At 69.3% G+C, this 55,873-nt stretch carries 54 protein-coding genes, 3 tRNA genes and 1 pseudogene (1 of these 58 cut by a window edge); 32 read left to right on the plus strand and 26 right to left on the minus strand.

Annotated features, from left to right (window positions below):
- On the plus strand, positions 1 to 897 hold the end of the coding sequence (locus ACIGEP_RS11845) for a right-handed parallel beta-helix repeat-containing protein (RefSeq protein ID WP_396661818.1). It extends 1,566 nt beyond the left edge of the window; only the last 897 of its 2,463 coding nucleotides appear in the window; the start codon falls outside the window, past its left edge; the stop codon is at positions 895 to 897.
- On the opposite strand, the gene ACIGEP_RS11850 is transcribed toward ACIGEP_RS11845, so the two are convergent.
- From ACIGEP_RS11850 to ACIGEP_RS11880, 7 genes are all read right to left on the minus strand, one after another.
- Positions 834 to 1,862, minus strand: coding sequence for a DUF6492 family protein (locus ACIGEP_RS11850; RefSeq protein WP_396661819.1), 1,029 nt, complete (start codon positions 1,860 to 1,862; stop codon positions 834 to 836). The genes ACIGEP_RS11845 and ACIGEP_RS11850 overlap by 64 nt on opposite strands.
- Complete coding sequence (locus ACIGEP_RS11855) at positions 1,859 to 2,932, minus strand: polysaccharide pyruvyl transferase family protein (protein ID WP_396661820.1); 1,074 nt, start codon at positions 2,930 to 2,932, stop codon at positions 1,859 to 1,861. Before ACIGEP_RS11855 ends, ACIGEP_RS11850 begins: the two co-directional genes overlap by 4 nt.
- 66 nt (positions 2,933 to 2,998) lie before the next feature.
- Positions 2,999 to 4,231 carry a DUF1972 domain-containing protein gene (locus ACIGEP_RS11860; RefSeq protein ID WP_396661821.1) on the minus strand — a complete coding sequence of 411 codons (1,233 nt, stop codon included), beginning with the start codon at positions 4,229 to 4,231 and terminating at the stop codon, positions 2,999 to 3,001.
- Positions 4,231 to 5,757, minus strand: a complete 1,527-nt coding sequence (locus ACIGEP_RS11865; protein WP_396661822.1) for a sugar transferase — start codon at positions 5,755 to 5,757, stop codon at positions 4,231 to 4,233. Before ACIGEP_RS11865 ends, ACIGEP_RS11860 begins: the two co-directional genes overlap by 1 nt.
- A gap of 272 nt (positions 5,758 to 6,029) precedes the next feature.
- On the minus strand, positions 6,030 to 7,724 hold the full coding sequence (locus ACIGEP_RS11870; protein ID WP_396661823.1) for an aldehyde dehydrogenase family protein: 1,695 nt from the start codon (positions 7,722 to 7,724) through the stop codon (positions 6,030 to 6,032).
- Between the two features lie 19 nt (positions 7,725 to 7,743).
- Positions 7,744 to 8,004: a glutaredoxin family protein gene (locus tag ACIGEP_RS11875; RefSeq protein ID WP_396661824.1), complete on the minus strand. Its 261-nt coding sequence runs from the start codon at positions 8,002 to 8,004 to the stop codon at positions 7,744 to 7,746.
- Positions 8,004 to 9,137: a glycosyltransferase gene (locus ACIGEP_RS11880; protein WP_396661825.1), complete on the minus strand. Its 1,134-nt coding sequence runs from the start codon at positions 9,135 to 9,137 to the stop codon at positions 8,004 to 8,006. The genes ACIGEP_RS11875 and ACIGEP_RS11880 overlap by 1 nt, the downstream gene beginning before the upstream one ends.
- 180 nt (positions 9,138 to 9,317) lie before the next feature.
- Here ACIGEP_RS11880 and ACIGEP_RS11885 point away from each other — a divergent pair, with 180 nt between their 5' ends.
- Together ACIGEP_RS11885 and ACIGEP_RS11890 are read left to right on the plus strand one after the other, a co-directional pair.
- Entirely contained in the window at positions 9,318 to 9,869 is a 552-nt protein-coding gene (locus ACIGEP_RS11885; protein ID WP_396661826.1) for an HdeD family acid-resistance protein, read from the plus strand.
- Positions 9,870 to 9,890: 21 nt separating this feature from the next.
- A complete protein-coding gene (locus ACIGEP_RS11890; protein ID WP_396661827.1) occupies positions 9,891 to 10,718 on the plus strand; it encodes a hypothetical protein in 828 nt (275 codons plus the stop codon).
- Between the two features lie 4 nt (positions 10,719 to 10,722).
- On the opposite strand, the gene ACIGEP_RS11895 is transcribed toward ACIGEP_RS11890, so the two are convergent.
- The 6 genes from ACIGEP_RS11895 to ACIGEP_RS11920 all read right to left on the minus strand — a co-directional run bounded on the left by ACIGEP_RS11895 (position 10,723) and on the right by ACIGEP_RS11920 (position 16,504).
- Complete coding sequence (locus ACIGEP_RS11895) at positions 10,723 to 11,571, minus strand: NAD-dependent epimerase/dehydratase family protein (RefSeq protein WP_396661828.1); 849 nt, start codon at positions 11,569 to 11,571, stop codon at positions 10,723 to 10,725.
- Between the two features lie 37 nt (positions 11,572 to 11,608).
- Complete coding sequence (locus ACIGEP_RS11900) at positions 11,609 to 11,932, minus strand: hypothetical protein (RefSeq protein ID WP_396661829.1); 324 nt, start codon at positions 11,930 to 11,932, stop codon at positions 11,609 to 11,611.
- Positions 11,932 to 12,339 (minus strand): NAD(+)--rifampin ADP-ribosyltransferase, encoded by a 408-nt coding sequence (gene arr, locus ACIGEP_RS11905; protein WP_396661830.1) that lies wholly within the window; start codon positions 12,337 to 12,339, stop codon positions 11,932 to 11,934. The genes ACIGEP_RS11900 and arr overlap by 1 nt, the downstream gene beginning before the upstream one ends.
- A gap of 22 nt (positions 12,340 to 12,361) precedes the next feature.
- A complete protein-coding gene (locus ACIGEP_RS11910) occupies positions 12,362 to 13,606 on the minus strand; it encodes an alpha-hydroxy-acid oxidizing protein (protein ID WP_396661831.1) in 1,245 nt (414 codons plus the stop codon).
- Between the two features lie 41 nt (positions 13,607 to 13,647).
- Complete coding sequence (locus ACIGEP_RS11915; RefSeq protein ID WP_396661832.1) at positions 13,648 to 15,690, minus strand: bifunctional aldolase/short-chain dehydrogenase; 2,043 nt, start codon at positions 15,688 to 15,690, stop codon at positions 13,648 to 13,650.
- 61 nt (positions 15,691 to 15,751) lie between these two features.
- Entirely contained in the window at positions 15,752 to 16,504 is a 753-nt protein-coding gene (locus ACIGEP_RS11920) for a DeoR/GlpR family DNA-binding transcription regulator (protein WP_396661833.1), read from the minus strand.
- A 51-nt stretch (positions 16,505 to 16,555) separates the two neighbouring features.
- Here ACIGEP_RS11920 and ACIGEP_RS11925 point away from each other — a divergent pair, with 51 nt between their 5' ends.
- The gene (locus tag ACIGEP_RS11925; RefSeq protein ID WP_396661834.1) at positions 16,556 to 16,690 is read left to right on the plus strand and encodes a hypothetical protein; all 135 of its coding nucleotides are present in this window, start codon (positions 16,556 to 16,558) and stop codon (positions 16,688 to 16,690) included.
- A 3-nt stretch (positions 16,691 to 16,693) separates the two neighbouring features.
- Here the strand turns inward: ACIGEP_RS11925 and ACIGEP_RS11930 are convergent, their stop codons facing one another.
- Positions 16,694 to 17,290, minus strand: coding sequence for a class I SAM-dependent methyltransferase (locus ACIGEP_RS11930; RefSeq protein WP_396661835.1), 597 nt, complete (start codon positions 17,288 to 17,290; stop codon positions 16,694 to 16,696).
- Between the two features lie 35 nt (positions 17,291 to 17,325).
- Here ACIGEP_RS11930 and ACIGEP_RS11935 point away from each other — a divergent pair, with 35 nt between their 5' ends.
- Positions 17,326 to 18,078 carry an MBL fold metallo-hydrolase gene (locus ACIGEP_RS11935; protein ID WP_396661836.1) on the plus strand — a complete coding sequence of 251 codons (753 nt, stop codon included), beginning with the start codon at positions 17,326 to 17,328 and terminating at the stop codon, positions 18,076 to 18,078.
- A 240-nt stretch (positions 18,079 to 18,318) separates the two neighbouring features.
- Here ACIGEP_RS11935 and ACIGEP_RS11940 read toward each other — a convergent pair.
- From ACIGEP_RS11940 to ACIGEP_RS11965, 6 genes and pseudogenes are all read right to left on the minus strand, one after another.
- Positions 18,319 to 19,550: pseudogene (locus ACIGEP_RS11940) on the minus strand (type II toxin-antitoxin system HipA family toxin).
- Positions 19,547 to 21,220, minus strand: a complete 1,674-nt coding sequence (locus tag ACIGEP_RS11945) for a DUF262 domain-containing protein (RefSeq protein WP_396661837.1) — start codon at positions 21,218 to 21,220, stop codon at positions 19,547 to 19,549. Before ACIGEP_RS11945 ends, ACIGEP_RS11940 begins: the two are co-directional and overlap by 4 nt.
- A gap of 1,047 nt (positions 21,221 to 22,267) precedes the next feature.
- The gene (locus ACIGEP_RS11950; RefSeq protein WP_396661838.1) at positions 22,268 to 22,714 is read right to left on the minus strand and encodes a hypothetical protein; all 447 of its coding nucleotides are present in this window, start codon (positions 22,712 to 22,714) and stop codon (positions 22,268 to 22,270) included.
- A gap of 663 nt (positions 22,715 to 23,377) precedes the next feature.
- Positions 23,378 to 23,450, minus strand: a tRNA-Phe gene (locus tag ACIGEP_RS11955).
- A gap of 68 nt (positions 23,451 to 23,518) precedes the next feature.
- Positions 23,519 to 23,592 (minus strand) — tRNA-Asp (locus ACIGEP_RS11960).
- 21 nt (positions 23,593 to 23,613) lie between these two features.
- Positions 23,614 to 23,686: transfer RNA gene (locus ACIGEP_RS11965), tRNA-Glu, on the minus strand.
- A gap of 210 nt (positions 23,687 to 23,896) precedes the next feature.
- Between ACIGEP_RS11965 and ACIGEP_RS11970 the strand changes: the two genes are divergently transcribed.
- Positions 23,897 to 25,351, plus strand: coding sequence for a M23 family metallopeptidase (locus tag ACIGEP_RS11970; RefSeq protein WP_396661839.1), 1,455 nt, complete (start codon positions 23,897 to 23,899; stop codon positions 25,349 to 25,351).
- A gap of 66 nt (positions 25,352 to 25,417) precedes the next feature.
- Here the strand turns inward: ACIGEP_RS11970 and ACIGEP_RS11975 are convergent, their stop codons facing one another.
- A complete protein-coding gene (locus tag ACIGEP_RS11975; RefSeq protein WP_396661840.1) occupies positions 25,418 to 25,951 on the minus strand; it encodes an inorganic diphosphatase in 534 nt (177 codons plus the stop codon).
- A gap of 182 nt (positions 25,952 to 26,133) precedes the next feature.
- Here ACIGEP_RS11975 and tilS point away from each other — a divergent pair, with 182 nt between their 5' ends.
- From tilS to ACIGEP_RS12075, 20 genes are all read left to right on the plus strand, one after another.
- A complete protein-coding gene (gene tilS, locus ACIGEP_RS11980) occupies positions 26,134 to 27,162 on the plus strand; it encodes a tRNA lysidine(34) synthetase TilS (protein WP_396661841.1) in 1,029 nt (342 codons plus the stop codon).
- Positions 27,163 to 27,171: 9 nt separating this feature from the next.
- Positions 27,172 to 27,723: a hypoxanthine phosphoribosyltransferase gene (gene hpt, locus ACIGEP_RS11985; protein WP_396661842.1), complete on the plus strand. Its 552-nt coding sequence runs from the start codon at positions 27,172 to 27,174 to the stop codon at positions 27,721 to 27,723.
- Between the two features lie 69 nt (positions 27,724 to 27,792).
- Positions 27,793 to 29,796: an ATP-dependent zinc metalloprotease FtsH gene (gene ftsH, locus ACIGEP_RS11990; protein WP_396661843.1), complete on the plus strand. Its 2,004-nt coding sequence runs from the start codon at positions 27,793 to 27,795 to the stop codon at positions 29,794 to 29,796.
- 10 nt (positions 29,797 to 29,806) lie between these two features.
- Positions 29,807 to 30,397 (plus strand): GTP cyclohydrolase I, encoded by a 591-nt coding sequence (gene folE, locus ACIGEP_RS11995; RefSeq protein WP_396661844.1) that lies wholly within the window; start codon positions 29,807 to 29,809, stop codon positions 30,395 to 30,397.
- Positions 30,394 to 31,203 (plus strand): dihydropteroate synthase, encoded by an 810-nt coding sequence (gene folP / locus ACIGEP_RS12000; protein WP_396661845.1) that lies wholly within the window; start codon positions 30,394 to 30,396, stop codon positions 31,201 to 31,203. The genes folE and folP overlap by 4 nt, the downstream gene beginning before the upstream one ends.
- A complete protein-coding gene (folB, locus tag ACIGEP_RS12005; RefSeq protein WP_396661846.1) occupies positions 31,200 to 31,565 on the plus strand; it encodes a dihydroneopterin aldolase in 366 nt (121 codons plus the stop codon). Before folP ends, folB begins: the two co-directional genes overlap by 4 nt.
- Positions 31,562 to 32,098, plus strand: coding sequence for a 2-amino-4-hydroxy-6-hydroxymethyldihydropteridine diphosphokinase (gene folK / locus ACIGEP_RS12010; protein ID WP_396661847.1), 537 nt, complete (start codon positions 31,562 to 31,564; stop codon positions 32,096 to 32,098). The genes folB and folK overlap by 4 nt, the downstream gene beginning before the upstream one ends.
- The gene (locus ACIGEP_RS12015; RefSeq protein ID WP_396661848.1) at positions 32,095 to 32,586 is read left to right on the plus strand and encodes a DUF3180 domain-containing protein; all 492 of its coding nucleotides are present in this window, start codon (positions 32,095 to 32,097) and stop codon (positions 32,584 to 32,586) included. The genes folK and ACIGEP_RS12015 overlap by 4 nt, the downstream gene beginning before the upstream one ends.
- Positions 32,531 to 33,106 (plus strand): PH domain-containing protein, encoded by a 576-nt coding sequence (locus ACIGEP_RS12020; RefSeq protein ID WP_396661849.1) that lies wholly within the window; start codon positions 32,531 to 32,533, stop codon positions 33,104 to 33,106. The genes ACIGEP_RS12015 and ACIGEP_RS12020 overlap by 56 nt, the downstream gene beginning before the upstream one ends.
- Positions 33,103 to 34,803 carry a PH domain-containing protein gene (locus ACIGEP_RS12025; RefSeq protein WP_396661850.1) on the plus strand — a complete coding sequence of 567 codons (1,701 nt, stop codon included), beginning with the start codon at positions 33,103 to 33,105 and terminating at the stop codon, positions 34,801 to 34,803. Before ACIGEP_RS12020 ends, ACIGEP_RS12025 begins: the two co-directional genes overlap by 4 nt.
- Positions 34,800 to 35,507 carry a DUF2520 domain-containing protein gene (locus ACIGEP_RS12030; protein ID WP_396661851.1) on the plus strand — a complete coding sequence of 236 codons (708 nt, stop codon included), beginning with the start codon at positions 34,800 to 34,802 and terminating at the stop codon, positions 35,505 to 35,507. Before ACIGEP_RS12025 ends, ACIGEP_RS12030 begins: the two co-directional genes overlap by 4 nt.
- Positions 35,504 to 36,247, plus strand: a complete 744-nt coding sequence (locus ACIGEP_RS12035) for a formylglycine-generating enzyme family protein (RefSeq protein ID WP_396661852.1) — start codon at positions 35,504 to 35,506, stop codon at positions 36,245 to 36,247. The genes ACIGEP_RS12030 and ACIGEP_RS12035 overlap by 4 nt, the downstream gene beginning before the upstream one ends.
- Before the next feature lie 187 nt (positions 36,248 to 36,434).
- Positions 36,435 to 37,958, plus strand: coding sequence for a lysine--tRNA ligase (gene lysS, locus ACIGEP_RS12040; RefSeq protein WP_396661853.1), 1,524 nt, complete (start codon positions 36,435 to 36,437; stop codon positions 37,956 to 37,958).
- Between the two features lie 99 nt (positions 37,959 to 38,057).
- Positions 38,058 to 39,083 (plus strand): LacI family DNA-binding transcriptional regulator, encoded by a 1,026-nt coding sequence (locus ACIGEP_RS12045; RefSeq protein WP_396661854.1) that lies wholly within the window; start codon positions 38,058 to 38,060, stop codon positions 39,081 to 39,083.
- Positions 39,084 to 39,143: 60 nt separating this feature from the next.
- On the plus strand, positions 39,144 to 40,430 hold the full coding sequence (locus tag ACIGEP_RS12050; protein ID WP_396661855.1) for an extracellular solute-binding protein: 1,287 nt from the start codon (positions 39,144 to 39,146) through the stop codon (positions 40,428 to 40,430).
- 1 nt (position 40,431) lies between these two features.
- Positions 40,432 to 41,415 (plus strand): carbohydrate ABC transporter permease, encoded by a 984-nt coding sequence (locus ACIGEP_RS12055; protein WP_396661856.1) that lies wholly within the window; start codon positions 40,432 to 40,434, stop codon positions 41,413 to 41,415.
- Positions 41,412 to 42,251, plus strand: coding sequence for a carbohydrate ABC transporter permease (locus ACIGEP_RS12060; protein ID WP_396661857.1), 840 nt, complete (start codon positions 41,412 to 41,414; stop codon positions 42,249 to 42,251). The genes ACIGEP_RS12055 and ACIGEP_RS12060 overlap by 4 nt, the downstream gene beginning before the upstream one ends.
- A 2-nt stretch (positions 42,252 to 42,253) precedes the next feature.
- A complete protein-coding gene (locus tag ACIGEP_RS12065) occupies positions 42,254 to 43,321 on the plus strand; it encodes a glycosidase (RefSeq protein ID WP_396661858.1) in 1,068 nt (355 codons plus the stop codon).
- Positions 43,322 to 43,420: 99 nt separating this feature from the next.
- Positions 43,421 to 44,497, plus strand: coding sequence for a hypothetical protein (locus ACIGEP_RS12070; RefSeq protein ID WP_396661859.1), 1,077 nt, complete (start codon positions 43,421 to 43,423; stop codon positions 44,495 to 44,497).
- 21 nt (positions 44,498 to 44,518) lie between these two features.
- Positions 44,519 to 45,421, plus strand: coding sequence for a hypothetical protein (locus tag ACIGEP_RS12075; protein WP_396661860.1), 903 nt, complete (start codon positions 44,519 to 44,521; stop codon positions 45,419 to 45,421).
- A gap of 7 nt (positions 45,422 to 45,428) precedes the next feature.
- On the opposite strand, the gene ACIGEP_RS12080 is transcribed toward ACIGEP_RS12075, so the two are convergent.
- A complete protein-coding gene (locus tag ACIGEP_RS12080) occupies positions 45,429 to 46,517 on the minus strand; it encodes a DUF4192 family protein (RefSeq protein ID WP_396661861.1) in 1,089 nt (362 codons plus the stop codon).
- Between the two features lie 129 nt (positions 46,518 to 46,646).
- On the opposite strand from ACIGEP_RS12080, the gene ACIGEP_RS12085 reads away from it, so the two are divergent.
- The 4 genes from ACIGEP_RS12085 (at position 46,647) to ACIGEP_RS12100 (ending at position 50,265) form a co-directional block, all read left to right on the plus strand.
- Positions 46,647 to 46,832, plus strand: coding sequence for a hypothetical protein (locus tag ACIGEP_RS12085; protein ID WP_396661862.1), 186 nt, complete (start codon positions 46,647 to 46,649; stop codon positions 46,830 to 46,832).
- Between the two features lie 42 nt (positions 46,833 to 46,874).
- The gene (gene cls, locus ACIGEP_RS12090) at positions 46,875 to 48,344 is read left to right on the plus strand and encodes a cardiolipin synthase (protein WP_396661863.1); all 1,470 of its coding nucleotides are present in this window, start codon (positions 46,875 to 46,877) and stop codon (positions 48,342 to 48,344) included.
- Positions 48,345 to 48,401: 57 nt separating this feature from the next.
- Positions 48,402 to 49,094 carry a hypothetical protein gene (locus ACIGEP_RS12095; protein WP_396661864.1) on the plus strand — a complete coding sequence of 231 codons (693 nt, stop codon included), beginning with the start codon at positions 48,402 to 48,404 and terminating at the stop codon, positions 49,092 to 49,094.
- 259 nt (positions 49,095 to 49,353) lie between these two features.
- A complete protein-coding gene (locus tag ACIGEP_RS12100; RefSeq protein WP_396661865.1) occupies positions 49,354 to 50,265 on the plus strand; it encodes an endonuclease domain-containing protein in 912 nt (303 codons plus the stop codon).
- Positions 50,266 to 50,412: 147 nt separating this feature from the next.
- On the opposite strand, the gene ACIGEP_RS12105 is transcribed toward ACIGEP_RS12100, so the two are convergent.
- Genes ACIGEP_RS12105 through ACIGEP_RS12115 form a run of 3 tightly spaced genes read right to left on the minus strand, consistent with a single transcriptional unit; the run spans position 50,413 to position 52,143 of the window.
- Positions 50,413 to 50,643: a helix-turn-helix domain-containing protein gene (locus ACIGEP_RS12105; RefSeq protein WP_251577901.1), complete on the minus strand. Its 231-nt coding sequence runs from the start codon at positions 50,641 to 50,643 to the stop codon at positions 50,413 to 50,415.
- Positions 50,640 to 51,401 (minus strand): hypothetical protein, encoded by a 762-nt coding sequence (locus ACIGEP_RS12110; protein WP_396661867.1) that lies wholly within the window; start codon positions 51,399 to 51,401, stop codon positions 50,640 to 50,642. Before ACIGEP_RS12110 ends, ACIGEP_RS12105 begins: the two co-directional genes overlap by 4 nt.
- Position 51,402: 1 nt before the next feature.
- The gene (locus tag ACIGEP_RS12115; RefSeq protein WP_396661868.1) at positions 51,403 to 52,143 is read right to left on the minus strand and encodes a hypothetical protein; all 741 of its coding nucleotides are present in this window, start codon (positions 52,141 to 52,143) and stop codon (positions 51,403 to 51,405) included.
- 167 nt (positions 52,144 to 52,310) lie between these two features.
- Here ACIGEP_RS12115 and ACIGEP_RS12120 point away from each other — a divergent pair, with 167 nt between their 5' ends.
- A complete protein-coding gene (locus tag ACIGEP_RS12120; RefSeq protein WP_253035648.1) occupies positions 52,311 to 54,836 on the plus strand; it encodes an ATP-dependent Clp protease ATP-binding subunit in 2,526 nt (841 codons plus the stop codon).
- A 53-nt stretch (positions 54,837 to 54,889) separates the two neighbouring features.
- On the opposite strand, the gene ACIGEP_RS12125 is transcribed toward ACIGEP_RS12120, so the two are convergent.
- Positions 54,890 to 55,318, minus strand: coding sequence for a GNAT family N-acetyltransferase (locus ACIGEP_RS12125; protein WP_396661869.1), 429 nt, complete (start codon positions 55,316 to 55,318; stop codon positions 54,890 to 54,892).
- Positions 55,319 to 55,354: 36 nt separating this feature from the next.
- Between ACIGEP_RS12125 and ACIGEP_RS12130 the strand changes: the two genes are divergently transcribed.
- Positions 55,355 to 55,846 carry a GNAT family N-acetyltransferase gene (locus ACIGEP_RS12130; RefSeq protein WP_396661870.1) on the plus strand — a complete coding sequence of 164 codons (492 nt, stop codon included), beginning with the start codon at positions 55,355 to 55,357 and terminating at the stop codon, positions 55,844 to 55,846.
- The last annotated feature ends 27 nt before the right edge of the window (positions 55,847 to 55,873 follow it).

Raw genomic sequence — 55,873 nt, forward strand, 5'->3', positions numbered from 1 at the left:
TGGTCGAGGAACACGACCCTGTCGGACGTGTCGGTCATCGGCAACGGGTTGCTCGGTGCCGGCGCCTCGCAGGCGGACGGTCTCGAGGTTCGTCGGATGCTCTCGACCGGTAACAACCGCGAGCGATTCAATCGGGCGCCCGTGTCGGGCGCGCTGAAGATCCACAGCTCGTCGGACGTCGTCGTCGCCGACAGCGTCTTCGCGGACAACTTCGGCCAGGGCCCCTGGTTCGACGAGTCGAACTACGGGGTGGTCTTCAGCGGAAACGACAGCCTTCGCAACACCGGCAACGGGGTGGTGTTCGAACTCTCGGAGCGTGGGGTCTTCGCCGACAACCTCATCGCCGACAACGGCGTGAACGGTGTCCTGATCGCCAATGCGGGCGGTGCGTCGATCTGGAACAACACACTCGTGGGGAACGAGCGCAACATCTCCGTCACGCAGAACAAGCGGCGGTCCACGAACAGCCTCATCCCCTGGATGACCAAGGGTGTCGTGCTCGCGAACAACGTCGTCGCGGAACCTCAGGGCGACTGCCTCGTATGCGTCGACGACTTCTCGCGAGCCCTCGTCGGTGGTCAGATGGTGACGCGAGCGGAGGGCAATCTGTATCACCGGACCTCCGCGGCGGCGCCGCGGTGGTTCGCGATCTACTCGCGTGGCGCGGCAGGATCATCTGAGGGCTTCTCGACGCTCGCCGACTTCACCTCGGCCACGGGACGCGAGAAGCGATCGGTCCTGCTCGAGCAGACCTCGTCCCCCGTCCACGGGGACTACTCGCTACGATCCGCGCAGGAGTCGCAGGAGACGCAGATCGCGGTGCCGGTGCCGGCTCAAGTCGCGGAGGTCTCCGACCTGCGTTCGGGCGAGGTGAGCCTCGGCGCCCGCTTCCCGTGACCGAGAGTGCGCCGCAGCCGCTCGATGCCGCGGGTCCACACGATGGCGGGGAGGTACCGGCGACGGAAGCGGCGGATGAAGCTGCCGGCTGACGCGGCATCCGGGAACAGGCCGAACGTGGTCCACGCTTCGGCGATCCGATCACGGGTGACCGGGTCGGCGGCGGCGAGCACCTGGCGGTGGACGGCGAACACAGCGGCATCGTCACGGCGGTGTTCCGCGACCGCGGCTCTGATTCCATCGACGGATGCCGCCTTCGGCCACACTGTCGGCGAAGGGATGGGCAGGTTGTTGCGGAGGACGGGAAGGCCGGGTCCCCGCGTCTCCACCCATCCCGCGTACAGGAAGAACTCGAGCAGCTTCCGACGCTCGAACTCCTCTGCGAAGACCAGCCCCGACCGACGCTCGATGTCATCCATCAGGGCGCGGACGGTGTCCGTGTCGAAGACGAAGGGCGTCGCGGTCGGCGGGAAGGCGGAGACGGCCCGCTCGATCTGAGAGCTGTCCGCGCCGAGGTAGGTGAGGGTCCCCACGAGTGAGCCGCGGAGCGGGTGCGACGTGTAGGGGTGCGAGCGACCGAATGCCCGTCCGGTCGCATCGACGAATTCCGCGGCGCGTGTGGCTCGTGTGAAGTGGTTCTTCGCGTCGAGGACGACGTAATGCGGCGTCTCGACCCGGCGGGCGATCGCGAGCTTCGCCGCTTGCTGGCTGCGCCACCCCCCGGTCGCGCCCGGGTCGATGAGTTCGGTGGTCCGTGCGAATCGGACGCGGCGCTGCAGCGCGCCGTACTCCCGCAGCAGGCGCCGCCGCGAGTGTCCGCTCAGGCCGAGGACACAGTTGTCCAGGATGAGGATCCGGTCGACGCTCGAGGGGTCGAGGTAGCGCGACATCGAGCGCGCCTGCAGCTCGAGGAGAGGGATCTCGGCCTCGAACACGACGGTGACGAACGTCAGGGGCGCCATCATCGTGTCGCCTCGACAAGGTGCCGGATGCCGGCCAGCAGCTGCTGTCCCCGGTGCTGGGCCTGCCGCGCATGCTCGGCGAGGTGCGGATCATCCGTCGCAGCGAGGATGCGCTCGGCAGCGTCGTCGCCTGCTCCCGCATCGACCACGTGAGGCCACCCCAGCTCGCCCATGAGAGGAGCGAATTTGCGCGAGTACGCCATCGCGATCGCCGGGGTGCCCGTCGACAGCGCGTTGAGGCAGGCGTGCATGCGGGCACCGATGACGAGAGAGGCCCCGGCGATGACGGACCGCGCGTGCTCGAGGTCACGAGGCACCACGAGTCCCAGACGACCCTCGTAACGCTCATGCAACTCCCGCGCGACCGGGACGTCGTTGTCGGGGTCCGCGGAGTCGAGGACGTGGGGGAACAGAGTGATCGAGCGGCCGCGGTCGAGCAGCCCGTCGATTACCGACTCGATCTGACGTCGGTAGACCGCGGGATCGCCGTGCTGGGCGGAGCGCCACAGCAGTCCCGATACGTTCAGCAGGACGTCATGCCCCGGCTCCGGCGTGGGCTGATCGATGCCGAACACGAGGTCCGTCGTGGTGAGATCGACCGGACGGCCGAGCCTCGCCGACGCGGCGGCGCTGAGCGGGTCGCGGGCGAGCACGAGCCGAGACCTGTGGACGTCTCGCCGCGCGAGCAGGCGTGACCTGCGCGACCCGAAGGGACCGATCGTCTGCGGCGCGAGGATCGTCGGGACGTGTCGGCGCGCCGCGAACTCGTGGATCATCGACATCGTCGTGTGCCGGGGCAGGCCATAGATGTCCGAGAAGCTGTCGCCCGAGCGGGTGTCCCAGTAGAGGTCGAAGCCGTCGATCCAGTCGCGCATGCCGCGGCGACCGGTCACCCACTCGCGCACGAGACCGCGCGGCGACCACGTGACCGACTCCGGCTTCGAGCCGTAGTTCATGTACGTGAACTCGGCGTCCGGCCAGATGCGCCGGAGCAGGTCCTGCGAGCCGCGGCCCAGGGCACGGACTCCCAGATTCGGCGAGGTCTCATCCGTCCAGGCGAGGAGGATGCGCATTCGGTGTCCTTTCCGACCGTCGGGCCGCGGTGCCGCACAGCGCGGCCCGACGTCGGGGGTCTCGGGTCAGTGGGTGGAGTCCGGCCGGCGCCGTGCACGACGGCCGAGGAGGTGCATCGATTCCCGCCGAGCGAGCCGTATCGCGAGGTCCTCGTAGTCGCCCGCGATGTCGTCCCAGCGGAACGCCGCGCGAGCGCGTTCGCGGACGATCCGGCCCATCACGGCCGCACCCGCGGGGTCGCCCTCGAGCGTGGCGAAATGGCGGGTGGCTTCTGCGGCATCCGCGAAGAACAACCCCTGCTCGGCCAGCGTCTCGTGGTTGAAGCCGACGTCGTAGGCGAGCACGGCGGTGCCCGCACCCATCGCCCGCAGGAGCGACGGGTTGGTGCCGCCGACCGAGTGGCCGTGCACGTAGGTGAGTGCGTGGAAGTAGAGCGCGTCCAGCAGGTCCTGATCGAACACGCCGCCGAGGAAGTGGATGCGGGGGTCGCCGCCGGCGGCGGCGCGGATCTGCTGCGTGTACTCGGCGGCGTAGGGTGCTGAGCCGACGACGACGAGGGGGCGTGTCGCGGAACTCCTCCGGTACCCCTCGACGATCTCGAGCACGTGGTTCTCCGGCTCGAAGCGTGCGACGACGAGGTGGTATTCGCCCGGCGTGAAACCGAGGGCGCGGATGCCGTCGGTCGGGGCATCCTCCAGGATCGGCGCACCGTAGCGGATGAGCTCGGTCGGCACCCCGAACTCGCGGTCGTAGTAGTCACTGATGCCGGGCGCGTCCGCGATGAGGGCGTCCGCCGTGCGGACGCCGAACTCCTCCGCCCACCGGTAGTAGGCCTTGCCCCGGCGACCCCACTTGGACCGCTTCCACTCCAGCCCGTCCATGTGCAGGGCGGTCGGGATGCCGCGGGCTCGCAGTGCGGGCAAGAAGGGCGAGTTCGCGGCGTTGAACACGAAGGCGGCATCCGGTCGCCGGCCGAACACGGCGTGCACGGCCGAGAGTCCGGTGTGGCTCAGAGTCTCGAGCTGCTTGACCCGCAGCGCCGGCAGGTGGACCACCTTCATGCCGAGGTACTCGCGTGCACGGCTCTCCGAGCCTCGCGTGTACACGGTGACGGCGTGCCCGCGCTCGACGAGCCGCCGACCGATCTCTTCGACCGCGGTCTCGAATCCGCCGTAGGAGGCGGGAACGCCACGGGTGCCGATCATGGCGATCTCGAGCGTCCGGGTGGCACGGGGACGCTCGTCCTGGGCGAGGCGGACCGGCTCGGTGTCGAGACGCCGCGGGATTTCGATGACCATCAGTACGCTCCCTCGGTGGTGACCATGACCTTGGCTGTCCGCCACATCAGAACGAGGTCCGTCATGACGGTCCAGTTCTCGACGTACCGGAGATCGAGCCGGACGCTCTCCTCCCAGGAGAGGTCGCTGCGTCCGCCGACCTGCCACGGGCCGGTGATGCCCGGCTTGATGTAGAGGCGGCGGTGGACGGCGCCGTCGTAGGCGGTGACCTCGGACGGCAACGGCGGACGCGGGCCGACGACGCTCATGTCGCCGCGCAGCACGTTCCAGAACTGCGGCACCTCGTCGAGCGAGAACGACCGCAAGAATCGGCCGACGCGCGTCACGCGCGGATCTTGCCGGAGTTTGAACAGGGGACCCGACCCCTCGTTTCGGGCAAGCAGCGCGGCGAGCTCATCCTCGGCATCCACCCGCATGGTGCGGAACTTGAGGATCGCGAACTCGTGGCCGTCGCGGCCGACCCGTGCCTGCCGGAAGAAGACGGGCCCGCCGTCGTCGGCCGCGATCGCGATCGCGATCGCAAGGGCGAACGGCGCGAAGAGGATGAGGGCGGTCAGGGACACGACGACGTCCAGGGCGCGCTTCACGTAGAAGGCGGCACCCTCGAAGCTCGGGATCTTGACGTGGATGAGAGGCATGCCCTCGACGGGCCGCAGCGACATGCGAGGTCCCGCCACGTCGGTGAGACGGCTCGAGATGACGAGTTCCGCAGCGCTCCCCTCGAGCGCCCACGCGAGACGCTTCACGAAGGCCGGGTCGCCGACGGGCTGGCTCGCGACGACGATGGTGTCGCTCTGATGGATCGCCGCTGCCCGCAGGACGGCGTCGTCGCCGCGCGTGACGGGGTAGTCGACCCCGTCGACGGCGAGGGGCGAGTCCGCATCGTCGAGGAGCGCGACGCCCACGACGAGGTAACCGAGCTGACCGGTCGGTCCCAGGCTCCGGATCGCGTACTCCACGTCGTCGCGGGAGCCGACGACGACGGTGCGTGAGGCGTAGCGGCCCTCGGCGCGCTGCGCGAGAAGCCACCGCCGCCAGGCCCAGCGCGAGACCAGCAGGGCGAGGGTGCCGAGGGGGAGCGCCGTGAACAGCTGCGCGCGGATGCCGTGCCACTCGAAGACCACGAACACGATGGCGAGCAGCCCGAACGCCAGTCCGGTCGCGTGGGCGACGCGGGCGTACTCGGTCGGTCCGGTCCCCACGACCGTCGTCGAGCGGGTGTTGAAGAGGCCGAGGGAGACCAGCCAGATCACCGCGGTCGCGATCGCGATGATCACTCGACTGCGGACGGCGATGTCGGCGGGCGCGGCGGCGTTCAGGGACACGATGGCGGCGAAGGTGCACGAGACCGCCGCGACGACGGCGTCGTTCACCCGGAGGCGAGTGCGGAAGCGTCGTTCCCACTGCTGCCGGCCGACCAGGGCCGCCGAGGCGCGCGGAGCTTCGCCGATCGCGCCGCGGACACCCGCCCGAGGGCTGAGTCCGGGCAGCGTGAGACCCGGTGCGAGACCGTCGACCGCGGTCACCGATCGCCCCCACAGACATCGGTCTGTCGCCGCATCATGCCCCCAAGCAATGTGCGTCACTGCATCCGCCCCCACGGCGTCTGCATGTTCCCCAAGCGAGCTTCGCGGTCCCCCAAAGACCTCCGCGCGACCCCCCGGCCGCGCGATCCACTCGGAGGCAACTGTAGCGTGCGTCGCCCGAGGGTGCGAGTCCGATTCGTAAACTCGGCGTCAGACGATGTTCATCTCGTCACCCGCGGCCTGCAGGTGGCCGCCATCTGTGGCGCGTCGCGTCAGGCGCCGAATGCCCGGAAGAGCGTGACCAGCAGCGGCACGATCCGTCCGTCCATGCGGAAGCGTGCGAAGCCCTCCGACACGGCCCGCCCGGTGCGGGAGGTGACGAACCACGGCGGCTTCGGCAGCACCGAGAACCGCCCCCGGCCGAGCGAGCGGGGGAACGGCCGGAACGGTCCGCGGACGACGGTGCGCTCCACCCGGTCGAGCAGCAGCGCATTGTGGACGACGCCGATGCCGCTGGGCGCGTCCTCGACCGTCCCGCCCGGGTAGGCGCCCCAGGTGGCGGTCGGTGTCAGGAAGCCGAACGCGGTCCACGCGTTCACGGCGACGGTGCCGTACCGCAGCCGCGCGATCGCGTCGTCGAACCCCGTGCCGAGACCGGCCAGGGTGGCCGGGTCGACGAGGACGTTCGCCCCGAGGGTCCCGGTCAGCCGCTCGTTGGCGTGCGTGATCGCGGCGTCGAGGAAGGCGGCACCGGTGCCCGGCAGGTCGACGACGCCCAGGACCGGAGCGAAGTACTCGGTGGTTTCGACCTCGCCGCCGCCGGTGACCAGCGCGCGCGTGTCGTCGGCGAACCAGACGGCGTCGGGGTACGCCTCGCCGACCCGGCGCAGACGATCCGCCGCGTGCGGGTACCAGACGGGTCGTCGCGGCGCCCGCGCCAGAGCCCGACGCAGCTCGCGCAGGAACTCCTCGCGCTGCTCCCACTCGCGGCTGAGCAGCACGACCTGCCCCGCGATGCAGTTGTGCCCGCTGTTGTGCAGGCGCATCGTCGCGACGTGCTCGGCCTGGAAGCGCAGGTCCGCCGCCGCCCACCGCCCCGGCACGACGACGATCGGCGAGACCCCGCCGAGCTCCGCGGTGATCGGCACGCGCAGCCGGTCGTCGCCCGCACCGACGATGGCCCGGAAGGTGGCCTCCGACCCGGTGATGTGGACGTGGTCGATCCCGGGATGCCGCGTGAGGTAGGCGCCGACATCGCCGCCCCCGCTCGTCACGGCGACGAACCCACGGCGGATCAGCGGTGCGAAGACGCGCTCGAAGACGGGGACGAGCGCGTCCTGCGTCGGGTTCACCTTCAGCAGGACGACGCGACCTTCGGCCAGCAGCTCGTAGAGGACGTCGAGGAACGGGATGGAGGTCACGTTCCCGGCACCGAGGACGAGTCCGACGCCGCCGGCACGGTGCGGATGTCGCGACGCGAGGCCCGCGGCATCCCTCGCCTCGTGCGGCGTGACGCCCGGCTGCAACCACACCTCGGTGGTGTACCCCGACAGCAGTAGGCGGTCCGAGGCCCGCAGCGGCGAGGAGTGCACGACGGTGCGCCCTCCGGGGCCGGTGCCGGTGCGGACGCCCGCGAGAGGGCTCCGTCCCCGGGCGAGGGCGTCGAGGCTGTCGGCGTAGGCGTCGAGTGCGACGATCGCGGCATACGGCCCCGCGAGCCACTCCTCGCCGGCGAGCGGATGCCGCGGGTCGAGGCCCTTGCTCTCGGCGGCGACGCGCGCCCAGTCCTCGGCCGCTGCTCCCACGGACGAGCGGATCTCGCGGAGGAGGTCGCGGCGGGCCGCGGCCGTGAGATCGCGCCAGGCCGCGGACCCGGTGCGCAGGCGCTCGAGCGCGGCGTCCAGGGTGGCTCGGGTGTCGGCGTCGGGGGAGAGGTCCCGTGGGGTGGCCGGTGACGTCGTCGTCATCGTCGTGGGGCGGGTGGACTCAGATGAGCGAGAGCTCGCGGAGCTTGGCCGCGACGTCGTCGTTGCTCGGCTCGACGTGGTGCGTGGCGTCGGGGTACACGACGACGGGGATGTTGGTGCGCCCCGAGATCTCGCGGGCGACGTCGGCGGCGTCGGGCTCCGCTTCGAGGTCGACGTAGCGGTAGTCGATGCCGAGGCCGTCGAGCTGCGCCTTCGTGCGGCGGCAGTCGCGGCACCAATCGGCGCCGAACATCGTGATCTGAGCGGACGTGTCGGTCATCACTCCAGGGTACGCCTGCCCGCGGTGGCGGGCGCGGCGTCGGGGTGCGGGGCGCCTCGCCCCGACCTGCGGGGCGCGTAGACGACGAGGGCGTGGAAGACGAAGCGCAGCACGAAGGCGGCGACGAGGGTGAGCGCGGCGGCGAGGACCGCGGGGATGTGCGCCCCCTCGACGAGGATCGACAGGACCGGGATGCGGATCACGGCCTCGAGTCCGTTGAAGCTGAACGACTTCAGGAACCGGGTGAGCATGCGCCCCGATTCGGAGCGCATGTCGGCGAAGACGAGGTACTCGAGCAGCAGGAAGTTCGTGATGATTGTCACGACGCTCGCGACGACCGCCGCCGGGACGTAATCCATCCCCAGGCGGATGAGTCCCCACATGATCACCAGGTTGGCGATGGCGCCGAATCCGCCGACGAGGGCGAACGCCGACATCCGTCCGAAGCGCAGCATCGCCAGCTGCGTGAGGAAGCGGACCCCCTGCGTGAAGGTCGCCTTCGACGTGCCGGCGTGACGCTGGGCGAAGTCGAAGGGAATCTCGTCGACGCGCAGCTGGCGACGGGCGAGCACCTCGAGCAGGATCTTGAACCCCCGGGGGCGCAGGGCCTCGACGTCGACGGCCTGGGTGTCGAGCAGGAAGAACCCGGTCATGGGGTCGGAGCAGTTCGCGAGCTTGCGCGGGAACATCGCCTTGGTGAGGGCCGTCGACGCCCGCGAGACGGCGGTGCGCGTCGCGTCGGCGAGTCCCTTCGAGGTCCCGCCCGACGCGTAGCGCGACGCGACGACGACGTCGACGTCTCCCTGCTCGGCGCGGTCGATGAGTCGCGGGATGTCTTCGGGCGGATGCTGGAGGTCACCGTCCATCACCAGGCACCACCGCGAGGTCGCCGCCTGGAACCCGGCGACGACCGCGCCGCCCAGGCCGGCGACGGGGTCTGCCCGGTGGATCAGCCGCACGGGGAACGGCGACGTCCGGGCCGCGTCCGCGATGATGTCGGGGGTGTCGTCGGTCGAGTCGTCGACGAAGATCACTTCGAACACGCGGTCGGTGAGGGCGTCCTCGATGCGCCGCAGCAGTTCGACGACGTTCGGACCTTCGTTGAAGGTCGGAACGATGATCGACAGATCCATGATGGGGCTCGCGATGCTCGGCGGGCACGGGTGACGTCCCAGCCTAGCCGCGCCCGGGGCGCCCCGACTGAGGATGTCCCCGGTGAACGTCCTGCACCCGCTGGGGGAGGGCTCGTCATGCGCCTTGTCGGCCCCGAGGCGCGGGGCTAGCCTGGCCGCATCGGGCGAGGGGAGAGCGGGATGAGCGTGCAGGGGTCGGTGCGGACGGTCGTCGGTGGCATCCGCGGGGCGTTGTTGATCGGCGGTGTGCTGGCGATCGTGGTCGGCATCCTGATCCTGGTCTGGCCGGGGAAGACGGCGATGGTCGTCGCGGGGATCATCGCCGCATGGGCGGTCCTCGCGGGGGTCGTGAACCTCGCGATCGGTGTGCTGTCGCGCACGGCGGGCTCCTGGGCCCGCGTGGGACACATCGCGCTCGGGCTGATCTTCGTCGTCGGCGGGGTGGTGGCCTTCTCGAACCTCGGGCTCGCCGCCGAGACGCTGGCGACGTTCCTCGGGGCGCTGGTCGGCATCCTGTGGATCGTCGAGGGGGTCGTCGCCCTCACGACGCTGCGGGGGACGCGCTCGCGCGGCTGGACGATCGCGTTCGCCGTTCTGAGCCTCGTCGCCGGTGTCGTCATCCTCTTCGCCCCGATCTGGGGCGCGCTCGTCCTCTGGCTGTGGATGGGTGTCTCGCTCATCCTTCTCGGCGCGATCCAGCTCGTCCGCGCCGCTCGGCTGCGCACGCGCTGAGCCCTCTGCTAGACAGGGGGGATGATCTGGGGGGATGCCGGCGCGAGGCGCCCGAGCAGAGTGTGGACTGGTGTCACGCTCGCCGCGGCGGCGGTGGTCCTGGCGGGATGCGCCTCGACAGCGGGAGTCGCGAGCATCGCTCAGACACCCGAGGCCAGCCCTCCGGTGATCCCCGAGGCGACCCCCGTGGCGGCGCCGGCTGCCGATGCGATGCTCGGCGAGCAGACCCTGACCGGTGTCGGTCCACGGTTCGAGGAGAAGATCGCGCTCACCGTGCCGGGGGGCACGCGCACGGTACGGGTGGATCTGACCTGCGGCGCCGAGTCCCGCTTCACCGCGGAGCTGGGCGACGCGATGATGCTCGGGCAGGCGCCGCTGTCGGGCGTCTGCGAGGGGTCTCGGACCCTCGCATGGCCGTGGGTCGCGCAGTCTGCGCCGGCCCTGTCGCTGTGGGTCGAGCCGGATGTCGAATGGACCGCGGTCGTGACCTACTCGCCTGAGGCGTTCGCCCAGGACGAGGTGCTCGTCGAGGAGTGTGCGGCGTACTCGCAGATCCACAGCCAGGTGACGAACGCCGACGACGGGTACGGCTTCTACGCCGCCTTCGGCGCCGACGAATGGAATGCACGCCTGGATGCCGCGGCCCGGGCGGCGGAGGTTCTCGCCGCCTCGTCGCAGACCGCCCTGGCGGATGAGTTCGCCGCCGTGCAGGTCGTGCTCATGGAGCGCTCACCCATCCCCGGCGGGATGACGGAGGTGCAGGAGTACTGGGAGACCCAGCGTCCCATCGCCGAGGCCTGCGCCTGGAACCACAGTGAGATCGTGGTGCACGCCGAGTTCGGCGGCTGAGCGCTCAGCTCACGTGGTCGCGCCAGGAGTGCTGCGGCCGGTAGCCGAGCAGGCGTTGCGCCTTCGCGGTGGAGAACAGCGAGTCGTGCACGCCGAGGTCGCCGCGCGTCTCGACATCTGGGAACACCTCGGCCACCAGGTCGTCGTTCGGCCTGCTCATGACCGTGTCGGCGGCCGCGATGAGGAAGTGGTCGAAGCCGGCGGGCGCGACCTCGAGCGCGCGGGCGATCGCCTGCGCGCCGTCGCGGGCGTCGATGTAGCTCCACAGGTTCCACTTGCGCCGGCGCGCATCGGCGTCGAAGGACGGGAACTCCGCGTAGTCCTCGGGCACCATCACGTTCGAGAACCGCAGCGCGGTGATGGATGCCTCGGGGTACCACCGCGTCAACTGGATCGCGAGCTGCTCCTCGAGGTGCTTCACGAGCGAGTAGACCGATTCCGGTCGTGCGGGGTAGTCCTCGTCGACCGGGATGTACGGAGGTGGCACGTCGAACGGCAGGCCCTGCACGGTCTCGCTCGAGGCGTAGACGATCTTCGTGATCCCGAGCCGCAGCGCCGCCCAGAACACGTTGAACGTGCCCGCGATGTTGTTGTGGAAGGTCGCGATGTCGGAGCGGATGCCGGGGGCCGGGATCGCGGCGAGATGCACGAGGGCGTCGACGCCGTCGTGCTGGTCGCCGACGCCGGTCAGCGCGTCGATCACCTGGCCGTAGTCGGTCAGGCCGACCTGGACGAACCCGGGGCCGCGCTCGCCGCGGACGTCGAACCCGATGACCTGATGACCGGCGGCGGTCAGCTCACGGACGACGACCGTGCCGAGCCTTCCGGAAGATCCTGTGACGGCGATGCGCATCCCGCCAGCATGTCACGCACGCCGGAGGCGAGGGCCGTCACCACCCGTGGGTGTTGAGCCACTCCCGGCGATGGGCGGTCTCGGCATCCGATTCGTCGCGGTCGGACGTGTCGTGCTCGGCGAGGACGCCGTCCTCGAGGGGGATGAAGCGGTGGCAGACGAGGCAGAGGGCACGCCCGTGCGGCCAGCCGTCGCTGAGCGCCGCGGCGGGCTCGCCGGGTTCGCCGGAGCCGGCGCAGCGGGCCGGGTCTGCCGCGGCATCCGTCCACATGATCGTGCGGTGGCGGTGGAGTCCCGGGTGGTCGAGGGGTCGCGTGCAGCGGCGACCGGCGTTGCGGCTGCGGCAGAAGCGGACGGTCATCAGTTGATGATCTCGCCGCCGGATTGCTCGATGGCGGCGATCCGGCGCTTCCAGTCCGCGAGCGCCTCGGGCGCCAGACGGGGGAAGTCGGTGATCTCGCCGACCACGCGCAGGGGTTCGGCGCTGCGGTAGGAGCGGGTGGGGTTGCCAGGGAACTTCTTGTCCGTGACGTTCGGGTCGTCTTCGAACGGTCCGGTCGGCTCGACGATGTACACCCGCGGTTCGGCGTCGCCCGCGGCCAGCTCGGCCGCGAGACCGGCGGGGTCGCGCAGCGCCGTGAAGTAGATGTGGTTCATCACGATCGACGGGCGGTAGTTCGAGGTGCGCCCGGCGGTCAGCAGGTCGCCGATCCGCAGGTCGGCCTTCGTGCCGTGGAAGAAGGGTCCCGTCTCGTCCGCTGCGCTCACCGCGCCAGGGTAGCGCGCAGGGTCAGACGTCGGAACGGGGCATCGGTGCGAGCCGCGTGAGCTGCGTGACGTGGCGCGGCTCGAGTTCGGCGATCGAGGCGACGCCGAGCAGCTTCATGGTGCGCTCGATCTCACTGCGGAGGATCTCGATCGTCTTGTCGACCCCCGCCCGTCCGCCGGCCATCAGGCCGTAGAGGTAGGCGCGGCCGATGAGCGTGAACTTCGCGCCGAGCGCCATCGCGGCGACGATGTCGGCGCCGTTCATGATGCCGGTGTCGACCATGACCGTCGCGTCCTTGCCGACCTCGCGCACCACGGTCGGCAGCAGGTGGAAGGGGATGGGCGCCCGGTCGAGCTGACGCCCGCCGTGGTTGGACAGGATGATGCCGTCGACGCCGTGGTCGATGAGGCGCTTCGAGTCCTCGACGTTCTGCACCCCCTTGATGACGATCTTGCCCGGCCAGATCTCGCGGATGACCTTCAGGTCCTCGTAGCTGATTGTCGGGTCCATCGCCGCGTTGAGCAGGTCCCCGACGGTGCCGCCCGTCGCCGAGAGGGAGGCGAACTCGAGCTTCGGCGTCGTGAGGAAGTCGATCCACCACCACGGGCGGGGGATCGCGTTGACGATCGTGCCCAGGGTCAGCTGGGGTGGGATCGAGAAGCCGTTGCGCTTGTCGCGCAGGCGCGCCCCGGCGACGGGGGTGTCGACGGTGAACTGCAGGGTGTCGAAGCCGGCCTCGGCGGCGCGCTTCGCGAGCCCGTACGAGATCTCGCGGTCGCGCATGACGTACAGCTGGAACCAGTTGCGTCCGTGCGGGTTGGCCGCCTTCACGCCCTCGATCGAGGTCGTACCGAGGGTCGAGAGGGTGAACGGGATGCCGGCGGCCCCCGCCGCTCCCGCGCCTGCGACTTCGCCCTCGGTCTGCATGAGCCGGGTGAAGCCGGTCGGCGCGATGCCGAACGGGAGTGCGGAGGGACCGCCCAGGATCTCGACGGAGGTGTCAACGTTCTCGGCGGGGCGGAGGACGTCGGGGTGGAACTCGACGTCCTCGAACGCCTGACGGGCGCGCGCGAGCGAGGTCTCGCCTTCGGCGGCGCCGTCGGTGTAGTCGAACGCGGCCTTCGGGGTGCGGCGCTTCGCGATCGTCCGCAGGTCGGAGATCGTGTACGCGGCATCCAAACGGCGCTTCGTGCCGTTGAGCTCGGGCTTCTTGAACTGCATGAGCTCGAGCAGCTCGACCGGCTTCGGGAATTGACGCTGCACCATGGTGACCATCCTCCTCTGGAGTGATCCGACGCGGGCCGGGATTAACGCAGGAACGCGGCGGCGACGCCGGAGTCGACGGGGATGTGAAGCCCCGTCGTGCGGGAGAGCTCGGGCCCGGTCAGCACGTAGACCGCGTCGGCGACGTTCTCGGGGACGACCTCGCGCTTGAGGATCGTGCGGTTCGCGTAGAACTGGCCGAGGTCCTCTTCCTTCACGCCGTAGGTCGCGGCGCGGTTGGCGCCCCAGCCGGCGGCGAAGATGCCCGAGCCGCGGACGACGCCATCGGGGTTGATGCCGTTGACGCGCACGCCGTGCTCGCCGAGCTCGACGGCGAGGAGCCGCACCTGGTGGGCCTGGTCGGCCTTGGTCGCGGAGTACGCGATGTTGTTGGGCCCGGCGAAGACGGAGTTCTTCGACGAGATGTAGATGACGTCGCCGCCCATCTTCTGCTCGATGAGCGCCTTCGCGGCCGCCTTCGCGACGAGGAACGAGCCCTTCGCCATGACGTCGTGCTGCAGGTCCCAGTCCTTCTCGGTGGTCTCGAGCAGCGGCTTGGACAGCGAGAGTCCGGCGTTGTTGACGACGAGGTCGATGCCGCCGAAGGCGAGGACGGTCGCATCGATCGCGGCCTGCACACCCGCGGCATCCGCCACGTTCGCGGCGACTCCGATCGCGACGTCCGTTCCGCCGAGCTCGGCCGCGGCGGCCTGTGCCTTCTCGAGGTCGAGGTCGGCGACGACGACGCAGGCGCCCTCGGCGGCGAGCCGCGTGGCGATGGCCTTGCCGATGCCGGATGCCGCTCCCGTGACGAACGCGATGCGCCCCTGATGCGTCTTGGGCTTCGGCATCCGCTGCAGCTTCGCCTCTTCGAGGGCCCAGTACTCGATGCGGAACTTCTCGGCGTCGGAGATGGGGGAGTAGGTCGAGAGGGCCTCGGCGCCGCGCATGACGTTGATGGCGTTCACGTAGAACTCGCCGGCGACGCGGGCGGTCTGCTTGTTCGCGCCGTAGCTGAACATGCCGACGCCGGGGACGAGGACGATGAGCGGGTCGGCGCCGCGGATCGCGGGGGAATCCGCGGTCGCGTGGGCGTCGTAGTACGCCTGGTAGTCGGCGCGGTAGGCCTCGTGGAGTTCGCGCAGGCGCGCGATCGAGTCCTCGACGGACGCCGATGCCGGCAGGTCGAGGATGAGGGGCTTGACCTTGGTGCGCAGGAAGTGGTCGGGGCAGCTCGTGCCGAGCTCGGCGAGCGCGGGCGCCCTCCCGGAGGCGAGGAAGTCGAGGACGACGTCGCTGTCGGTGACGTGGCCGACCATCGGCTTGTCGGCCGAGGCGAGCCCGCGGATGGTGGGCGCGAGGGCGGCGGCCTTCGCGCGGCGCTCTTCCTCGGGCAGCGGCTCGAAGCCGGAGCGGATGCCGCCGAAGGGCTGCGGCGCGCCGTGCTGGTCGATGTACGCCTGCGCGGTCTCGATGATCCAAAGGCTGTTGCGCTCGGACTCCTCGGACGTGTCGCCCCAGGCGGTGATGCCGTGTCCGCCGAGGATGCAGCCGATGGCATCGGGGTTCTCGGCCTTGATCGCCGCGATGTCGAGGCCGAGCTGGAAGCCCGGGCGACGCCACGGCACCCAGGCGATCTTGTCGCCGAAGATCTCGCGGGTGAGCGTCTCGCCGTCGGCGGCGGTCGCGATGGCGATGCCGGCGTCGGGATGCAGGTGGTCGACGTGTGCGGCATCCACCAGTCCGTGCATGGCGGTGTCGATGGAGGGAGCCGCGCCGCCCTTGCCGTGGAGGCAGTAGTCGAAGGCGGCGACCATCTCGTCCTCGCGCTCGACGCCGGGGTAGACGTCGACGAGGGCGCGCATGCGGTCGAGGCGGAGGACGGCGAGGCCCGCTGGCTTCAGCGTGCCGAGGTCGCCTCCGGAGCCCTTGACCCAGAGGAGCTCGACGGGCTCGCCCGTGACGGGGTCGGTGTCGGTTCCCTTGGCGGACGTGTTGCCGCCGGCGTAGTTGGTGACCTTCGGGTCGGAACCGAGGCGGTTGCTGCGCGCGATGAGTTCGGCGGCGGCCGTGGGCGTGGGGGACATCGACTCTCCTGCGAGGCTCAGACGTGAAAGATTTTGTGAAACCTTTCACAATCTAACACGCTCAGCGGATGTCGACCAGATCCCGGAATACGTCGAGGCGGCCGTCGTCCGGATCGAGCTCGGTGATGAGGATGTCGATGTCGGTCCAGCGCAGGGCGCGCGCGACCGCGAGGCGCTCGAGCTTGGAAGAGTCGGCGAGCACCACGGTCTCGCCGGCATTCGCGGCGAGGACGCGTTTGACCTCGGCCTCTTCGAGCGTCGTCTCGCTCGTCCCGAAGGACGGGTCGAGGGCGGCCGCGCTCGTGAAGAAGCGGTCGTAGTGGAAGCGTGCCGCGCTCTCGCACGCCTGCGCGCCGACGAAGCTGCCGGTACGCGGTTCGAGCCGGCCGCCGAGGAGGATCGCGTCAACGGCCGGGCGAGCTTGCGCGGTGCGGAGGTTGTCGTACGAGTTGGTGACGACGAGCAGCTCGTGGCTCTCGTCGAGGGTCGCCAGGAGCGCGCCGACGGTGGAGGAGGCATCCATCGCGGCGGCGCCGCCGCGGGGGAGCAGGTCGTGCGCCTTGCGGGCGATCTCGGCCTTCGCGCCGCCGCGGGCGGCGATGCGCTCGCCGAAGCCCTGCGGCACGATGGCCGCGACAGCGCCGCCGCGCACGCGCCTCGCGAGGCCGTCGCGCACGAGGTCGTCGAGGTCGCGGCGCACCGTCATGACCGAGACCCCGAGTGCATCGGCGGCGGGTTCGAGGCGGATGCTGCCGGACTCGGCCAGCATCTCGACCAGGCGCGACCGCCGTTGGGCACTGAGGAGGGGCGGCATGCGATCAGGGTAGCCGGGCCGGTCTTGTCGCCCCGCGCTTAGGCTCGATCCGTGAGCGAGCGTCCGGCGGTCAGGTGCCCCACCTGCGGCGATCCGCTGCGCTTCGAGATCCTCGACGACGAGCGGTTCACGGTCGCGTGGTCGTGCCTGAACTGCGGACTGGTGCGGGTGACGGAGCCGCCGTGAGGCTCAGTTCCGTCGCTCGGCGATCAGCGCCCCGACGGGTCGTGCGCCGGGTTCGGCGCGGCGGTGAATATCGATGACCTCGAATCGGGCCATTCCGAGAACGCGCTCGAGGTCGCTCGCCTTCCAGCGGTAGGCCCGCACGATGGCGTGGTCGAACGCCTCCGTCTCATCCGCGTCGAAGTAGCCGAGCAGCAGCGACCCACCGGGCCGCAGCACGCGAGCGAACTCGGCGAGCGGAACCGCGATGTCGCTCGGCTCGTGGTGGATCGTCGAAAACCAAGCGAGGATGCCGCCGATCGCGGCATCCGGTTCGTCGATCGACTCGATGCTCCCGACGTCGAACCGGGTGCCGGGGTGGGTCGCACGGGCGTGGTCGATGAAGTCCGGCACAAGGTCGATCCCGCGGATGTCGGCTCCGCGCTCCGCCAGATGCTGCGTCCAGTGCCCCGGTCCGCACCCTGCGTCGATGAGCGGACCGGATGCCGCGGCTGCCCACATCTCGATGAGATGGCGATCCGCGTCGTGCATCAGACGCACGGTTCCGAGGGCGTCGACGTACTCCGTCGCCCGGTTCGTGTAGGCGGCGGTCGTGCGAGTCATCCTGTGAGGCTATCGATGCGTGAGACGATCCCGGGGTGAAGATCACCCAGGTCCGCAACGCCACCCTGCTGCTCGAGGTGGGCGGCGTCCGCGTCCTCGTCGATCCCATGCTGGGGACGAAGGGGTCACAGCCCGGCTTCGCCAGCGCTCGCCGCAACCCGCTCGTCGACCTCGTCGTGCCTCTCGCTGACCTGCTCGACCCCGACATCGTGGTCGTGACCCACACGCATTCCGATCACTGGGATGCCGCTGCCGCCGCTCTCCTGTCACGCGGGGTTCCCGCGCTCGTCCAGCACGCAGCGGATGCGGCTGTCCTCGAAAAGGCGGGCTTCACGCAGGTGACCGCCCTCGACGAGCCGACGACGATGAAGGGCGTGATGTTCACACGCACGGGCGGTCTGCATGGGTCGGAGGCGACCGTCGCCGCCGCCCGGCTCGGCGAGGTCATGGGTGTCGTGATCGCACGCGCCGGTGAGCCGACGCTGTACATCGCCGGCGACACCGTCTATCACCCGGCAGTCGAGCAGGCGATTGCCGCACACCGACCGGATATCGTCATCCTCAACACGGGGGAAGCTGTTCTGCCGGGCCTCGATCCGATCCTCATGGGGGCGGAGGACGTCGTTCGCGTGCACCGCCTCGCGCCGGACGCGCGCGTGATCGCCGTGCACATGGAGGCTCTCGATCACTGCACCGTCAGCCGCAACGACGTGCGCGCGACGGCCGAAGCGCACGGGATCTCAGAGCTCGTCGATGTCCCTGAGGACGGTGAGACGCTGAGTGTCTGAGATGTCCGCGCCCGGGAAAAGCAAAACCCCCGCCATGTAGAAGCTAGGCGAGGGTTTCTGGGACCGTTGTAACGACGGTCCGTGTGGCTCCGACGGGCGTCGATCCCGTGACCTCACGATTTTCAGTTGTATGCGAGGGTTCTATGGGTTGTCACAAGTGCTCGTTTGCTGCGTGATTCCGCGGAGGTTGTGCTCGTTGATGGGGGCTGGGTCTGGATGGTTGCAGCCGGGTTCCCGGCCCTACCCTTGGCTCATGGGCCGGGGGCGGAGGCGAGACATCATCCGTGGCGCGTTCTCGTCGATCCACTCTCGCGCATGTTCAGGAAAGCGGTCCCGATCTGCACCAGTCCAGGCGTCGTGAAACCGATCGATAGTCTCGTCCAGGACGTCAAGAACGTCCTCCGGCTGCACCCGCAACAAAGACTGCAGCCGCACGAAATCTGAGCGTGAGGCGCGACCAGGCAGCCTGCTGCCGCCGAGCTTTAGTCCCAGATCGTCTGGAGCTGTCGCTTTGTAGTAGCCGGCTGTCGAAACGATGTCGTACGCGGGGGATATCTCCGGGCGACGACCATCACGATAGATAAGCGACCAGTTCTTGAGATGCGCGTCCCCGTTTCCAACCAGCAGGTTGAACGCGAGCCTCCTGATGAACTCGTGAAGCGACTTCCGTCCTGACCTCGATAAACAAGAGCGCCAACGGTCTCGAATGACCCTTGATACTTCTGGTGTGGGTACAGCCCGCGGACCTGCGCCAAGTCTTCTATGTGGACTCGTCGGCCATCCGGTGTGCGGTCAAAGCGCGCGATTGCGTATGCGAAATCTTCGTGGCCTGGCCACATGACGTCTGGGACTGGAGGTAGTTCATCACGGTGAATGAGTTCTATCTCGGGACAGTCGATGCCGAGATTCCTCGCGAGGCTCATCGTCGCAAACTCATTCACAGGTACGTCGCGGTAGAAGGCGTCGGGGAACTTCACGATCCAGTCTCCGAGCTGATTTGCAGCGGGGATGCTCAGCCGGTCCCCACGTCGCAGCATCGAGAACTTCAGTCCGACGCCAGCAAGAGAGAACTTCCAGGGCGATTGTTCTGTGAGTGCATCGTGCTGTGTGAGCGGAACCCCGATCTCGTCGACACTGACTTCGTCCGCGAACGGTGTCACCGCGACGGCGCCGGGCAGATCCTGCCCAATTTGGAGTAGAAGCTGTAGCTCACGATCGACGCTTACTCCTCGATCGTGCGCAATCCAGTTTCGGAGCGGGCCTTCCGGGAGAAGGTTCGAGAACCACGGCGGCAGACGCAACGCGGCCTGCGGCGACTGGCGGGGATTGTTGTCAAACCAAAGTCCCAGAACGTTTCGTTCCGGGTCCTCCCAGTACGTTGAGTCGAAGACGAACCTGGCTACATCCCCTCGCTGTAGGAGGGACCCGATACGGTTGCCAATGAGCTCGACTGAATGGGCAGCGGTGATCACGGTGCAGCCGACGGCTCCTCGATTAAGACAACATCCTCGTCGCTCGACTCCTCTTCGATGTCATCGAAGTCGAGCGACTCAAGCGGTGGCGTCATCTCCAGGCCAGCGCCTGTTCTTTCCGCAACGAATCGCCCAAGATGCTGTGCCAGGATGGTCGCGCGGCGCTCGAGAAACTCGTCCGTCCGCCCCCGTGCCAACTGGTCCAACATCTCGACGTCGAGTAGATGAGAGGACAAGCCTTCCTCGGTCATGTTTTCGAGGAACGAAGTCCTGTCGACGACTGCCAGTACTCGGTTTGCCGCGTTCGTTGCCGAAACTCGGGAGACAAGCTCGAGGGCTACGTCTCGCGCCGAGGGTTCTGCATCGAGCGCGGTAGCAAGGTCGCCATGAGTGAGTGCCTGACCAGTGGCCGGATTTAATGGCTGCAGGGACCAGAGAGCACCGAGTACCAGCTTTCCCGACGATTTGTTGGTTCTGAATGCCGTAACGCTGGGCACGGAAGGCCCACGTCCAGTCTCCGTCGCGTGAAGCAGTCGCTGCACGCTGGCATCCTCGTCGCCCGGCTGGACGAGGTTCGCGAGCGAGCGGATGTTGGATGTCGAGCCGGTGTATCCCAGCGGCTCCGAGAACGTGGTGGACCGCCAAACCCAACGCGAGAGTAGCTCGAGATTTCGAGGAGCGGGGGAGGGGAAATGCGCGAAGAACCGTGCCAGCACGAGCAAGTGGAACCTAAACGGTACGAATGTGCTGTGTGGAATCCCGGCGTCAGATTGCAAGAATCGCACGACATGAAATAAGGACTCCTCGCCCCGGCGATACGCATCCGCCTGAGTATCGGTCGAGAAGCTGACTGCGGCCTCGCGGTCACCGCTGAACTCGGAGCGAACATTACGGGTCAAATCGGGGTGACGTACCACGAGTATGGCTTGATAATTCGTTTGATCCGGAAGTCTGCCGAACTCGGTGCGAGTGTCCAGACGGTCGGCGATCGCAGACATCGACAGTCCGTCAGTTGAACCGCTTCCGGCGCCATGGATGGCGTCAAAGATTTCTGAACCGCGGAGTCGCTTGCCGGCAGAGTTGATCCGATCGAAAATGTCGCGCAGGAGAGCTTCGTCGCCCTCTTCGATCACTGAGGCCGACACTTCGACATCGCGGAGAAGACCAGTCAATCTCTGAATCTCGTCCGCATAGTCAGCTGCATCAGGATTCTCCCTCAGCCATGCAAACGCTCGTCCGAGATCAAATAGATCGGGGAGCGGTATTGCCAGACCCTCTTTTATATCCCGAGTCAGAGCGAACCTGCGCCTGGGCAGAACGTAAGAGATGGCGAATCGCTCATCCTGAGCGGCTTCGGGATCGACAGCGTTCACAAGGCTTGTGATGCGTTGCTGCCCGTCGATCACCCAGAGAGCGTCAGGACGCGCCTTAGCCTCGATCTCCAACGCTCCGATTGTCAAGAGACCTTTCGGAGCCTCGCGTCGCCACAGAAGCATTCCGCCGAACGGGTAGCCGCGAAGGATGCTGTCGAACAAGGCTAGAACGTCACTTGCAGCCCATCGAAACGAGCGCTGAAACTCTGGAATTCGAATCTGACCGGACCGCACGAGCGCGGCAAGGTCCTGGATCCGAAAGTCCTGATTTCGTGAGGTCGTGGCCTGGTCAGTCACTGCGTCCCTTTCGCTGATGCAGAACAGTGTGACACTTTCAGCCGACACCAGCGCGGGGGGCGGCAGCGACGCGCCGACGCCGAGGACCGCCCGGACCGCAGCGCAGCGAGGACCGGACGGACCGGAGTGCGGCGGTGCGTCACCAGCCGGCCGGAGGTCGGCCTTGAACGAGTAAAGAAAGTTCTCACAGCTGCTCGTCGGATGGAGAACTGCGTGCGGCGGTCGGAGTTCCGGGGAAGACGAGTGGGCCGACTTCGATCCCTGTAGGGGCACCGAGGCTTATGTCGATGATGCTCCGCGCTCGCTCGGGGGTCAGCGATGCAAATGCCGAAGTCAGGTGCTCGACGGTTGCCTCTCCATCGATTAGCGCGCGGACTGAGTCCTCTACTTGATCCGTGTAGCGGCGGATTAGGCCTTGAGTAGATGTGTTCTGCGCCTCGGCGATGGCGCCCACGCGCGGGCGCGGCTGGTGGATCTTGTGCGCGTATGCACTGAGTGCGCTGCGAAGGTCTCGAGATGCCGCCTGCACGCGCTCCGTAGCCTCGAGGGCGGTGACCAACCTGGGCTCCGCGTCCCCGACATCGCGCGGCCAAGGGATGCTGACCAACCTGTCTTCGCCTGCTCGGACTTCCTCGGTAAACGCGCGGACTAGCGCGACAAAGGGTTCTGGGACGCGACCCCAGTTCGGGTGTTGAGCGGCAGGTTCACTGCCGACGCGGTGGTCAGGCATGCCGTAACGCTACCGCACTTGTAACAACCCTGTTGCGCAGCTCGCATACATTCCAGTAACAAACAAATGTTTGACAATGTTGGGAGTTGATGGGATTCTGAGGCCATCAAATTCCAACCGAAAGGACAACACCGTGGCAATCCAGTCAGCACTGCCCCGACGTTCACCCTGAGCTCACCGCGGTTTGAAGGGCTTGGAATGCCCGACGTAAATCTTCGTTCTTGCGCCATCTGAGCCGTGATTTCAGGCGCCTGCGGCGGGTGTGTCGAGACATGGACCGGAGCCGTACGCGATGAGGCCTCGGCTACTGCCGGATCTCAGCCAACGTGGAAGTCTTTGTCTCTTGTCTTGCCGTCTTCAACCCAGCTGACGTTCACCACTGGATCGCTTTCCCCGCCGAACAGTTCCATCGCGAATCGACGAGACTGGCCGCGATGAATAACTGTTGGGTTGCCTCCAGTGATCAACATGACGCCCGATTCCTCGCCTACCGGTCGAATCACGACTTGCTCGGCGTCGACATCGCCTCTGTTCTCGATATCCAACCAGCGTCGGGTCCGATACCGCGGCTTGCCTTTCGAATCGTAATTGTTCAACTCGCGTTCGCTGCCTGGCTGAACGAGCAGATCGACACCTGTCCGAACTCGTTGCTGTGGAGCATTCTCTAGACGCAACTGAGTGAGATCGTGCTCGATCGCCTTCCAGACCTCATGGTTGAGCTGATCGACGTTGCTGAACTCACCCAGTAGGCCCCGTTCTTGCACCGCCTGCCTGAACGCGCGGAGAGCATCGAGCTGCGCTGTGTCGATGTTGCTCGGGAGGGGGCAGTGGAGAAGTAGAGATGTACCGGTTTGCCCATCTCAACCGCCCGATCAATCTCCTCCGCCGTCCCTGAGACTGCGTCGGGCGTGGGCGACCCGAGGCGTCCGCCAAAGAGCGCGAAGACGATGTCGGAGTCATCCACGCCCTGGCCGTTGATGAGCTTCTGGGGGTGACCTCCGAGCAGCGGAACCGACGATGTTTCCCACCGCCATGGAAGGAGGATCACCTGCTTCGTGCGGGCGTTCGCATCGTTCCAGCTGTGGATTGCTCTTTCGACCGCGTCACGTGCGTCGGGGACATCGGACGGCGATGCAATCATCACCCGCAGGACAGTGGCTGAGAAGGACATGAGCAAACAGTAGTCAGTCGCCGCAGCAAGATAGCCCCGACCGGCCCCCGACCGGCCCCCGACCGGCCCAGCACGATGGTGGCAGGGGCGCTTAACCACCCCTGCAGAACGGACGATCGCTACGGGGCTCGATCACCGAACCGGACGCGTACAGGACGGAGCGGCGAGAAAGAGGCCTCTCACCAGGGCAAAGCAAAACCCCCGCCATGTAGAAGCTAGGCGAGGGTTTCTGGGACCGTTGTAACGACGGTCCGTGTGGCTCCGACGGGCGTCGATCCCGTGACCTCACGATTTTCAGTCGTGCGCTCTACCAACTGAGCTACAGAGCCGCATGGCATCAGAGGAGCCATGTCCTAGACGAAGAGCCCTCTGAAAACAAAGGGCTCGTCGCTCGGAGCGACCCTGACGGGACTTGAACCCGCGACCTCCGCCGTGACAGGGCGGCACGCTAACCAACTGCGCTACAGGGCCATGCTTATTAAATTGTGGGAGTGACCCCAACGGGATTCGAACCCGTGCTACCGCCGTGAAAGGGCGGCGTCCTAGGCCGCTAAACGATGGGGCCGAGCGAACCCGGGGGCTCACGCTTACCGAGGGTCAAGCATATGCGATCGCTGACGAATGTGCGAATCGAGGGCGCGCCGGCATCCCTCCGGCCGGGAACAGGGGCACGATGGCGGTGCCCGTCTGCAACTTTCCTGTGACGAATGTGAACAGTGTTGCTACTGTGATGGGCGGATCAGCACGCCATCTGGCCGAGGGAAGGGTGTGTGCAGTGACCGATCTTTCCGAGGCGTCGGACGTCGATTGCGGCTGCGCGCCCACCGCCGACGAGATCCGCTCGTTCTCGTCGCGCATCAGTCGCCGAAACGTCCTCGGGCTCGGTGCACTCGGCGTCGCCGCCGCCTCCACCGGTCTCGGCTTCGCCCTCCCCGCTTTCGCCGCCGTCTCCTACCCCAGCTGGGACGATGTCGAGAAGGCGCGCAGCAACGAAGCCGCCAAGGGCTCTGAGATCACCCGCATCCAGAACCTCATCTCGTCTCTCGAGAACGACGTCGCGGCCAAGCAGGCCGAGGCTGAGCGGCTCGGCGTCGAGTACCAGGACGCCCTGATCGCCTTCGAGGACGCCGCGGCCCGTGCAGACGCGCTGCAGGCCAAAGCCGATGCGGAAGAGGCCCGTGCGAAGGAGTCCGCCGCGAAGCTCGGCGTCCTCGCCGCGCAGCAGTACCGCTCGGGCAAGGGTGACCGCACCCTCGAGCTCTTCTTCTCCGATTCTTCCGCCAGCGCCGACGATCTGCTCGGACGCCTCGGCACGATGGACCGCCTCGTCGACGCCAACCGCGACGTGTACGCCGAAGCCGTCGGTGCCCGAGACAGCGCGAAGAGCCTCGCCGCACAGGCCCAGGTCGCCCGCGACGAGCGCGACAAGCGCAAGGTCGAAGCCGAGCAGAAGATGCAGGCCGCGCAGGATGCCGCGCAGGCCGCCCAAGCCGCCCTCGCCGCTCAGAACGAACACCGCGAGGTGCTCGAGGCACAGCTCGACGCCCTCCGTGACACGACCGCCAAGACCGTCGCCGGATACAAAGCCGGTGTCGAGGCAGAGCGCAAGCGCCGTGAGGAGGCAGCCCGCAAAGCACGCGAGGAAGCCGCCCGCAAGGCGCGCGAAGAAGAGGCCCGTCGCATCGCGGAGGAGAAGCGCCGCCGCGAAGAAGAGGCGAAGAACAACCAGGGCGGCGGATCGAGCGGCGGCTCCTCCGGCGGAGGATCGAGCGGCGGAAGCAGCGGTGGCGGCAGCGGCGGAGTCGTCCAGGCCTCCGGCTGGGTGCGACCCGCGCACGGCTGGATCAGCTCCTGGTTCGGTACCCGCGGCAGCATCTGCACCTCCGGCGGATGCACCGCCAGCGGCCACCGCGGCATCGACTTCGCCAGCTCCTGCGGCTCGCCGATCTACGCCGCCGCATCCGGCACCGTCGTCTTCGCCGGCTACAGCGGCGCCTGGGGCAACTACATCCAGATCCGCCACAGCGACGGAACCGTCACCGGCTACGCGCACATCATCAACGGCGGATACAACGTCGGCTACGGCGACCGCGTCCGCGCCGGCCAGACGATCGCCTACATCGGCAGCACCGGCGCCTCTACCGGCTGCCACCTGCACTTCGAGGTCTACCGCGGCGGCGTCCGCGTCGACCCCGCACCCTTCCTCCGCGCCCGCGGCATCAGCGTCTGACCCCGCTCGCGCAGAAACGACAGAGGGTCGGATGCCGCGCGGCATCCGACCCTCTCTCGTTTCACGTCAGAGCGTGCTCGGGGACTCACCCTCACCCTGCGTGCGGGTCTCACCCTCGTGCTGCTCGAAGCGCTCGAACGCCTCGGCGACGAGGCGCTCGGCCTCGGCGGCGTCCGCCCACTCGTCGACCTTGACCCACTTGCCGGGCTCGAGGTCCTTGTAGTGCTCGAAGAAATGGCCGATCTCGCCCTTGGTCCACTCGTCGATGTCGCCGACGTCCTGGATGTGCGCCCAGCGGGGGTCCTTCGCGAGGACCGCGACGACCTTGTCGTCGCCGCCGGCCTCGTCGCTCATCTTCAGGACGGCGACGGGACGGACCTTGGCCAGCACACCCGGGTAGATGTCGCGGTCGAGGAGGACCAGCACATCGAGCGGGTCGCCGTCTTCGCCGAGCGTGTTCTCGAAGAAGCCGTAGTTCGACGGGTACCCCATGGGGGTGAAGAGAACACGGTCGAGGAAGACGCGGCCCGTGCCGTGGTCGACCTCGTACTTCACGCGGCTGCCGCGCGGGATCTCGATGACGGCGTCGTACGCGCCCATGCCTGTGCTCCTTTGTAAGTCCGGTGGGATGCGGGCATAAGCCTACTTGCGCGGCAGCGCGTGCCGAACGCCGGGTGAACGCTCTGGGGTGGCGGTTCGGGGCGGTTCTGGTGCGGTTTCTCCTGCATTCGGCACGCCTATCGGCGCACGAGCGCTCGGGCGGTCGTCGGTACGGTGGAGCCGTGCCGTCCCTGAACCCCGCCGTCGCCGAGGTCCGCCGTGCCGTCCGCGCCGCCCTGACCGGGCTCCCCCAGGGCGCCGTCGTCATCGTCGGGCTGTCGGGGGGCGCCGACTCGCTGGCACTAGCCGCCGCGGTCGGCTTCGAAGCGCCGAAGCTCGGCCTCCGTGCAGCCTCCGTCACCGTCGACCACGCGCTGCAGGCGGACTCGGCCGAGGTCGCCGCATCCGCGGCCCGCACCGCCGCGGGCCTCGGGCTCGACCCGCTCGTCGTCCGGATCCAGGTCGGCACCGACGGCGGCCCCGAAGCCGCCGCTCGCGCCGCGCGCTACCGCGTGCTCCGGGATGCCGCGCACGATGTCCGTGCCGCGGCGATCCTCGTGGCGCACACCCTCGACGACCAGGCCGAGACGGTGCTGCTGGGTCTTGCGCGCGGATCGGGTGCGGGCAGCCTGCAGGGCATGGCGGCGGCATCCGATCTCGACGGCGTGCCGCTACTGCGCCCGCTCCTCGACGTCCGACGCGCGACGACGCGGGCCGCGTGCGCCGCGCAGGGTCTCGAGCCGTGGGAGGACCCGCACAACGTCGACCCGCTCTACACCCGCGTGCGCGTCCGCGAGCGCGTGCTGCCGGTGCTCGAGGCCGAGCTCGGCCCCGGCATCGCCGAAGCGCTCGCCCGCACGGCTGCGCAGTTGCGGGAGGACGCCGACGCCTTCGATGAGATGATCGACGAGACGATCGAGGACATCGTCGAGCACGCCGAGGCCGGCATCGCGGTCTCGGTCGCCGCCCTCGCCGCCAACCCGCCGGCGCTCCGGCACCGCATCATCCGGCACGTCGTCGCGAGCGAGTTCCACGCGTCGCTGACACGCGCCCAGACCCTCGAGGTGGCGCGGCTGGTGACGGACTGGTCGGGGCAGGGCCCCATCGACCTGCCCGGATGCCGCGCCCGCCGCGCCGGCGCGATGATCGAGTTCACCGGAGCGGATGCCGGGGCCGCCGCTCGATTCCCGGCATCCGATCCCGAACTTTAGACTTCTGCAATGCGCGCAGCCGAGATCGCCGACCAGCTCACCGATGTCCTCGTCACCGAGGAGGAGATCCAGGTCAAGCTCGAAGAGCTCGCCCGCCGCGTCGAGGCCGACTACGAGGGCAAGGACCTGCTGCTCGTCGGCGTCCTGAAGGGCGCGGTCATGGTGATGGCCGACTTCGCCCGTTCGCTCAAGCGTCCGATCGAGATGGACTGGATGGCGGTCTCCTCGTACGGCGCGGGGACCAAGTCCAGCGGCGTCGTGCAGATCCGGAAGGACCTCGACACCGACATCTCGGGCAAGCACGTGCTGATCGTCGAGGACATCATCGACTCGGGTCTGACCCTCAGCTGGCTGCTCGAGAACTTCGCGTCCAGGGGTGCGGCGTCGATCGAGGTGCTCGCGCTGCTGCGCAAGCCCGAAGCAGCCAAGGTCGAGATCGACTGCCGTTACGTCGGATTCGACATCCCCGTCGAGTTCGTCGTCGGATACGGTCTGGACTTCGCGGAGAAGTACCGCAACCTGCGCGACGTGGCGGTCCTCGCGCCCCACGTGTACGCCTGATCGCGCGCGGTACGCCCAAAACGAACGCACAGACCTCGCATAGCGCGGCAGGGGTAGCCTGAACGCACCATGAACGTCAAGAAGCTCTCCCGCAACCCGTTCGTCTACGTGGTGCTCATCGGCGTGCTCTTGATCGTCGGTATGACCCTCATCACCAACCTGACGGGTGCCCGGAGCATCACGACGCAGGAGGGCCTGAAGCTCCTCGGCGGCGACACCGTGACCCAGGCGACCCTGACCGACGGTGACCAGCGTGTCGACCTCACCCTCAGCGAGCCCTTCGAGGGCGCGACGAACGTGCAGTTCTACTACGTCACCGAGCGTGCCGACGCGGTCGTGCAGGCCGTCGACAACGCCGCGCCGAAGGACGGCTACAACGACGTCGTGCCGCAGACGAGCTGGTTCGGCAGCCTCATCTCGATCCTCCTCCCCATCCTCATCCTCGGTCTGCTCTTCTGGTGGCTGCTGTCCAGCGCCCAGGGCGGCGGCAGCAAGGTCATGCAGTTCGGCAAGTCGCGCGCGAAGCTCGTGACGAAGGAGACCCCGACGGTCACCTTCGCCGACGTCGCCGGCTCGGACGAGGCAATCGAGGAGATGCAGGAGATCAAGGACTTCCTGAAGGACCCGGCCAAGTTCCAGGCGGTCGGAGCCCGCATCCCGAAGGGCGTGCTGCTGTACGGCCCTCCTGGAACCGGTAAGACCCTGCTCGCGCGCGCCGTCGCCGGCGAGGCGGGCGTCCCGTTCTACTCGATCTCGGGTTCCGATTTCGTCGAGATGTTCGTGGGTGTCGGCGCGAGCCGCGTGCGCGACCTCTTCAAGGAGGCCAAGGAGAACGCTCCGGCCATCATCTTCATCGACGAGATCGACGCCGTCGGTCGCCACCGTGGCGCCGGCATGGGCGGCGGTCATGACGAGCGTGAGCAGACGCTCAACCAGATGCTCGTCGAGATGGACGGCTTCGACCCGAAGGTCTCGGTGCTCGTCATCGCCGCGACCAACCGCCCCGACATCCTCGACCCGGCGCTCCTGCGTCCGGGCCGCTTCGACCGCCAGATCGGCGTCGACGCGCCCGACCTCAAGGGCCGCCAGCGGATCCTCGAGGTGCACGGTCGCGGCAAGCCGCTCTCGCCCTCCGTCGACCTGGCAGTCATCGCGCGCAAGACGCCGGGCTTCACCGGCGCCGACCTCGCCAACGTCCTCAACGAAGCGGCCCTGCTGACCGCTCGCTCCAATGCGCAGCTGATCGACATGCGCGCCCTCGACGAGGCGATCGACCGTGTCATCGCCGGTCCGCAGCGTCGCACCCGCGTGATGAAGGACAAGGAGAAGCTCATCACGGCGTATCACGAGGGCGGCCACGCCCTGGCCGCCGCTGCGATGAACAACACCGACCCGGTCACGAAGGTCACGATTCTGCCGCGCGGCAAGGCCCTCGGCTACACGATGGTGCTGCCGCTCGACGACAAGTACTCCGTGACCCGCAACGAGCTGCAGGATCAGCTCACCTATGCGATGGGCGGCCGCGTGGCCGAGGAGATCGTCTTCCACGACCCGACCACCGGCGCCTCCAACGACATCGAGAAGGCCACCGGCATCGCCCGCAAGATGGTCACCGAGTACGGTATGACCACCGACGTCGGACCGGTCAAGCTCGGCTCGTCGTCGGGCGAGGTCTTCATGGGACGCGACATGGGCCACGGCCGCGACTTCAGCGAGCGGATCGCGGAGCGCGTCGACGCGCAGGTGCGCGGGCTCATCGAGCAGGCTCACAACGAGGCGTACGAGGTGCTGAACGCGAACCGCGAGATCCTCGACCGCCTCGCCCTCGCGCTCCTCGAGAAGGAGACCCTCGACCACCTGGAGCTGGCCGAGATCTTCAAGGACGTCAAGAAGCTGCCGCCGCGCCCGCAGTGGCTCTCGAGCAGCGAGCGTCCCGTCTCGACCCTGCCTCCGGTCGAGGTCCCGCGTCGCGCCGAGGCTCCGGTGGCGGCGAACACCGAGGCATCGCAGACGGCCGCAGAGTCCTCTCCCGCGCGGCACGCGACGGGGCAGGCTCGACCCGCGACGGCCTGAGGCGACGCCGATGGCGGTCGACCGCGAGCGTGTCGCCGAGCTGGTCCGAGAACTGCTCGTGGCCATCGGTGAGGATCCGGAGCGCCCGGGCCTGAAGCTCACCCCGCAGCGCGTCGCGGACGCGTACACGGAGTTCTTCTCGGGAGTGGGGGTGGATGCCGCGGAGCCCCTCGCGCGCACGATCTCGGTCACCCGGGGCCCCGCCCCCGACACGCTCCCGTCGGGTGCGGTCATGCTGCGCGACATCCGCTTCCAATCGATGTGCGAGCACCACCTGCTGCCCTTCGCGGGGCGCGCGCACGTCGCGTACCTGCCGGGGGAGCAGGTCGTCGGTCTCGGCGCGCTTCCGCGGGTGATCGACATCCTCGCCGCCCGGCCGCAGGTGCAGGAGCGACTCGGTGAGCAGATCGCCGACGTGATCGCCGGCTCGATCGACACGCGGGGTGTGCTCGTCGTCCTCGACGCGGTGCACGAGTGCGTGACGATGCGGGGCGGCCGTCAGACGGCGGCATCCACCGTCACCGTGGCGGCTCGCGGCGTGTTCACCGAGGCGGCGGCGCGCGCCGAGGCGATCGCGCTGCTCACGGGCGGCCGGACATGACCCTGGTCATGGGGGTCGTGAACGTCACGCCAGACTCGTTCAGCGACGGCGGGCGGTACGCCTCGCACGAGGCGGCGATCGCCCACGGGCGCGCCCTCCGGCGCGATGGGGCGGATCTGCTCGACATCGGCGGCGAGTCGACGAGGCCCGGTGCCGAACGGGTCGCACCCGAGGCGGAGCGGAGCCGCATCCTTCCCGTCGTCGAGACGCTCGCCGCCGAGGGCGCGACAGTCAGCGTCGACACGATGAACGCGAGCACAGCGGCGGCCGCCGTTGCTGTGGGTGCGCGGGTCGTCAACGACGTCTCGGGCGGCCTCGCCGACCCGGACATGCTCGCCACGGTCGCCGGCACCGACGCCGACCTCGTCCTGCAGCATTGGCGCGGCCACTCGGCCGACATGTACGGCACCGCCGTCTACGACGACATCGTCGGAGAGGTGGTCGGCGAGCTCGGTGCACGTGTGGCCGCGGCTCGGGCGGCCGGCATCCCGGATCACCGGATCGTCGTCGACCCGGGCTTCGGATTCGGCAAGACCCCCGAGCAGAACTGGCAGGTGGTCCGCGGCCTCGCCCGGTTGACCGCCGACGGTCACCGGGTCCTCATCGGCACGAGTCGCAAGCGGATGCTGGCGGTCGCCGCCGCGGGCGCGGGCGTCGGGCTCGTGGGCGAGGACGACCTCGACCTCGCGACCGCCGTCACGAGCGTCCTCGCCGCGCAGGCCGGGGTGTGGGCGGTGCGGGTGCACGATGTCGCCGCCACCCGGCTCGCGCTCGCGGTGCGCGCCGCATGGGAGGGGGAGCGATGAGCGACGAGATCACGATCACCGGGATCCGCGCGGTCGGATACCACGGGGTCTACGACCACGAGCGCCGCGACGGTCAGGAGTTCATCGCCGACCTCGTGCTCTCGCTGTCACTGGCCCCCGCGGCCGCGAGCGACGACGTCGCCGACACGGTGCACTACGGCGAGGTCGCCGAGCGGGTCGCGGCGCTGCTCGCGGGCGACCCCGTCGATCTCATCGAGACCCTCGCCGAGCGCATCGCGACGGCCGTGCTCTCGGGCTGGCCGCTCGTCGACGCGGTCGCCGTCACCGTGCACAAGCCGGCGGCGCCGATTCCGGTGCCGTTCGGCGATGTCGCCGTGACCGTCAGGCGGTCCCGCTCATGAACCGCCGTCTCGCGGAGGGGATGCCGGAGCGCGAGCCGCGGGGCGCCGGCCCCACGCAGCGGGCGGTCATCGCGCTCGGTGCGAACCTCGGCGACCGTGCCGCGACGATCTCGGAGGCCATCGCCGACCTCGGTCGTCTGCCGTTGACGGAGCTGGTGGCCGCAGCCGAGCCGATCGAGTCGGTCGCGATCACGCTGGGCGGACCGGATGCCGACGCTCCCCGCTACCTCAACACGGTGGCGCTCGTCGACACGCGCCTCGCACCGACGGTGCTGCTCGGCTATCTGCACGCGATCGAGGGCCGGCACGGGCGCGAACGGCGTGAGCGGTGGGGGAGTCGCACCCTCGACCTCGACCTCATCGCGTACGGCGACGTGCGCTCCGACGATCCGGCGCTCGTCCTCCCGCACCCCCGCGCGGCGGAGCGCGACTTCGTCCTCGACCCCTGGCTGAGCATCGACCCCGACGCGGTGCTGCCCGGGGCCGGCCGCGTCGCCGACCTGCGTGCCGCCCTTCCGGGAGGTGCGGCGTGAAGCGCACGAACCCCCTCCTGCTGGCGGCCATCGCCGTCGTGTCGGGTGTCGCCGGATTCCTCGTCGATCAGGTGCTGACCGGCATGGGGCATCCGAGTTTCACCCCGTCCCCCCTCCTCCCGATCCTCCTCGTGGCGCTCGCCGTGGCCGTCGTCGCCGCCGCGATTCCGGTGCGCCGGGCGACCGTGGGCACGGCAGCGCCCGTCGACCCGTTCCGAGCGCTGCGGATCGCCATGATGGCGAAGGCGTCGAGCATCGTCGGCTCCCTCGTCGCGGGATTCGCGGGCGGCCTGCTCGTCTTCGTCCTCACACGGCCGGTCTCACCCTCGTTAGGCTCGACAGGTGCGGTGATCGCCGCACTGGGGGGCGGATTGCTCCTCGTCGTCGGCGCCCTCGTCGCCGAACACCTGTGCACCATCCGGAAGGACGATGATGACGACCAGCCCGGACCCGACGAACCCGATTACGGACTCTCCCACTCCGACTGACGACACGACCTTCTCGACGATCCTCGAGCCGCGCGGTGCCCAGCGGCTGCCGCTCGGTGACGGTCAGTGGCGGCAGTTGTCGCGCAAGTACGTCGTCGGGCAGGTGATCGGCAACCTCGTTGTGCTCGCGCTGATCGCCGCGGCCGTCCTGACGCTCTGGCTCATGTTCCAGGCGACCTGGCCGTTGAACCCGGGGGCGATCCTCTTCGTGATCGTCCTCGTGACGCTCGTCGTCACACCGCGCCAGGCGCGCTCGATCGGCTACCAGCTGCGCGAGGACGACCTCGTCTTCCGCCGCGGCATCCTGTGGCAGCGCCTGGTCTCGGTGCCCTACGGACGCCTGCAGCTGGTCGACATCACGCACGGACCCCTCGACCGGATGCTGGGCATCGCACAGCTCAAGCTCGTCACCGCCGCGGCATCCACCGGTGTGACGATCCCCGGTCTGCCGCAGAAGGACGCCGAGGCCCTGCGCGACACCCTCATCGAGGTCGCCGAGACCCGACGGACGGGTCTGTGAGCGACCTCGACCCGCAGCCGGCCGCCCCGGCGGACGTCGGCACGCCGGTGCCGCCGCCTGCCGCCGTGCGCTCCGAGATGAGCGACGGCGAGTGGCACCGGCTGCATCCGCTGTCACCGTTGCTGCGCGGCGGACTGACCCTGCTCGTCATCATCGGCATCCTCGTCGCGAACCTGCGTGACCGGTTCATCGCGTTCTTCCTGCCGGAGGGGTTCCGCTGGGACGAGGAGGACCCGGTCGACTTCGTGCTGCAGAACGGCATCGCCGTGCAGGCGATCATCGTCGTGGTGGTCGGATTGATCGTGCTGCTCGCGCTGTTCTGGACCGCGTGGCGGTTCCACACGTTCCGGATCACGGGCGACGAGGTCGAGGTGCGCAGCGGCGTGCTGTTCCGCACGCACCGGCGCGCCCCGCTGGACCGCGTGCAGGGGGTCAACCTCACGCGGCCCGCCCTCGCCCGCCTCGTCGGACTCGCCAAGCTCGAGGTCGTCGGTGCGGGTCTCGACGCGAACGTGAAGCTCGAGTACCTGTCGACCGCCGACGCAGAGACGGTGCGGGGCGACATCCTGCGTCTCGCCTCCGGACACCGGACGAAGGATGCCGCGGCGCGACAGGCGGCAAGCGGAGCTCCGTTGACGTCGCGCGTGACCGCGGGGATCTCCGAGATCATCGACGGCGTCGACGAGGACGGCGCCGAACCGGAGTCGATCGTCCGGGTGCCGATGTCGCGCCTCATCCTCGCGGGGCTGCTGTCGGGGTCGACCATCTGGTTCGTCCTGATCGTCGTCGCGGCGCTCGTCGGGCTCGCGCTGCAACCGGTGTGGATCATCCCTGCGCTCGGGGCCTCGGTTCCCGCTGCGATCGGATTCGGGGCGTACGCCGTCCGCCAGTTCATCAAGACCATCCGGTATTCGATCGCACCGTCGTCGGCGGGCGTGCGTGTCACCTTCGGTCTGCTGACGACGGTCACCGAGACGCTGCCCGCAGGGCGCGTCCATGCGGTCGACGTCCGTCAGCCGCTGCTGTGGCGCTGGGGCGGCTGGTATCGCATCCGCGTCAACAAGCTCTCGGGCCGCTCCGCGGGCGATGCCTCGGCCGCGCAGATGGGTGACGTGCTGCCGATCGGCACGCAAGCCGACGTCGAGCGCGTCCTGCGGCTGCTCCTGCCGTCGCTCCCCGTCGATGCGGGCCTGCTCGACGCGGGACTGCACGGACCGCGCGAGGGCGACGGGTATGTCACGTCGCCGGCTCGGGCGCGCGTCATCGATCCGCTCACGTGGCGGCGCAACGGCATCCTCCTCCTGCCGCAGGCCGTGCTCATGCGCACGGGACGCCTGTGGCCGAAGCTCACGATCCTGCCGCTCGCCCGCCTGCAGTCGGTGCGGATCTCCCAGGGCCCCCTGGCGCGTCGCCTGGGGCTGGCCACCATCACGGGGCACACCGTGATGGGACCCGTCGCGGGGACGATCGAGTCGCTCGACCACCAGCAGGCGTACGCACTGTGGAACGAGATCACGGCCGCCGCGGTGGCCGAGGCGGCCGACGAGACGATGTCGGCGACGGATGCGGGTGCGCCCGACGACGCCGAGGTCGAGCGGCCGCACGTCGAGGCCGCCGCGCCGACCTCCGGTCCGCCCGTCGCGCCGTTGTGGGTCCCGCCGGTCGCGCCGCCCACCCACCCGGCGGAGGAACGATGACGCGCGACGGGCGCCTCGGCGTCGGGGTGATCGGCGCGGGCCGCGTGGGCCCCGTCGTGGCGGCCGCGCTCGCCGGAGCCGGGCATGCGCTCACGGGGATCACCTCGGGGTCCGACGACGATCGGGTCGAAGCGATCCTTCCCGACGCGCCACGGCTGGTCCCCGAGGAGGTCGTGCGCCGCAGCGAGCTCGTGATCCTCGCCGTTCCCCGCGATGAGCTGCCGGGCCTGGTCGCCGGTCTCGCCGAGATCGGAGTGTGGCAGGTCGGACAGATCGTCATGCACACGGATGCCGCACACGGCATACAGGTTCTCGCGCCGGCCGCGGCCAAGGGTGCCATCCCGGTCGCCATCCACCCCGCGATCGCCTTCACGGGGACCTCGACCGATCTCCGCGCCCTCCGAGACGCCTACGCCGCGGTGACCGCACCGGCCGCCGCGCTCCCGATCGCCCAGGCGCTCGCCGTCGAGATGGGCTGCGAACCCGTCGTCGTCGCCGACTCCGACCGCGCGGCCTACGGCGAGGCGATCGCCACCGCCACCGAGTTCTCCTCCTCGATCGTGCGGCAGTCCGCCGACCTCCTCCGGTCCGCGGGGGTCGACGACCCGTCGCGATACCTCTCCGCCCTGGTGCACACGACGATCGACCGTGCGCTCACCGAGTCCGCGCCGTCGGTCGGCGACGCGCCGCCGGCCGTCCCGTGAGCGACGTCGAACTCACCCCCATCCCGGCCGGCCGGGTCGACCTGCACGATGCCCGACGCGGCACCCGATGGGGCGTCGACCTCGAGGCGTTCGAGATCGGTGCGTACCCCGTGACCGAGGGGCAGCTCGCGGAGGTGCTGGGCATCGCGGCATCCCACCCGCGGCGGCCCGCCGTCGAGGTCAGCTGGCTGCGCGCCGTCCGATTCTGCAACGCGCTGTCGGAGTGGGAGGGCCTCGATCCCGCGTACTCCGTCGACGGTGAAGAGGTGCGGTGGCACGTGGACAGCGACGGCTTCCGGCTGCCGACCGAAGCCGAATGGGAGTACGCCTGCCGCGCCGGGTCGACCGGTCCGCAGTACGGCCCGCTCGCCGAGATCGCGTGGACGGCGGCGGACGGCGTGACCGCGCCGCAGCCGGTCGGGGGCAAGCTGCCGAACCTGAACGGGCTGTTCGACACGCTCGGCAACGTCTGGGAGTGGTGCTGGGACTTCCTCGACACCGAGCGGTACGACGACTACCGGGTGTTCCGCGGCGGCGGATTCGCCGACGACGCGTGGAGGGTGCGCGCCGGCACCCGCCGCGGGGGAGGCCCGCGGATGACGCACGACGACGTCGGGTTCCGCGTCGCGCGGGGAGGCTTCGACGCCGTCGACGCCGCGCAGGGCTGGTCAGCCGCGTTCGACGCCCAGCGCGCCGCGGGCCGCGATCCCCGCCCGCCCGGCTGGACACCGCGCCGCTGAGCCGCGCGCGAATCCGTTCACGGATGTAACGGATCCGACGCGACACGCGGGGGACGGATGCCGCGGCCCGGCGTGTCGGCGCGGATCCGTTGCATCCGCGCACGCGGCGGCCACCGGCATCCGCTCGAAAACGGCACACGGCCCCGCCGATAGACTGAAGGGTCGAATCCCCGAGGAGCCTTCTGTCATGACCGACGCGTCCGCGCCCACGCCCGCCGAGACGACCGATGAGGATGTCATCGAGCAGAAGGCGGTCCGCCTCGCGAAGCGGGAGCGGCTGTTGGCGGAACGGACGGATGCCGCCGGTGGCGCCTACCCCGTCGCAGTCCCCGTCAGCACGACGATCCCGGCCCTCCGCGAACGTTTCGCGTCGCTCGAGGCGGGGGACGAGACCGGCGAGACCGCCTCGGTCGCCGGGCGGATCGTCTTCAGCCGGAACACCGGCAAGCTCTGCTTCGCCGCGCTGCAGTCGGGGAACGGCAGCCGCATCCAGGCCATGGTCTCGCTCGCCGAGGTGGGCGAGGAGTCGCTGCAGGCGTGGAAGGAGCTCGTCGACCTCGGCGACCACGTCTCGGTGACCGGTCAGGTCATCTCGAGCCGCCGCGGCGAGCTGTCGATCATGGTCACCGACTGGGCGATCGCCGCGAAGGCGCTGCTGCCCCTGCCGAACCTGCACTCCGAGCTGAGCGAGGAGAGCCGGGTGCGCTCGCGCTTCCTCGATCTGATCGTGCGCGACACCGCGCGCGAGACCGTCGTCGCCCGCGCGAAGGTGAACGCGTCGCTGCGCCGGACGTTCGACGACCACGGCTTCCTCGAGGTCGAGACCCCGATGCTGCAGGTGCAGCACGGCGGCGCCGCGGCCCGGCCGTTCGTCACGCACTCCAACGCGTTCGACACCGAGCTGTACCTGCGCATCGCGCCGGAGCTCTTCCTCAAGCGCGCCGTCGTCGGCGGCATCGACCGTGTCTTCGAGATCAACCGCAACTTCCGCAACGAAGGGGCCGACTCGACGCACAGCCCCGAGTTCGCGATGCTCGAGGCCTACCAGTCCTACAGCGACTACAACGGCATCGCCGACCTGACGCAGGAGCTCATCCAGAACGCCGCGATCGCCGTCGCCGGTTCGACCACCGTGACGTGGGCCGACGGCACCGAGTACGACCTCGGCGGTCAGTGGGACCGCATCTCGATGTACGAGTCGCTGTCGGATGCCGCCGGCCGCTCCGTCACGCCCGAGACGTCGTTCGAGGAGCTCCAGGACCTCGCCGCCCAGGCTGGTGTGGAGGTCCCCGAGAAGATCGCGACCCACGGCAAGCTCGTCGAGGAGCTGTGGGAGCACTTCGTGAAGGGCGGACTCGAGCGTCCGACGTTCGTCATGGACTTCCCGCTCGACACCTCGCCGCTCGTGCGTGAGCACCGCAGCATCCCGGGTGTCGTCGAGAAGTGGGACCTGTACGTCCGTGGCTTCGAGCTCGCGACGGGCTACTCCGAGCTCGTCGACCCCGTCATCCAGCGCGAGCGTTTCGTCGAGCAGGCGAAGCTCGCCGCGCGCGGTGACGACGAGGCGATGCGGGTCGACGAGGAGTTCCTGCGCGCCCTCGAGCACGGTATGCCGCCCACCGGTGGCATGGGCATGGGCATCGACCGCCTGCTGATGGCGATCACCGGCCTCGGCATCCGCGAGACGATCCTGTTCCCGCTCGTCAAGTAGCCCGCACGCGATACGCCCGCTTCTGCGGCGTGTCAAGGCCTTGCCTTCTCCCCGTCTGAACCGGTTTAGTAGAACGGGTCAGCCACGAAGGAGTGAGCGATGCCCCCGGAGACCCGACCCACGATCGCAGATGTCGCGCGCGCCGCGGGAGTGAGCAAGGGTCTCGTCTCCTTCGCCCTCAACGGACGGCCCGGCGTCTCCGCAGACACCCGGCAACGGATCATGGACGTCGCCGCCGAGCTCGGCTGGACCCCGAGCCTCAGTGCGCGATCGCTCAGCGTCGGCCGCGCCTTCGCGTGCGGCCTGGTGATCGGGCGCAGCCCCGACGTGATCGCCGCGGACCCCTTCTTCCCCTCGTTCATCGCTGGTCTCGAGGACGAGTTCTCCGTCACCGGCCAGGCCCTCGTCCTCGCCGTCGCGAACCCCGGACGCCACGAGGCCGACACGTACCGTGGGCTCGTCTCCGACCGCCGCGTCGACGGGGTGATCCTCACCGACATCCGCGTCGCCGACCCGCGCATCGCCCTGCTGCGGGACCTCAAGATCCCCGCCGTCACGCTCGGCCGTCCCGACGTCGCGTCGCCGTTCGCCTCCGTCTCGACGGACGACGGCGCCGGCATCCGTCTCGCCGTCGAGCACCTCGCCTCTCTCGGCCACCGCCGGATCGCGCACGTCGCAGGCCCCTCGGGGATGCTGCACGCCCAGCGCCGTTCACAGGCGTTTCTGGATGCCGCGGATGCCGCGGCCCTGCACGTCACCGTGGTCGAGACCGACTTCAGCGCGGCGGACGGTGCACAGGCGACGGCATCCCTCCTCGATCAGGCGGAACCGCCCACGGCGATCGTGTACTCGAACGACAGCATGGCCGTCGCCGGCATGGGCGTCGCCCACCAGCGCGGACTGCGTGTGCCCGGCGATCTCTCGATCACCGGTTTCGACGACACCGAGATCGGCCGCTGGGTGCACCCCGCCCTTACGAGCGTCGCGACCGACGCCCGCGGGTGGGGCGTGAGCGCGGCGCGCACCCTGCTGGCCGCGATCGCGGGCGACGCGCCCGCCCACATCGACCTTCCCGATCCCACCCTCGCCGTCCGGGGTTCGACGGCACCTCCCGCGGGCGCCTGAACGGCCCCGCACGACAGCACGAGAGCACGACAGACAGACCACGACACGAAGGAGAGAGACATGCGACGACGCATCCTCATCACGGCAGCAGCTGCCGCATCCGGTGTACTCGCCCTCAGCGCCTGCAGCGGCGGGGGCGGCGGCGGTGGCGACGACCTCGAGAGCCGCGGCGACATCACCATCTGGTACTCGAACAACGAATCGGAGATCGGCTGGGGCAAGGCGATGGTCGAGGAGTGGAACGCCGACCACCCCGACGAGCAGGTCAAGGCGCAAGAGATCCCCGCCGGTGCGTCGAGCGAGGAGGTCATCGGCGCCGCGATCACGGCGGGCAACGCCCCCTGCCTCGTCTTCAACACCTCGCCGGCGGCGGTCCCGGGGTTCCAGCGCCAGGGCGGCCTCGTGAACCTCTCGGACTTCGAGGACGGCGACGATTACATCACCGCCCGCAGCGGCGACCTCGCCGACCAGTACCGATCGGACGACGGCGACTTCTACCAGTTCCCGTGGAAGTCGAACCCCGTGATGATCTTCTACAACAAGGACCTGTTCGAGCAGGCCGGTCTCGATCCCGAGAACCCGAAGCTGTCGACGTACGACGAGTTCCTCGACACCGCCCGCGCGCTCAAGGAAGCGGGGGTCTCGGAGTACGCGATCAACCCGGCCCCGACGAGCGAGTTCTTCCAGTCCTGGTTCGACTTCTACCCGCTGTACGCGGCGCAGACCGGCGGCACCCCGTTGCTCGAAGACGGCAAGGCGACGTTCGATGACGAGAACGGCAAGGCCGTCGCCGACTTCTGGCGCACGCTCTACGAGGAGCAGCTGGCCGGCAACGAGCAGTACCAGGGTGACGCCTTCGCCGACGGCTACGCCGCCATGGCGATCGTCGGCCCCTGGGCCATCAGCGTCTATGGCGACGCGATCAACTGGGGCTCCGTCCCCGTGCCCACGCAGGGCGGCACCGCGCCGGAGGAGACCTGGACCTTCAGCGACGCCAAGAACGTGGGCATGTTCACGGCATGCGACGACAAGGCGACTGCCTGGGACGTCCTGAAGTTCGCCACGAGTGAGGAGCAGGACGGCGCCTGGCTCGAGGCCACCGGCCAGATGCCGCTGCGTCAGGACCTGACCGGCACCTACCCGGACTACTTCGCGGACAACCCCTCCTACGAGCAGTTCGGCGATCAGGCCGCGCGCACGGTGGAGGTTCCCAACGTCGTCGGATCGGTCGAGATCTGGCAGGCGTTCCGCGACGGGTACTCGAAGTCCGTCATCTTCGGCGAGACCCCGGTCGACCAGTTCCTCTCGGACACGGCCGCCGAGGTCGACCAGCTGGCAGCGGGCTGACATGACCGCCGTCGTCCCGGGTCGCGCCGGGTCCGATCCCGGCGCGACCCGCGGTGCCCCGCCCGAGAAGGACGGACGGGATGCCGCGCCCCGCCGCGGCATCCTGCACCGCCTTCTCGGCGCGCAGCCGCATGGACTCCTCTTCTCGGCGCCGTACATCGCGTTCGTCCTGGTGGTGTTCGCCTACCCCGTCGTGTTCGCGGTGTGGATGTCCTTCCAGGACTACTTCTTCGCCGCTCCCGGTGCCGAGGTCGATCGGCCGTTCGTGGGCTTCGACAACTACGTCACCGCCCTCAGCGACCCCGAGGTGTGGCGGTCGTTCGGCAACGTCGGGATCTTCCTGATCATCAACGTGCCGCTCACGGTCGTGCTGTCGATCCTTCTGGCGACGGCCCTGGACCGCGTGACGAAGGCGCGCACCTTCTTCCGGGTGAGCTACTACGTGCCGTACGTCACGGCATCCGTCGCGGTCGTCGCGGTCTGGCTCTTCCTCTTCGCCCGGGGCGGACTCGTGAACAACGTCCTCGGCCCCCTTGCACCCGACCCCTCGTGGCTCGTCAACTCGGCGCTCGCCATGCCGACCATCGCGTTCTTCGTCACGTGGAAGGGGCTCGGGTTCTACATCCTGCTGTACCTCGCGGCCCTGCAGAACGTGCCGCGCGAGCTCTACGAGTCGGTGTCGATGGACGGCGGCGGCCGCCTGCGGCAGTTCTTCGCGGTGACCGTGCCGAGCGTGCGGCCGGCGACGCTCCTCGTCGTGCTTCTCGCCACGATCACGGGCGCGAACCTCTTCACCGAGCCGTACCTGCTGACCGGTGGCGGCGGGCCCAACGGCGCCTCCACGTCGCCGGTGCTGCTCATGTATCAGCGCGGGATCGAGCAGCAGAATCCAGATGTCGCGGCGGCGATCGGCGTCGTGCTCATCGTCTTCGTGCTCGCCATCGCGGCGCTGCAGCGCAAGCTCGTGGGAGGTGAAGAGCGATGAAGCGCGCGCTCGGCTCGCGGATCGCGATGTACGTCGCCCTGTGCATCGGCGCCCTCGCGTTCCTGTTCCCGTTCTTCTACATGGTCGTCGGCTCGCTCCAGACGAACGTCGACCCGACACCGGCGGGGGCCTTCCCGAACCCGTCCAACCTCACGCTCGACAACTACGCCGCCATCAACGGGCGCATCGACCTCCTGAAGGGGCTCGCCAACTCGGGCATCTTCACCGGTGGCGTGATCCTCGGGACGATCGTGTTCGGCGTCCTCGCCGGATACGCGCTCGCCGTGCTGCGCTGGCGGGGACGCGGGGCGACGTTCGCGCTCGCGCTTCTCGTCCAGGTCGTGCCGTTCCAGCTGCTCATGATCCCGCTGTACGTCATGATCGCCCGCGACTACGGTCTCGCCGACAGCTACCTCGGGATGATCCTGCCGTTCTTCATCAACTCGACGGCGGTGATCATCTTCCGGCAGTACTTCCTGCAGCTGCCCAAGGAGCTCTTCGACGCGGCGCGGATCGACGGGGCGAACGAGTTCCGCCTGCTGTGGAGCGTCGCGCTCCCGCTCGTCCGGCCGGCGCTGCTGACGGTCGTGCTGCTGACCTTCATCGGGCCGTGGAACGAGTTCCTGTGGCCGTTCCTCATCACGAAGGATGCCGAGATGCAGCCGCTCGCGGTGTCGCTCGCGAACTTCATCTCGAACATCGCGGCATCCACCGCGAATCCGTTCGGGGCGATGATGGCCGGAGCCGTCGTGCTCGCCGCCCCCGCCGTGGCGCTGTTCCTCGTGTTCCAGCGCTACTTCACCTCCAACGACCTCGGATCCGGAGTGAAAGGATGACCATGCCCGCCGAGACCCACGTCCCTTACCGCCTCACGCGAATGGGGGTCGTCATGACCCCCGCGGACGGAGACCCGAACGAGGCCGAGGGGGTGCTCAACCCCGCCTCGGGCCGTGGCCCCGACGGCGAGCTCTACCTGCTGCCGCGCCTGGTCGCCGACGGCAACGTGTCGCGCGTGGGCCTGGCGCGCGTCGTCGTCGAGGAGGGCGTCCCCGTCGCCGTCCAGCGGGAGGGTGTCGTCCTCGAACCCGACCGCGGCTGGGAGCGCGGGGTCGGCAACGCAGGGGTGGAGGATCCGCGGGTCACCTGGGTCGAGACGCTCGGGCTGCACGTCATGACCTACGTCGCCTACGGACCGCTCGGCCCGCGCACGGCCGTGGCGGTCTCGAGCGACCTGCGGGACTGGCGGCGGCTCGGACCGGCGCTGTTCCGGTACCAGGACGACCTCGACATGGACCTCAACCTGTTCCACAACAAGGACACGGTGTTCTTCCCCGAGCCGGTGACCTCCCCCGACGGCCGCGAGGCGCTCGCCGTGCTGCATCGACCGATGTGGGACCTCGGCGAGACCAAGCCCGGTCAGGGGGTGCGCGTCCCGGCGGGGGTCGAGGACGAGCGGCAGTCGATCTGGATCAGCTACATCCCGCTCGAGGCCGTGCGCGAGGACCTCTCGGCACTCACCCTGTGGGAGCAGCACCGCTTCGTCGCAGGGCCGGAGTTCCCCTTCGAGGCGCTGAAGATCGGCGGCGGTCCGCCGCCGCGCCGCGTCGCCGAAGGATGGCTCGTCCTGCACCACGGGGTGACCGGCACCATCGACAGCGCCTTCTCGCAGCAGCAGAAGGTGAACTATGCCGCCGGGGCCATCATCCTCGACGCCGACGACCCCTCCACGGTCGTCGCCCGCACTCCGGAGCCGCTGCTGGCCCCGGAGACCGACGACGAGCGCAGCGGCATCGTGCCCAACGTCGTCTTCCCGACCGCGATCGAAGAGATCGACGGTCGCCTGTTCGTGTTCTACGGCATGGCCGACTCGAAGATCGGCGTCGCCCTGCTCGAACGCACTGACTGACCGCGTGCCGAGTGCAGGTTCAGACATCCGCCGGTCGCTCGAGAGACGTCCCGGACGACGCTGAACCTGCACTCGGCACCGCACCCGAAAGGAACCCCCGTGAACACCTCCGCACAACGTCGTGCGCACACCCTCGGACTCACCGCGTTGGCCGCTGCCGCGCTGATCGTCCCGCTCGGCGTGACCCCCGCCGTCGCAGCCCCGGCATCCGCCGCCGTGACGAACCTCGACCACCTCGACTTCCTGCTCGACGAGGCGACACCTCCCGCGGGCGTCGAGGGCCACAGCACCTACCGCCAGGACGAGGAGCCCACCCTCGTCATGCCGTGGACGTACGCGGACGCCCGCGACGGCGGCACCTTCGAGCGCGTCGGCGGCGGACCGCTCGACCCCGCGACCGGCTACTGGGGCCAGGGCGCCTACAACGCCGACGACATCACCCGCGCGGCCGTCGTCTACACCCGTCACTGGGAGCTCACCGGCGACGACGACAGCCGCGACAAGGCCTATGAGCTGCTCCGGTCGGTCGCCTACTTCCAGACGACGGAAGGTCCGGATGCCGGCAACGTCGTACTCTGGATGCAGCCCGACGGCACCTTCAACCCCTCGCCCGAGCCCGTCGAACTGCCCGACCCGTCCGACAGCGGGCCGAGCTACTGGCTCGCCCGCACCTTGTGGGCACTCGGCGAGGGCTATGCCGCGTTCGAGGACGAGGATCCCGAATTCGCGGACTTCCTCGACGACCGGCTCGACCTCTCGCTCGACGCCCTCAACCGCCAGGTGCTCTCGAAATACGGCCAGTGGAAGATCTCCGACGGCAAGCGGGTGCCGGCGTGGCTGATCACCAACGGAGCGGATGCCTCGGCCGAGGCGGCGCTCGGACTCGCGGCACGCGTCGAGGCGGGCCCCGACGGCAAGTCCGCCACGGCGCTGCGTCAGCTCGCGAGGGGCATCGCGGCGATGGCGGACGGCGGCGTGCGGGAATGGCCGTACAGTGCCGTGCTGCCGTGGGCGGAGTCCCCGGCGATCTGGCACGCCTGGGGGTCGCAGATGCCGGCGGCGTTGGCAGAGGCGTCCGTCGCGCTCCGCGACCGCTCGCTCGCGCGTCCGGCGATCGCCGACGCGGCGACCTTCACGCCGACCCTGCTGACGGCGGGCGGTCCCGACAACGGGTAGAACCCCGGTCCGGTCGACCGGGTGCAGATCGCGTACGGCGCGGACTCCCGCGTGCAGTCGCTCCTCGCGGTCACCGACGCCACCGGGTCGGAGGGGTTCGAGCAGCTGGCCGCCATGCAGGCGGCCTGGTTCTTCGGCGCGAATCACGCGGGGCAGCGCATGTACGACCCGGCGACGGGCGTCACCTACGACGGGCTGCAGCCGGACGGAACCGTGAACCGCAACAGCGGCGCGGAGTCGACGATCCACGGTCTGCTGACGGCGATCGCGCTCGACGCCCATCCTGACGTGCGCGACCAGGCGGTCGCGCTCACGCAGGTCACCGACCGCGAAGGCCTCGCCTGGGTGGAAGCCGAGGATGCGGTCTCGACGACGGGTGAGATCGACACCCCGGAGTCGTGGACGGGCGAGTCGAGCTGGTCGGGCGATCGGCTGACGCTGTCGCGGGGCGATTCGGCGGTCTTCGATCTCGGCGAGAGCGGTGCCGCGCGGTGGATCGAACCCGTCATCTGGTCGGAGGTGCGCGAGCGCACCGCGTCGACGTGGCGCGCGAACCGCACGCCGCTGGGGTCGCTGCAGCTCACCGGACCGGCGCAGGGCATCTCTCCGACGCCGGGCGCGATGCATCCGCATACCCTCACCCGTGCGCTCGCCGCGACGCAGGACCGGGTGCGCGTCGAGGTGACGCGCGGCGATCTGCAGCTCGACGGTCTGCTCGTCCGGCCGATCGTCTCCCGTCTCGATCTCGGCGGCGACGGTGCGGGCATGCTGCTCGTGCACTCCGCCGCGCGGACACCGCAGCGGGTCACCGTGGGGTCGGGCGAGGTGTCGGTCTACGACGCGCGAGGGCGCGAGGTCCGGGTGCGTCAGGGCAGCGGCACCGTCACGCTGCCGGCGGGAGGCTTCGCGATCGTCGAACGCTGACGCCTGCTCAGCGCCGGAACGCCCAGTCGGGCAGGTGCGAGGACTGCACGAAGCTCATGAGGATCTCGGCGAGACCCAGCCGGGGATCGATCTCGAGAGCTGCAGCCGCGTACCTGCCCGCGTGCGTAGAGCGGCCGAGCGCCCACGCCAGCCAGCCGGCCGTCGCACAGACGCCCGCGCGCTCGTCGGCGGGCAGCCGGGCGGCGACCTGACGCACGAGTTCGAGCGCTCGCAGCAGTCGCTCCGGATCGGGGCGCGGGCCCTCGCCCCACAGGATCTCGGCGAGGTCGACGGGGTACTCCTCGCCGTCCTCCCAGCAACGCTGCGCGACGAGGGCGTCGTCCCCGCGTGCATGGTCGCCCGACCATTGGACGATCGCGACGTCGCGCAGCGAGGGACGCGACAGGCACCACCCCACGACCGCGACACGCATGGGGTCGAGGGTCGCGGCATCCCACTCGAGCATCTCCTCGTAGAGCGTGGGCAGATCGTCGAGCGCGCAGGCCGCCTGCAGGGCAGCCGGGTCGATGCGCGCCTCGGCGCCGATCGTCGACGGGATGCCGCACAGCACCGTGAGCGCGGCTTCGAACGACCTCAGTGCGGCCGCCGCGCCGGCGAGCTCGGAGGCGTCGACGAGGGGGAGATCGGCACCCGACGACTGATCGACTGCGGGCGCGTGTCGCTCGATCAGGGCGAGGGGGTGCCCGCCGCGCGGCAGCGTCGGGTCGAGGTGCGATCCCCAACCGTCGGCGGCGACGGTGAGCATGTCGACGGCGTCCAGCCCGCTCGCCCCGGCGGACCGGCGCAGGGCGGCGATGAGCTCGCCCCCGGGGAGCTCGGACGCTGCCGACTCGGCGGTGTAGACGACGGCGACGAAGCCCTCCACATGGTCGACGCGGCAGACGAGCCCGATGACGGTCGAGGCGACGGCGTCGAGGTCTGCGCCGTCCGGCGGCAGGTCCACGCGCATCGCACCGAGGCTGCGGCCCTCGTGGAGCGGGATCATGACGAGGCTCTGGGTCGGCGAGTACCCGAGTAGAAGCGGGACGAGGCGGAGGAGGTGTGCGGCATCCGCCGCGGCGACGATCGTGGACATGCGCTCAGCGTCGCCCCGGAGCGGATGCTGCCGGCCGCCGCCCGCGCGGGCTCGGGAGCGATCGCGCGACGCCGCGGTTGGGGAGGACTCCGTGCGCCCGCCCCCTGGCGCCGACATTACGATGGAGGGGTGGACGAGTACTGGAGTGCGGTGGTCTGGGGTCTGATCCCCACGATCGTCGTCGCGGGCCTGCTCGTCTTCGTGTTGCGCAGCATCCTTCGAATGGACCGCACCGAGCGCAAGGTGTACGCCAAGGTCGAGGCCGAGGAGCGCCGCCGGCGCGGTCTGCCCAGAACCGACGAAAACGCTGGTTGACGGCCCGAACGATAGGCTGAGCCCACAGTTACGGGGGGCCGCGTGATCAGCATCAGCGTCGACTGGACGTGGACATGGTGGATCGTCCTCGTCCTCGCGTTCGACATCTCCGTGCGCATCCTCGCGGTCTTCATCATCCCGAGGAACCGGCGCCCCACAGCGGCGATGGCCTGGCTGCTCGCCATCTACTTCATCCCGGTCATCGGCATCCTGCTGTTCCTGCTGATCGGCAACCCGCGCCTCCCGCGCAAACGACGCAAGCAGCAGGAGGCGATCAACCGCGCCTTCCGCGACGCGAGCGAGGGTCTCGACTTCGGCACGCTGCGTCCCGACGCGCCGGTGTGGTTCGAGCAACTCGTCGGGCTCAACCGCAAGCTCGGCGCCCTGCCCATGGCGGGCGACAACGGCGCGCAGATCATCTCTGATTACCAGGGCAGCCTTGACACGATGGCCGCCGAGATCGACCGGGCGACCCGGTACGTGCACGTCGAGTTCTACATCCTGCAGTCAGATGGGGCGACCGACGAGTTCTTCTGCGCTCTCGAACGCGCGGCGGCGCGCGGGATCGAGGTGCGGGTGCTGCTGGACCACTGGGCGAACCGCTGGAAGCCCAATTACAGGGCGACGATCTCGCGCCTCGAGCGGATGGGCGCGCAGTGGCGGCTCATGCTGCCGGTGCAGCCCCTGAAGGGCAAGTACCAGCGCCCCGACCTGCGCAACCACCGCAAGCTCGTCGTGATCGACGGTGTCGTCGGCTTCATCGGCTCGCAGAACGTGACCGACCGCAGCTACAACCTGAAGACCAACCTGCGCCGCGGGCTGCAGTGGGTGGACATGATGGTCCGCGTCGACGGCCCGGTCGTGGCATCCCTCTCGGCGGTCTTCGTGTCGGACTGGTACGGAGAGACCGGCGAGGTGTTCGCGGTCGAGTCCGACTTCTCGACGGATGCCGGCAGTGGCGACCTCGACTGCCAGATCGTCCCGAGCGGGCCCGGGTTCGAGTACGAGAACAACCTGAAGCTGTTCCTGAGCCTCATCTTCGGCGCGACCCGCAAGATCGTCATGGTCAGCCCGTACTTCGTCCCGGACGAGGGTCTGCTGCTCGCGATCCAGACCGCGTGTCACCGCGGCGTCGAGGTCGAGCTGTTCGTCTCCGAAGAGGGCGACCAGGCGATGGTCTACCACGCCCAGCGCAGCTACTACGAGCAGCTGCTGGCGACCGGCGTGAAGATCTGGATGTACAAGAAGCCCTACATCCTGCACTCCAAGTCGATGTCGATCGACGACGAGGTCGCCGTCGTCGGCTCCAGCAACATGGACATGCGCTCGTTCGGTCTCAACCTCGAGGTGACGATGCTCGTGCGCGGCGCGGAATTCGTCGAGCAGCTCCGCACAGTCGAGGACCTCTACCGCGGTATGTCGCGGGAGCTCACGATCGAGGAGTGGGAGAAGCGCCCCATCCGCTCGGTGATCCTCGACAACCTCGCACGGCTGACATCCGCGCTGCAGTGAGACGTTCCCTCGGTTGTGGACACTTCTCGGGTGTCCGCCACTGAGGAGGAGACCCACATGCGCACCCGTCTGATCGCCGCGCTCGCCGGCTCGTTCGTCGTCGCCACCGCGCTCGCCGCCTGCGCGACGCCCGCAGCGCAGGATGCGGCACCGGGCGGAGGAGCGGATGCCGTGGCGCCGACCGCGCGCGTCGACGCCGGGTGGCTCGACGGGGGCGCGACGATCGGGGTGGTGACGTACGGGAGTTCGTCGTGCCGTCCCGAGGTCTCGACGGTGGCGGACGACGACGGGGTGATCGTCGTGGCCCTGCGTGAGCCGACTGCGGATGCCTGCACGGACGACCTCGTGGCACGGGCTCTCGAGGTGCCCGTCCCCGCAGGCGTCGAGGCAACCGTCGATCAGCGGGTCCGCGTCGAACTCGAGGACGTCCGAACCGACATCGACCTGACCGCCTACCGCGGCGGGCCCGTCGAGGAGTTCGCGCCCTCCGCCTCGTGGATCGGGGATCGCGTGATCGCGCTGCGCACCTGGGGATCGTCGTCGTGCCTGCCGATCGTGACCGACACGCGCGTCGCGTCACCGGCATCCGTCGTCGTCCGATTCGAGACCCCGCCCACCGACCAGGTCTGCACGATGGACATGGCGCCGCAGCTCACCCTCGTGCAGCTCGACCCCGACGCGGTGGTCGACCGCGACGCGACCGTGAGCTTCGGCGTGCTCGACGCGGCCGAGACGGTGCCGATCCGCTGACGGGGGGCTGCGTTCCGGGGACGCGTTCGGTCGCGTGTGCGGGGTTCGGACGGCGCGTTGCGTCCCTGCAACCTGCGTCACTTCCGCTCCGGGGACGCGCGTGGTCGTCTGCCGCGCGCGTGCGCGACAGTTCGGGTCCCCGGAACCGTTACGCGGCGTCCTCCCCACCACGTCCGCGGCGCCACGCGTCCACCGGCCCGGGATCGCCCCGCTCGTTGGGCCGCCATCGCGCGAGCATCGGCGCATGAAGCCTCGGCCGTTGCCCCCTGCTCTCGGGTCCGCGTTCTCGGTGAAGACGGCGACGGATGCCGGTGTGTCGCCGCGCCGGCTCCGCGCGCGTGACCTCGACCGGCCGTTTCGCGGCGTGCGTGTGCGGTCGGCGCCGGTGCCGGCGGATGGCGAGGACGTCCACGCGCAGCGAGCGCTCGCGTACGCCGTGGCGTTGCCCGACGGTCAGTTCTTCAGTCATGTGACCGCCGCCGTGCTGTGGGGTCTGCCGCTACCTGCGTCCGCGATCCGACCCGCAGAGGTGGATGTCGCCGTCCTCGCGCCCGGCCGGACGCCGAGGGGCGCGCGCATCCGAGGGCACCGCATGGTTCAGGCCTCCACTCGGGTCTGCGTCCACCCGCAGCTGGGCGTGCCGTTGCTCGCCCCGACATCCACGTGGGCGAGTCTGGGCGCGGTCCTCGACGTCCGTGACCTCGTCGCGGTCGCCGACGCGATCGTCCGCGTGCCGATGTTCCGCGGCGATCCGCCCCCGCTCGCGACGATCGACGACCTCGCTGCTGCGTCGACGGGGCGGAGGGTGGGAATCGCCCGCCTGCGCGCCGCGCTGCCGCTCGTGCGGGAACGGTCGGCATCCCGTCCCGAGACGTGGTGCCGCCTCGCGCTGATCGACGGCGGGCTTCCTGAACCCGAGCTCAACTGGAACATCGTCGTGAACGGGCGACTCGTCGCGTGCGTGGACCTCGCGTACCCGCGCGAGCGCGTCGCCGTCGAGTACGACGGCGAGCACCACCTGGTCGACGCGCGGCAGTGGTCGCGCGACATCGGACGCCATGAGGCGCTCGCCGCCGCGGGCTGGATCGTCATCCGGGTCACGAAGCAGCACCTGTTCACGGATGCCGCCGGTGTCGTCGCGCGCGTTCGGCGCGCGCTCGCGGGTCGCTGACCCGTTCCGGGGACGCGACGCGTCGCGTGATCGTGCGCGAAACGGCAGGTCGCGTCCCTGGAGACGGCGCGTCGGAGGTTCCGGGGACGCTACGTGTCGCCCGCGGAGCCACCGCGCGACACTTCGCGTCCCCGGAGCCGACCCGGCTCAGTCCGCGCGGACGAGGAGCTCGCCGACCTCGCAGTCGAGGGCGCGGCAGATCGCGGACAGCGTCGAGTAACGGATCGCGCGGGCGCGGTCGTTCTTGAGGATCGACAGGTTCACCACCGAGACGCCGACGATCTCGGAGAGGCGCGTCAGCGTCATGTTGCGTTCGGCGAGCAGCTCGTCGAGTCGACAGTGGATGCCGGTGAGCTCGTCCTCTTCGGCGGGACTCACACGAGTCCCTTCACGTCCTGCTGGAGGCGGGAGCCGGAGCGCAGGATCGCTCCCAGGACCGCGAATGCGAGGCCGACCGCGATCGGCCAGAACGGGAAGGAGATCCGGACGGTGGATGCCGGAACCCACGCGTCGAAGACGTTGTCGATCCCGGGGAAGTCGCCCTCCCAACCGCCGCCCTTCGTCCCGAACAGCTGCGTCGAGGCGATGCTCCCCGCGATGTCGCCCATCACCTGTGCAGCGACTCCGCCGAAGGCGACGACGGCTCCGGTCGTGGTCGCCATCTTCGCCACGACGGGCGCGAACGCGGCGCCCTCCAACAGGCGCGAGCATGCGATGACCACGAAGAGGGCGATGACCCCGGGGATCGCCCAGACGATCATCTGACTGATTCCCCAGAGGACACGCGCGACCGGGCTCAGCCCGTCTACGGCCAGCGTGACGCTCGTGAACCCGCCGGCGACCCGGGTGGCCTCGGTTTGCAAGTCGACCGTGCTCGGGAGCTGCGGCCAGAACTCCTGAATCGGCATCGTGATCGAGACTGCCGGCGTCAGCAGCGGGATCAGCAGGTTCGCGATCGCACCGACGGCGGCGAAAACCACCCACAGGAGTCCGATCACCCGGGTGACCCGCACGAGCGACCCGGCGTCGTCGCCCGCCCGTGCGCGGCGAGCAGTTGCGACGGCGAACGCCACGATGGTCCCGATGAGGAGTACGACGACGAGTACCGCCGCGATGACGATCATGATCCGCGCCATGTCACACCAACCCTTCGGTCTCGCGCTGCAACCTCGCGCCCTGTCGGAAGATCACGCTCAGTGCGCCCAACCCGAGCGCGACGCCCAGTGGCCAGGCGGGCGGGACGATGCTGAAAGTTCGTCCCGCGGCCACCGCCGCATCCGTCCCCGGTGCGGGGAGCACCTGCTGTGCGACAAGGGTGGAACCGACGTCGGTGAGGAGTGCGCCGAGCGTCCCAGCGACGAGCACGATGATCGCGCTGATGAGCAGCCACCGAGACGTCCGCGCGGCGAACGCGGGCCCGTCGATGGCGCGCTGGCTGAGCACGGCGATCACGAGCCCCGGAACTCCGACCACGAGCAGCGAGAGGACGTCGCCGGCGCTGAGGAGTGCGCGCAGCCCGCCATCGAGCCCACCGACGGTGGCGCGCGCGGAGTCCGTTCCCGCGCAGTACAGCTCGGTTGCGCCGGTGGGCTCGTAGTCACCCGTCTGGCAGGGCAGGTTCGTCGGCCACACCGTCTCGATGGGCATCGCAGCGATGTCGTACGTGGCGCTCGACACGCCGCGGACGATCAGGAACACGGCTCCGAAGAGCACGATCGCCACCCAGATCCGAGCCATCGCCGCAATCACGTCCAGGAGAACAGACGGCGACTTCCGACGGCGTGCGTCCCAGACGAGGAGCCCGACGAGCGCGCCGATGATCGCGACCCCGATGCCCGTCGACAGCAGCACCGCTGGCAGATCGGTTCCAGAGACCATTTTTCCTCCATAACGACATTCGTTGTTATCGAAAAACGTTATGCCCACGGATGCCGTGACCGCAAGCCCCGACTCCGGTATGCCCACGGCGAACACGGGCATACCGGCATCCGTGCGTCGTTAGCCTCTACGTAAGACGCCGCCAGTGCGTCGAGTGGAGGTGGACGATGTTCGAGAGATTCACAGACCGTGCACGTCGTGTGGTGGTGCTCGCCCAAGAAGAGGCGAAGATGCTGAACCACAACTACATCGGCACGGAGCACATCCTCCTCGGCCTGATCCACGAGGGCGAGGGCGTCGCCGCCAAGGCCCTCGAGAGCCTCGGCATCTCGCTCGACGCCGTGCGCGAGCAGGTCCAGGACATCATCGGACAGGGGCAGCAGCAGCCGACGGGTCACATCCCGTTCACGCCGCGCGCCAAGAAGGTGCTCGAGCTGTCACTGCGCGAAGCGCTGCAGCTGGGCCACAACTACATCGGCACCGAGCACATCCTGCTCGGGCTCATCCGTGAGGGCGAGGGTGTCGCCGCTCAGGTTCTCGTGAAGCTCGGCGCCGACCTGAACAAGGTGCGCCAGCAGGTCATCCAGCTGCTCAGCGGCTACCAGGGCAAGGAGCCCGCGGGCGTCGCGACCGGCGCCGGCGAGCAGGCGCAGGCCACCGCTCAGGGCGGGTCGGCTGTGCTCGACCAGTTCGGCCGCAACCTCACGCAGGCCGCGCGCGACAACAAGCTCGACCCCGTCATCGGGCGCGAGAAGGAGATCGAGCGCGTGATGCAGATCCTCTCGCGTCGCTCGAAGAACAACCCGGTCCTCATCGGTGAGCCCGGCGTCGGCAAGACCGCCGTCGTCGAGGGTCTCGCGCAGGCGATCGTCAAGGGCGAGGTGCCCGAGACGCTCAAGGACAAGCAGGTCTACTCGCTCGACCTCGGCTCGCTCATCGCCGGTTCCCGCTACCGCGGTGACTTCGAGGAGCGCCTGAAGAAGGTCACCAAGGAGATCCGCACGCGCGGCGACATCATCGTCTTCATCGACGAGATCCACACCCTCGTGGGTGCCGGTGCCGCCGAGGGCGCGATCGACGCCGCCAGCATCCTGAAGCCGCTGCTCGCCCGTGGTGAGCTGCAGACGATCGGTGCGACGACGCTCGACGAGTACCGCAAGCACTTCGAGAAGGATGCTGCGCTGGAGCGCCGCTTCCAGCCGATCCAGGTGGCAGAGCCGAGCCTGCCCCACGCGATCAACATCCTGAAGGGCCTGCGCGACCGCTACGAGGCGCACCACAAGGTGCAGATCACCGACGGCGCCATCGTCGCCGCGGCGAACCTCTCCGACCGGTACGTCTCCGACCGCTTCCTGCCCGACAAGGCGATCGACCTGATCGACGAGGCCGGCGCCCGCCTGCGTCTGTCGATCCTGTCGAGCCCGCCCGAGCTGCGCGAATTCGACGAGAAGATCGCCAAGGTCCGCGAGGACAAGGAAGCCGCCAGCGAGGAGCAGGACTTCGAGAAGGCCGCCGCCCTGCGCGACGAGGAGAAGTCGCTCCTGGCCGAGCGCCTGCGCCTCGAGAAGCAATGGCGCTCGGGCGACGTCGCGTCGCACGCGGTCGTCGACGAGGGTCTGATCGCCGAGGTCCTGGCTCAGGCCACCGGCATCCCGGTCTTCAAGCTCACCGAGGAGGAGACCAGCCGTCTCGTCTTCATGGAGAAGGCTCTGCACCAGCGCGTCATCGGTCAGGAGGAAGCCATCGCGGCCCTCTCCCGCACGATCCGTCGCCAGCGTGCCGGCCTCAAGGACCCGAACCGTCCGTCGGGGTCGTTTATCTTCGCCGGACCCACGGGTGTCGGTAAGACCGAGCTGGCCAAGGCGCTCGCGGAGTTCCTCTTCGACGATGAGGGTGCGCTGATCTCCCTCGACATGTCGGAGTTCGGCGAGAAGCACACGGTCTCGCGACTGTTCGGTGCCCCTCCCGGATTCGTCGGCTTCGAAGAGGGCGGCCAGCTCACCGAGAAGGTGCGCCGCAAGCCGTTCTCCGTGGTCCTGTTCGACGAGATCGAGAAGGCCCACCCCGACATCTTCAACTCGCTGCTGCAGATCCTCGAAGAGGGCCGTCTGACCGACGGTCAGGGCCGTGTGGTCGACTTCAAGAACACCGTGATCATCATGACGACGAACCTCGGTTCGTCGGCGATCGCCGGTGGTCCGGTCGGCTTCCAGGTCGAGGGCAACTCGCAGACGACCTACGAGCGGATGAAGGGCAAGGTCGACGAGGAGCTGAAGCGTCACTTCAAGCCCGAGTTCCTCAACCGTGTCGACGACGTCATCGTCTTCCCGCAGCTGAACAAGGACGAGCTGCGCCAGATCGTGACGCTCTTCACCAAGCGCCTCAGCGAGCGTCTGCTCGACCGTGACATGACGGTGGAGCTGACGGATTCCGCGAAGGACCGCCTCATCGAGATCGGCTTCGACCCGACGCTGGGTGCCCGGCCGCTGCGCCGCGCGATGCAGCGCGAGGTCGAGGACCAGCTCTCCGAGCGGATCCTGCGCGGCGAGCTCAACGCCGGCGACCACGTGAAGGTCGACACCGAGAACGGCCGCTTCGTCTTCGCGACGACGCGCCAGGAAGGCCGCGAAGCGGTCGGCGTGGGAGCTGCGGGAGAGATCACCGCGAGCCCGGACATCATCGCCGGGTCGTAAGCGCCACGAATGACAGGGGTCGGATGCCGAGAGGCATCCGACCCCTTCGTCGTTCAGGCGCGGCGCACGAGAAAGACGTCGACCTCGTCCTCGGTCTCGAGTGCGAAGCTGTGGCGCTCGTACAGTCGCCGGGCAGGGCTGCCCTGCAGCACGTTCAGGCGCCAGGGGAGCGGGTGATTCTCGGCGAGCGTCGCCCGCAGGACCTCGGTGCCGATGCCGGCGCCGTGAACGTGCTCGGCGAGGTAGAAGTGCTCAAGCCAGGTGCCGTCGGCTGCGGGCCGGACGGCGATCGATCCGGCATCCGCTCCGTCGACGGCGATGACGCGGGTGAGAGTCGGATCGAAGGCGTCGAGGAACCGCTGCCGCACGCGGGTCTCGTCGTAGCGGCCGAGGCGCTCGAGGTCCGGCCGCAGGACCACCGCGCGCAGCTCGGCGATCCAGGTCGCGTCGTCGGGCGTCGAGGGGCGGAGGGTCCAGCGCATCCGTCCATTCAACCGCGAGCGGGAGAAGATGGGAGGGTGCGCGCATCCGTCACCGTCCGCCCGGCAGGTCTCGACGGGCCCGACCTGGCCGCGGTCGCATCGATGCTGGCCGATTATCATGCACAGACCGAGCGGGAGAAGGTCGAGCACGGGCTCGCCGAGCCCGGACCTCTGCCCGAGCGTTACGCGGTCGAGGTGCGCGATCCCGCGGCCTCCTTCGCCGGCGGCGAGGTGCTCGTCGCCGAGCGCGACGGAGCGGCCATCGGGATGGCAGTGATGCACCGCTCGGGGAGCGACGTCGAACTCAAGCGTCTGTGGGTCGCCCCCGCGGGGCGTCGGTCCGGTGCGGGGTCGGCCTTGCTGGCGGATGCCGCGGATCGCGCACGCGCCCTCGGTGCGACGGGGCTGCGCCTCTCGGTGTGGGACTGGCGAGCGAACGCCCTCGCGCTCTACGCGCGGCAGGGCTTCGTCGCCGCGCCCTCCTGGGAGTCGCGCGCACAGCTCGTGTGCCTGCGCCTTCCCCTCTGAGCCGCCGTCAGCGGATGCAATGGATGC

It is taken from the genome of Microbacterium sp. NPDC077663 (genome assembly GCF_044542795.1).
Lineage (GTDB): Bacteria > Actinomycetota > Actinomycetes > Actinomycetales > Microbacteriaceae > Microbacterium.

What these genes read in the sequence shown, in the direction of transcription:
- folB (WP_396661846.1), top strand. Translation starts at nt 31,200, where the DNA reads ATGAGCGACGAGATCACGATCACCGGGATCCGCGCGGTCGGATACCAC.
- ACIGEP_RS11920 (WP_396661833.1), bottom strand. Translation starts at nt 16,504, where the DNA reads ATGCCGCCCCTCCTCAGTGCCCAACGGCGGTCGCGCCTGGTCGAGATG.
- ACIGEP_RS11900 (WP_396661829.1), bottom strand. Translation starts at nt 11,932, where the DNA reads ATGACCGTCCGCTTCTGCCGCAGCCGCAACGCCGGTCGCCGCTGCACG.
- ACIGEP_RS11975 (WP_396661840.1), bottom strand. Translation starts at nt 25,951, where the DNA reads ATGGGCGCGTACGACGCCGTCATCGAGATCCCGCGCGGCAGCCGCGTG.
- hpt (WP_396661842.1), top strand. Translation starts at nt 27,172, where the DNA reads ATGCGCGCAGCCGAGATCGCCGACCAGCTCACCGATGTCCTCGTCACC.
- ftsH (WP_396661843.1), top strand. Translation starts at nt 27,793, where the DNA reads ATGAACGTCAAGAAGCTCTCCCGCAACCCGTTCGTCTACGTGGTGCTC.
- ACIGEP_RS11850 (WP_396661819.1), bottom strand. Translation starts at nt 1,862, where the DNA reads ATGATGGCGCCCCTGACGTTCGTCACCGTCGTGTTCGAGGCCGAGATC.
- ACIGEP_RS12120 (WP_253035648.1), top strand. Translation starts at nt 52,311, where the DNA reads ATGTTCGAGAGATTCACAGACCGTGCACGTCGTGTGGTGGTGCTCGCC.
- folP (WP_396661845.1), top strand. Translation starts at nt 30,394, where the DNA reads ATGACCCTGGTCATGGGGGTCGTGAACGTCACGCCAGACTCGTTCAGC.
- ACIGEP_RS11860 (WP_396661821.1), bottom strand. Translation starts at nt 4,231, where the DNA reads ATGGTCATCGAAATCCCGCGGCGTCTCGACACCGAGCCGGTCCGCCTC.
- ACIGEP_RS12060 (WP_396661857.1), top strand. Translation starts at nt 41,412, where the DNA reads ATGAAGCGCGCGCTCGGCTCGCGGATCGCGATGTACGTCGCCCTGTGC.
- ACIGEP_RS11915 (WP_396661832.1), bottom strand. Translation starts at nt 15,690, where the DNA reads ATGTCCCCCACGCCCACGGCCGCCGCCGAACTCATCGCGCGCAGCAAC.
- ACIGEP_RS12080 (WP_396661861.1), bottom strand. Translation starts at nt 46,517, where the DNA reads ATGTCCACGATCGTCGCCGCGGCGGATGCCGCACACCTCCTCCGCCTC.
- ACIGEP_RS12065 (WP_396661858.1), top strand. Translation starts at nt 42,254, where the DNA reads ATGCCCGCCGAGACCCACGTCCCTTACCGCCTCACGCGAATGGGGGTC.
- ACIGEP_RS11930 (WP_396661835.1), bottom strand. Translation starts at nt 17,290, where the DNA reads ATGACTCGCACGACCGCCGCCTACACGAACCGGGCGACGGAGTACGTC.
- ACIGEP_RS12125 (WP_396661869.1), bottom strand. Translation starts at nt 55,318, where the DNA reads ATGCGCTGGACCCTCCGCCCCTCGACGCCCGACGACGCGACCTGGATC.
- ACIGEP_RS11875 (WP_396661824.1), bottom strand. Translation starts at nt 8,004, where the DNA reads ATGACCGACACGTCCGCTCAGATCACGATGTTCGGCGCCGATTGGTGC.
- ACIGEP_RS11855 (WP_396661820.1), bottom strand. Translation starts at nt 2,932, where the DNA reads ATGCGCATCCTCCTCGCCTGGACGGATGAGACCTCGCCGAATCTGGGA.
- ACIGEP_RS12095 (WP_396661864.1), top strand. Translation starts at nt 48,402, where the DNA reads ATGCGCACCCGTCTGATCGCCGCGCTCGCCGGCTCGTTCGTCGTCGCC.
- ACIGEP_RS12020 (WP_396661849.1), top strand. Translation starts at nt 32,531, where the DNA reads ATGACGACCAGCCCGGACCCGACGAACCCGATTACGGACTCTCCCACT.
- ACIGEP_RS12050 (WP_396661855.1), top strand. Translation starts at nt 39,144, where the DNA reads ATGCGACGACGCATCCTCATCACGGCAGCAGCTGCCGCATCCGGTGTA.
- ACIGEP_RS11880 (WP_396661825.1), bottom strand. Translation starts at nt 9,137, where the DNA reads ATGGATCTGTCGATCATCGTTCCGACCTTCAACGAAGGTCCGAACGTC.
- ACIGEP_RS12110 (WP_396661867.1), bottom strand. Translation starts at nt 51,401, where the DNA reads ATGGCGCGGATCATGATCGTCATCGCGGCGGTACTCGTCGTCGTACTC.
- folE (WP_396661844.1), top strand. Translation starts at nt 29,807, where the DNA reads ATGGCGGTCGACCGCGAGCGTGTCGCCGAGCTGGTCCGAGAACTGCTC.
- folK (WP_396661847.1), top strand. Translation starts at nt 31,562, where the DNA reads ATGAACCGCCGTCTCGCGGAGGGGATGCCGGAGCGCGAGCCGCGGGGC.
- ACIGEP_RS11885 (WP_396661826.1), top strand. Translation starts at nt 9,318, where the DNA reads ATGAGCGTGCAGGGGTCGGTGCGGACGGTCGTCGGTGGCATCCGCGGG.
- lysS (WP_396661853.1), top strand. Translation starts at nt 36,435, where the DNA reads ATGACCGACGCGTCCGCGCCCACGCCCGCCGAGACGACCGATGAGGAT.
- ACIGEP_RS12055 (WP_396661856.1), top strand. Translation starts at nt 40,432, where the DNA reads ATGACCGCCGTCGTCCCGGGTCGCGCCGGGTCCGATCCCGGCGCGACC.
- ACIGEP_RS12045 (WP_396661854.1), top strand. Translation starts at nt 38,058, where the DNA reads ATGCCCCCGGAGACCCGACCCACGATCGCAGATGTCGCGCGCGCCGCG.
- ACIGEP_RS11895 (WP_396661828.1), bottom strand. Translation starts at nt 11,571, where the DNA reads ATGCGCATCGCCGTCACAGGATCTTCCGGAAGGCTCGGCACGGTCGTC.
- ACIGEP_RS12030 (WP_396661851.1), top strand. Translation starts at nt 34,800, where the DNA reads ATGACGCGCGACGGGCGCCTCGGCGTCGGGGTGATCGGCGCGGGCCGC.
- ACIGEP_RS11870 (WP_396661823.1), bottom strand. Translation starts at nt 7,724, where the DNA reads ATGACGACGACGTCACCGGCCACCCCACGGGACCTCTCCCCCGACGCC.
- ACIGEP_RS11910 (WP_396661831.1), bottom strand. Translation starts at nt 13,606, where the DNA reads ATGGTGCAGCGTCAATTCCCGAAGCCGGTCGAGCTGCTCGAGCTCATG.
- ACIGEP_RS12115 (WP_396661868.1), bottom strand. Translation starts at nt 52,143, where the DNA reads ATGGTCTCTGGAACCGATCTGCCAGCGGTGCTGCTGTCGACGGGCATC.
- ACIGEP_RS11890 (WP_396661827.1), top strand. Translation starts at nt 9,891, where the DNA reads ATGATCTGGGGGGATGCCGGCGCGAGGCGCCCGAGCAGAGTGTGGACT.